Origin of the sequence: Nocardia sp. CA-107356 (assembly GCF_050946365.1) — a bacterium.
Lineage (GTDB): Bacteria > Actinomycetota > Actinomycetes > Mycobacteriales > Mycobacteriaceae > Nocardia.
Genome location: NZ_CP191992.1, coordinates 5,501,637 through 5,559,307, shown reverse-complemented (window position 1 = coordinate 5,559,307; position 57,671 = coordinate 5,501,637). Strand labels below are relative to the sequence as shown.

At 65.2% G+C, this 57,671-nt stretch carries 49 protein-coding genes and 1 pseudogene (2 of these 50 cut by a window edge); 26 read left to right on the top strand and 24 right to left on the bottom strand.

Annotated elements, in window-relative coordinates; genetic code table 11:
• The 3 genes in view from ACQP1G_RS25185 to ACQP1G_RS25175 are tightly spaced (at most 1 nt apart) and all read right to left on the bottom strand, a layout consistent with a single transcriptional unit that may run on beyond the window.
• Positions 1–216: the 5' portion of a TIGR03619 family F420-dependent LLM class oxidoreductase gene (locus ACQP1G_RS25185; protein WP_433192047.1), read on the bottom strand. Its footprint begins 657 nt before the window's first position; the window shows 216 of its 873 coding nt (coding positions 1–216); the start codon lies at positions 214–216; its stop codon lies off the left edge, out of view.
• 1 nt (position 217) lies between these two features.
• Entirely contained in the window at positions 218–1,708 is a 1,491-nt protein-coding gene (locus ACQP1G_RS25180; RefSeq protein WP_433192046.1) for an FAD-binding protein, read from the bottom strand.
• Positions 1,699–2,205 (bottom strand): VOC family protein, encoded by a 507-nt coding sequence (locus tag ACQP1G_RS25175; protein ID WP_433192045.1) that lies wholly within the window; start codon positions 2,203–2,205, stop codon positions 1,699–1,701. Before ACQP1G_RS25175 ends, ACQP1G_RS25180 begins: the two co-directional genes overlap by 10 nt.
• 105 nt (positions 2,206–2,310) lie before the next feature.
• Between ACQP1G_RS25175 and ACQP1G_RS25170 the strand changes: the two genes are divergently transcribed.
• The 4 genes from ACQP1G_RS25170 (at position 2,311) to ACQP1G_RS25155 (ending at position 6,163) form a co-directional block, all read left to right on the top strand.
• Positions 2,311–2,946: a TetR family transcriptional regulator gene (locus ACQP1G_RS25170; protein WP_433192044.1), complete on the top strand. Its 636-nt coding sequence runs from the start codon at positions 2,311–2,313 to the stop codon at positions 2,944–2,946.
• Between the two features lie 375 nt (positions 2,947–3,321).
• Entirely contained in the window at positions 3,322–3,852 is a 531-nt protein-coding gene (locus ACQP1G_RS25165) for a hypothetical protein (RefSeq protein ID WP_433192043.1), read from the top strand.
• The gene (locus tag ACQP1G_RS25160) at positions 3,773–5,191 is read left to right on the top strand and encodes a hypothetical protein (RefSeq protein ID WP_433192042.1); all 1,419 of its coding nucleotides are present in this window, start codon (positions 3,773–3,775) and stop codon (positions 5,189–5,191) included. The genes ACQP1G_RS25165 and ACQP1G_RS25160 overlap by 80 nt, the downstream gene beginning before the upstream one ends.
• Positions 5,192–5,209: 18 nt before the next feature.
• The gene (locus ACQP1G_RS25155) at positions 5,210–6,163 is read left to right on the top strand and encodes an AraC family transcriptional regulator (RefSeq protein ID WP_433192041.1); all 954 of its coding nucleotides are present in this window, start codon (positions 5,210–5,212) and stop codon (positions 6,161–6,163) included.
• Positions 6,164–6,166: 3 nt separating this feature from the next.
• On the opposite strand, the gene ACQP1G_RS25150 is transcribed toward ACQP1G_RS25155, so the two are convergent.
• Positions 6,167–7,216 (bottom strand): hypothetical protein, encoded by a 1,050-nt coding sequence (locus tag ACQP1G_RS25150; RefSeq protein WP_433192040.1) that lies wholly within the window; start codon positions 7,214–7,216, stop codon positions 6,167–6,169.
• Between the two features lie 332 nt (positions 7,217–7,548).
• On the opposite strand from ACQP1G_RS25150, the gene ACQP1G_RS25145 reads away from it, so the two are divergent.
• The 7 genes and pseudogenes from ACQP1G_RS25145 (at position 7,549) to ACQP1G_RS25115 (ending at position 16,458) form a co-directional block, all read left to right on the top strand.
• Positions 7,549–10,236 (top strand): ABC transporter permease subunit, encoded by a 2,688-nt coding sequence (locus tag ACQP1G_RS25145; protein WP_433192039.1) that lies wholly within the window; start codon positions 7,549–7,551, stop codon positions 10,234–10,236.
• On the top strand, positions 10,233–11,009 hold the full coding sequence (locus ACQP1G_RS25140) for an ABC transporter ATP-binding protein (RefSeq protein WP_433192038.1): 777 nt from the start codon (positions 10,233–10,235) through the stop codon (positions 11,007–11,009). Before ACQP1G_RS25145 ends, ACQP1G_RS25140 begins: the two co-directional genes overlap by 4 nt.
• Positions 11,010–11,046: 37 nt before the next feature.
• On the top strand, positions 11,047–12,318 hold the full coding sequence (locus ACQP1G_RS25135; RefSeq protein ID WP_433192037.1) for an ABC transporter substrate-binding protein: 1,272 nt from the start codon (positions 11,047–11,049) through the stop codon (positions 12,316–12,318).
• 229 nt (positions 12,319–12,547) lie between these two features.
• Positions 12,548–13,753, top strand: a complete 1,206-nt coding sequence (locus ACQP1G_RS25130) for a cytochrome P450 family protein (protein WP_433192036.1) — start codon at positions 12,548–12,550, stop codon at positions 13,751–13,753.
• Between the two features lie 444 nt (positions 13,754–14,197).
• Positions 14,198–14,605, top strand: a complete 408-nt coding sequence (locus ACQP1G_RS25125; protein WP_433192035.1) for a hypothetical protein — start codon at positions 14,198–14,200, stop codon at positions 14,603–14,605.
• A 121-nt stretch (positions 14,606–14,726) separates the two neighbouring features.
• Positions 14,727–14,822: pseudogene (locus tag ACQP1G_RS25120) on the top strand (IS982 family transposase); the annotation flags it as partial.
• A 1,228-nt stretch (positions 14,823–16,050) separates the two neighbouring features.
• Positions 16,051–16,458 (top strand): VOC family protein, encoded by a 408-nt coding sequence (locus ACQP1G_RS25115; protein WP_433192034.1) that lies wholly within the window; start codon positions 16,051–16,053, stop codon positions 16,456–16,458.
• Here the strand turns inward: ACQP1G_RS25115 and ACQP1G_RS25110 are convergent.
• The gene (locus ACQP1G_RS25110; RefSeq protein WP_433192033.1) at positions 16,411–17,208 is read right to left on the bottom strand and encodes a HugZ family protein; all 798 of its coding nucleotides are present in this window, start codon (positions 17,206–17,208) and stop codon (positions 16,411–16,413) included. The genes ACQP1G_RS25115 and ACQP1G_RS25110 overlap by 48 nt on opposite strands.
• A gap of 193 nt (positions 17,209–17,401) precedes the next feature.
• Between ACQP1G_RS25110 and ACQP1G_RS25105 the strand changes: the two genes are divergently transcribed.
• Positions 17,402–18,496 carry a hypothetical protein gene (locus ACQP1G_RS25105; protein ID WP_433192032.1) on the top strand — a complete coding sequence of 365 codons (1,095 nt, stop codon included), beginning with the start codon at positions 17,402–17,404 and terminating at the stop codon, positions 18,494–18,496.
• Positions 18,497–18,907: 411 nt separating this feature from the next.
• On the opposite strand, the gene ACQP1G_RS25100 is transcribed toward ACQP1G_RS25105, so the two are convergent.
• From ACQP1G_RS25100 to ACQP1G_RS25080, 5 genes are all read right to left on the bottom strand, one after another.
• A complete protein-coding gene (locus tag ACQP1G_RS25100) occupies positions 18,908–20,158 on the bottom strand; it encodes a lipase family alpha/beta hydrolase (RefSeq protein ID WP_433192031.1) in 1,251 nt (416 codons plus the stop codon).
• 148 nt (positions 20,159–20,306) lie between these two features.
• Entirely contained in the window at positions 20,307–21,293 is a 987-nt protein-coding gene (locus ACQP1G_RS25095) for an SMP-30/gluconolactonase/LRE family protein (protein WP_433192030.1), read from the bottom strand.
• A 554-nt stretch (positions 21,294–21,847) separates the two neighbouring features.
• On the bottom strand, positions 21,848–22,564 hold the full coding sequence (locus ACQP1G_RS25090; protein ID WP_433192029.1) for a metal-dependent hydrolase: 717 nt from the start codon (positions 22,562–22,564) through the stop codon (positions 21,848–21,850).
• 44 nt (positions 22,565–22,608) lie between these two features.
• Positions 22,609–23,016, bottom strand: a complete 408-nt coding sequence (locus ACQP1G_RS25085; RefSeq protein WP_433192028.1) for a DUF4913 domain-containing protein — start codon at positions 23,014–23,016, stop codon at positions 22,609–22,611.
• A 34-nt stretch (positions 23,017–23,050) separates the two neighbouring features.
• Positions 23,051–25,309, bottom strand: coding sequence for a serine/threonine-protein kinase (locus ACQP1G_RS25080; RefSeq protein WP_433192027.1), 2,259 nt, complete (start codon positions 25,307–25,309; stop codon positions 23,051–23,053).
• Positions 25,310–25,468: 159 nt separating this feature from the next.
• Here ACQP1G_RS25080 and ACQP1G_RS25075 point away from each other — a divergent pair, with 159 nt between their 5' ends.
• Positions 25,469–26,023: a cysteine hydrolase family protein gene (locus ACQP1G_RS25075; RefSeq protein ID WP_433192026.1), complete on the top strand. Its 555-nt coding sequence runs from the start codon at positions 25,469–25,471 to the stop codon at positions 26,021–26,023.
• A 54-nt stretch (positions 26,024–26,077) separates the two neighbouring features.
• Here the strand turns inward: ACQP1G_RS25075 and katG are convergent, their stop codons facing one another.
• The 4 genes from katG to ACQP1G_RS25055 form a co-directional block, all read right to left on the bottom strand.
• Positions 26,078–28,312, bottom strand: coding sequence for a catalase/peroxidase HPI (gene katG / locus ACQP1G_RS25070; protein ID WP_433192025.1), 2,235 nt, complete (start codon positions 28,310–28,312; stop codon positions 26,078–26,080).
• A gap of 39 nt (positions 28,313–28,351) precedes the next feature.
• Positions 28,352–28,774 carry a Fur family transcriptional regulator gene (locus tag ACQP1G_RS25065; protein WP_433208786.1) on the bottom strand — a complete coding sequence of 141 codons (423 nt, stop codon included), beginning with the start codon at positions 28,772–28,774 and terminating at the stop codon, positions 28,352–28,354.
• Between the two features lie 1,154 nt (positions 28,775–29,928).
• Positions 29,929–31,011, bottom strand: coding sequence for an acyl-CoA dehydrogenase family protein (locus ACQP1G_RS25060; RefSeq protein ID WP_433192024.1), 1,083 nt, complete (start codon positions 31,009–31,011; stop codon positions 29,929–29,931).
• Positions 31,012–31,029: 18 nt separating this feature from the next.
• Entirely contained in the window at positions 31,030–32,211 is a 1,182-nt protein-coding gene (locus ACQP1G_RS25055) for an acyl-CoA dehydrogenase family protein (RefSeq protein ID WP_433192023.1), read from the bottom strand.
• Between the two features lie 226 nt (positions 32,212–32,437).
• Here ACQP1G_RS25055 and ACQP1G_RS25050 point away from each other — a divergent pair, with 226 nt between their 5' ends.
• Complete coding sequence (locus tag ACQP1G_RS25050) at positions 32,438–33,235, top strand: hypothetical protein (protein WP_433192022.1); 798 nt, start codon at positions 32,438–32,440, stop codon at positions 33,233–33,235.
• 21 nt (positions 33,236–33,256) lie between these two features.
• Here the strand turns inward: ACQP1G_RS25050 and ACQP1G_RS25045 are convergent, their stop codons facing one another.
• From ACQP1G_RS25045 to ACQP1G_RS25035, 3 genes are read right to left on the bottom strand one after another with little or no spacing between them, the layout of a single operon-like run.
• Entirely contained in the window at positions 33,257–34,258 is a 1,002-nt protein-coding gene (locus ACQP1G_RS25045) for an ACP S-malonyltransferase (protein ID WP_433192021.1), read from the bottom strand.
• Between the two features lie 12 nt (positions 34,259–34,270).
• A complete protein-coding gene (locus ACQP1G_RS25040) occupies positions 34,271–34,924 on the bottom strand; it encodes a TylF/MycF/NovP-related O-methyltransferase (protein ID WP_433192020.1) in 654 nt (217 codons plus the stop codon).
• Positions 34,891–35,280: a hypothetical protein gene (locus ACQP1G_RS25035; protein ID WP_433192019.1), complete on the bottom strand. Its 390-nt coding sequence runs from the start codon at positions 35,278–35,280 to the stop codon at positions 34,891–34,893. Before ACQP1G_RS25035 ends, ACQP1G_RS25040 begins: the two co-directional genes overlap by 34 nt.
• A 196-nt stretch (positions 35,281–35,476) precedes the next feature.
• Here ACQP1G_RS25035 and ACQP1G_RS25030 point away from each other — a divergent pair, with 196 nt between their 5' ends.
• The 6 genes from ACQP1G_RS25030 to ACQP1G_RS25005 all read left to right on the top strand — a co-directional run bounded on the left by ACQP1G_RS25030 (position 35,477) and on the right by ACQP1G_RS25005 (position 42,303).
• Positions 35,477–35,908, top strand: a complete 432-nt coding sequence (locus tag ACQP1G_RS25030; protein WP_433192018.1) for a hypothetical protein — start codon at positions 35,477–35,479, stop codon at positions 35,906–35,908.
• Positions 35,905–36,366, top strand: a complete 462-nt coding sequence (locus ACQP1G_RS25025; protein WP_433192017.1) for a 3-hydroxyacyl-ACP dehydratase FabZ family protein — start codon at positions 35,905–35,907, stop codon at positions 36,364–36,366. Before ACQP1G_RS25030 ends, ACQP1G_RS25025 begins: the two co-directional genes overlap by 4 nt.
• A 76-nt stretch (positions 36,367–36,442) precedes the next feature.
• Entirely contained in the window at positions 36,443–37,456 is a 1,014-nt protein-coding gene (locus tag ACQP1G_RS25020; RefSeq protein WP_433192016.1) for an acyl-CoA dehydrogenase family protein, read from the top strand.
• On the top strand, positions 37,441–38,601 hold the full coding sequence (locus ACQP1G_RS25015; protein ID WP_433192015.1) for an acyl-CoA dehydrogenase family protein: 1,161 nt from the start codon (positions 37,441–37,443) through the stop codon (positions 38,599–38,601). Before ACQP1G_RS25020 ends, ACQP1G_RS25015 begins: the two co-directional genes overlap by 16 nt.
• Positions 38,602–38,998: 397 nt before the next feature.
• On the top strand, positions 38,999–41,350 hold the full coding sequence (locus ACQP1G_RS25010; RefSeq protein WP_433208783.1) for an arylsulfatase: 2,352 nt from the start codon (positions 38,999–39,001) through the stop codon (positions 41,348–41,350).
• A gap of 47 nt (positions 41,351–41,397) precedes the next feature.
• Positions 41,398–42,303, top strand: coding sequence for a formylglycine-generating enzyme family protein (locus ACQP1G_RS25005; RefSeq protein ID WP_433208780.1), 906 nt, complete (start codon positions 41,398–41,400; stop codon positions 42,301–42,303).
• A gap of 8 nt (positions 42,304–42,311) precedes the next feature.
• Here the strand turns inward: ACQP1G_RS25005 and ACQP1G_RS25000 are convergent, their stop codons facing one another.
• Entirely contained in the window at positions 42,312–42,482 is a 171-nt protein-coding gene (locus ACQP1G_RS25000; protein ID WP_433192014.1) for a hypothetical protein, read from the bottom strand.
• Positions 42,483–42,737: 255 nt separating this feature from the next.
• Here ACQP1G_RS25000 and ACQP1G_RS24995 point away from each other — a divergent pair, with 255 nt between their 5' ends.
• The 4 genes from ACQP1G_RS24995 to ACQP1G_RS24980 all read left to right on the top strand — a co-directional run bounded on the left by ACQP1G_RS24995 (position 42,738) and on the right by ACQP1G_RS24980 (position 49,260).
• Positions 42,738–43,370, top strand: a complete 633-nt coding sequence (locus ACQP1G_RS24995) for a YczE/YyaS/YitT family protein (RefSeq protein WP_433192013.1) — start codon at positions 42,738–42,740, stop codon at positions 43,368–43,370.
• 99 nt (positions 43,371–43,469) lie between these two features.
• Positions 43,470–44,945 (top strand): flavin-containing monooxygenase, encoded by a 1,476-nt coding sequence (locus ACQP1G_RS24990; RefSeq protein WP_433192012.1) that lies wholly within the window; start codon positions 43,470–43,472, stop codon positions 44,943–44,945.
• Between the two features lie 6 nt (positions 44,946–44,951).
• Positions 44,952–46,715, top strand: a complete 1,764-nt coding sequence (locus ACQP1G_RS24985) for an FAD-dependent oxidoreductase (protein ID WP_433192010.1) — start codon at positions 44,952–44,954, stop codon at positions 46,713–46,715.
• Between the two features lie 280 nt (positions 46,716–46,995).
• A complete protein-coding gene (locus ACQP1G_RS24980; RefSeq protein WP_433192009.1) occupies positions 46,996–49,260 on the top strand; it encodes a molybdopterin oxidoreductase family protein in 2,265 nt (754 codons plus the stop codon).
• A gap of 428 nt (positions 49,261–49,688) precedes the next feature.
• Here ACQP1G_RS24980 and ACQP1G_RS24975 read toward each other — a convergent pair whose 3' ends face one another.
• The gene (locus ACQP1G_RS24975) at positions 49,689–50,483 is read right to left on the bottom strand and encodes a hypothetical protein (protein ID WP_433192008.1); all 795 of its coding nucleotides are present in this window, start codon (positions 50,481–50,483) and stop codon (positions 49,689–49,691) included.
• An 885-nt stretch (positions 50,484–51,368) separates the two neighbouring features.
• Here ACQP1G_RS24975 and ACQP1G_RS24970 point away from each other — a divergent pair.
• Positions 51,369–51,623, top strand: coding sequence for a hypothetical protein (locus ACQP1G_RS24970; RefSeq protein WP_433192007.1), 255 nt, complete (start codon positions 51,369–51,371; stop codon positions 51,621–51,623).
• A gap of 35 nt (positions 51,624–51,658) precedes the next feature.
• On the opposite strand, the gene ACQP1G_RS24965 is transcribed toward ACQP1G_RS24970, so the two are convergent.
• The 3 genes from ACQP1G_RS24965 to ACQP1G_RS24955 form a co-directional block, all read right to left on the bottom strand.
• Positions 51,659–53,053 (bottom strand): cation:proton antiporter, encoded by a 1,395-nt coding sequence (locus ACQP1G_RS24965; RefSeq protein WP_433192006.1) that lies wholly within the window; start codon positions 53,051–53,053, stop codon positions 51,659–51,661.
• A 100-nt stretch (positions 53,054–53,153) separates the two neighbouring features.
• A complete protein-coding gene (locus ACQP1G_RS24960; protein ID WP_433192005.1) occupies positions 53,154–53,687 on the bottom strand; it encodes a hypothetical protein in 534 nt (177 codons plus the stop codon).
• Between the two features lie 113 nt (positions 53,688–53,800).
• The gene (locus tag ACQP1G_RS24955) at positions 53,801–55,297 is read right to left on the bottom strand and encodes an NAD(P)/FAD-dependent oxidoreductase (RefSeq protein ID WP_433192003.1); all 1,497 of its coding nucleotides are present in this window, start codon (positions 55,295–55,297) and stop codon (positions 53,801–53,803) included.
• Between the two features lie 916 nt (positions 55,298–56,213).
• On the opposite strand from ACQP1G_RS24955, the gene ACQP1G_RS24950 reads away from it, so the two are divergent.
• Entirely contained in the window at positions 56,214–56,495 is a 282-nt protein-coding gene (locus ACQP1G_RS24950; RefSeq protein WP_433192002.1) for a hypothetical protein, read from the top strand.
• Positions 56,496–56,505: 10 nt separating this feature from the next.
• On the opposite strand, the gene ACQP1G_RS24945 is transcribed toward ACQP1G_RS24950, so the two are convergent.
• Positions 56,506–57,243 (bottom strand): alpha/beta hydrolase, encoded by a 738-nt coding sequence (locus tag ACQP1G_RS24945; RefSeq protein WP_433192001.1) that lies wholly within the window; start codon positions 57,241–57,243, stop codon positions 56,506–56,508.
• A 292-nt stretch (positions 57,244–57,535) separates the two neighbouring features.
• Positions 57,536–57,671, bottom strand: the end of a protein-coding gene (locus ACQP1G_RS24940; protein ID WP_433191999.1) for a dihydrofolate reductase family protein. Its footprint extends 416 nt past the window's final position; 136 of the gene's 552 nt are visible here — the last part of the coding sequence; its start codon lies beyond the right edge, outside the window; the stop codon is at positions 57,536–57,538.

The window sequence follows — 57,671 nt, the reverse complement described above, 5'->3', positions numbered from 1 at the left end:
GATGGCCGCCGACAGCACGAATGCCTCGATGAACGGCTTGTCCTCCAAGAACTCCCGACTGCCGTCGGGGGTGTACGGGTAGGTCGCGTCGGATTCCTTCGGATAGGCCACGCTGTCGGCAATCGTCATCGACGTATACCCGGCCGCCTCCGCGGCCTGTGCCAGCGGCACATAGTAGGTCGGGTCCGTCATCGTCTCGGCATAGGTGAATCGCATCTCAATCGCCTTCCATCCCGGTACTTTCGGCGCTGCGCGCCCTGTTCGGTGCCGCCCGCGATATGCCAGCGGCATGTGCACCCGCGCGGCGTCCGAAGTAGGACCCCTCGCCCAGACATGTCCCGCTGGCATAGCCGCAACTGTCCTGTGCCAGATTCGAGGCGCAGGCGCCCGCCGCGTACAGTCCGGGGATCACCGACCCGTCGGCGCGCAGCACCGCACCGTCGACGGAGGTGCACAGTCCGCCGAGGGTGAATCCGACGTAGGTGGCCTTGCCGGGCGTGAGATCGAAGGCACCCCATGGGCCCTCGGTCAACGGTGTCAGCCAGTCGGGATGCTTGCCGAACTCGGGATCGCGTCCTTCGGCCGCGGCGGTGTTGTACGCGGTCATGGTCTTGTGCAGGGCGCCATCCGGAATACCGAGCGCCGATTCCATCTCCGAGACGCGGTGCCAGCCGTCGACAAATTTCACCATCGGCAGCTCCGGCCACACCATATGCTTGCTGTCCACGATCAGATAGGCCGTCGAATCCGATTGCGCGACAACAGCACCCGCTGTCCGTCCATGATAGGAATCCTCCGCGACGAACCGCCGCCCCGCCTTGTTCACGATGATCCCGTACAGCAGATCGGCCGGCGGATAGAACGACGCGGTCATGAACGCCCCATCCATCCGCGCGGTGGCGCCGCCCGCGGACTGCCCGAGCCGAATGCCGAGCCCGTCATCGGAGGGCACACCCAGCGGTAGAAAGTGTTCGGCCAATCGCGGGGTGTAGGCCGCGAGCATCTCCGTATTCATCACATAGCCGCCCGCCGCGAGCACCACCGCACCCGTGGCCGCGCCGTCGCGCCACCGCACCCCGATGATCCGCCCACTCGCGTCGGCGACGAGCTGCGCCACCGTGGTCTCGTACCCGACCTCGACGCCCAACTCCCGGACCCGCTCGGTGAGCGCCGCCATCACCTGCTGCCCGCCGCGCTCGGCGAGCGCATTCACCTTGTGCCCACGCGGTGCGGGATGCGCCTGCTCACGGTAGGGCCACACCTTTTCGTTGCCGGTCCACATCAGCCCCTCGGTCCCGGGCTGCACCACCGACTTCCCGGGATAGAACGACCGCTCGAACTCGATCCCGTGCGCCTCCAGCCAATCGAAATGCGCGACGCTCTCGGTGCAGTACGCGCGAATTTTCGCCGCGTCGGGCTCCGGAGTGACCGCCTCGAGATAGGTGATCATCGCCTCGACACTGTCGGCATGCCCGGTCGCCGTCTGCACCGGTGTGCCGCCACCGAGATAGAAGTGTCCCGCCGCCAATGCCGAGGCCCCGCCCGCGGCGCCGGTGCGCTCCAGCAGCAGCACCCGCGCGCCCGCTTCGGCCGCGCTGATCGCCGCGCACGCCCCTGCGATCCCGAAGCCGACCACGATCACATCCGCGGTCGCATCCCATTCGACCGGGCCGGTAATGAGCTGGGGGAGTTCGATTCCTACGCCCATGGATTCGAAAACCCCTCCGGAATCAGGTAATCGAACATCGCCCGCATATCCGCCGACAACCGCATGAGCTCCACAGCCGAACCGAGCGCACCCCCGTCGAGATAGGTGAACTCCATCCCCAGACCCTCGAACGCACCCCGCGCGAGGATTTCCGCCCCCGCTGCCTTCGCCTCGGCCAGCGCCGCGTCATAGTCCTCGGGCACCCACGCGACGTGATGCAGTCCCGGTCCCACCGTATCCAGATATTCGGAGTACAGGCTGATCCCGGACTTCGGTTCGATCAGCTCCAACTGCTGCCCGCCCGCATATCCCAACGCCACGGTGATCGTGTAATCGGCTGGCGCGCCGCGCAATTCGCACGATTGCGGCCCGAAGTGCACGTCCGGGACGGTGAACCACTCCGCGACGCCATAGCGATCGGTGAACTCCTGTCGGGCCGCATCGATATCGCGCACCACCCAGCACAGCTGGAAGATCGGACCCCGCGCGACGGTCATCGGATCACCTCAACTCTGCTTTGCTCGGAAAACAGCCGGTGCGCACGACCCAATTAATCACTGATGCTTAACATCGTCAATACCTGGGTTTAGTACAGTGCAGGCATGGCCACCGAGGATCCGCGCGCCGCACTGCTCGACGCGGGCGAGCGACTCATCGCCGAACGCGGCGTCGACGTCCCGCTGCGCGATATCGCGGCGGCCGCGGGCCAGCGCAACAACTCCGCCGTGCACTACTACTTCGACTCCCGCGGCGGGCTGATCGAGGCCATCGTCGAACGCCGCATGAACTGGCTGGAGGACCGCCGGATGGGACTGCTCGCCCAGTACGAGGCCGACGGCACCGCACACGAGATCCGCACACTGGTCGCGATGCTCACCAGCCCCATCCTCGAACTCGTCGGCACGCCGCACATCACCCACTACGGCCGCTTCCTCGAAGTGGTGCGCGCTCACCCCGTGATCGCCGACGCCCGCCGCCTCGCCGGTGCCGACCGCGCCGCCGTCCGCATCATCGCCACCCGCCTCGACGCGGCCCTCCCACAACTCCCACCCCGCCGACGCCGCCAACGCTTGGAAACCATGGCAACGGTGATGTTCGCCCTGATCGCCGACTACGAACGCGCACTGGAAGCGGGCGTGCGCGCGGCGGACCCGGAGCGCGACGCGGCCGAAATCATCGACATGATCGTCGCCATGCTCACCGTATCGATCCACCAAACGACTCCTGGTGGCGCATAAAGACTTCCGATAATTCGGCCGCCACCGGAGGGCAAGCGGTCCACCTCCGAACATCGCAGGCCGTAGCAGGACATCAAGAACGCGGCGTGGAGTCGGGGTCTTCGCCCGCCTCGCCGGCGAAGATCTGGGCCTGCGCGCGGATCGCGGCATTCTCAGCGCGAACACACACCCCTTTTTACGCTGTGGGGCAATGAATCTGCGTTCATCGGCACGGAATGTGTACTCGGCGAGATAGCGAGCGCCGGTAGTCGACACTGTTCCAGTAGGTGCACGACGCAACGGTCGACCAACCTTGGAGGTCCCATGAGGGAGCCAGCTCGCCTGCTACCCGCATTGCACAACGAAGACGAAAGGCGTTGTGGTGGTAGCTGATTCATGATCGTACTGGCATTGGATATCGGCCCCGCGGAGTTCGCCGCGAGCCGGGTCGACAGCGCCGTCGGCACACGGGACATTCAGCGAATCCCGATACCATTGAATGCAGTGTGGGACGGCTGCCGGGATCTGCTGCTCGATGTCGCCGGAGACGATGAGATCACCGCGGTCGGTATTGCCTGCCCAGGGCCGATCCACAAGTTGGCCGGGATGATCGCCCCAGCGGGAATCCCGCAGTGGCACAGTGGATTCGATATCGTGACAGCGGTGCGCAGGCTATTCCCGGTCGCGGCCGTCGAGGTGGCGACCGACGGCCTGTGCGTGACCCTGACCGAACGAAACCTCGGCGGAGCGCACCACTCGGACGCAATACTGGCCGGCGCCGGCATTCTCGCCCTGCTCGCAGCGGAACGGATGGCCCGCAACACACCACCCGGCTTCGGTGCCGAACATGTCACGCGACACTGCTGCGACCGAGCCGACTACCGCGCGGCTGGCCTGGCGGTATGTGGGCGGTTCCGGCCGCGGTGAGCAAATCCCCGATCCCGCGAGTGCATCGACGCACGACCTTCCAGCAGGCATGCTGCACATGGTTCTCAACCTCAGCGAAACCGATGATCTGACAATGAAATTCCCCTTCGACGAGCAAACCCCCAACCAGCTGCCGTTCACCGAACGCGACGAGCGATATCGGCAGCTGCACGACTGGCACGAACCTACCTATCGACACAACTCCGGGCTACGGATGGTCTGGCGCTACGCCGACGTGCGGGAATTGATGGAAGCGGCCCGCCCCGGCATCTCGAACGCGAAATCGTTGGAGCCGCTTGTCGGTTTCGGGCGCATCGCGGCCAATCCCCGTGCCCTCGGCCACCTCTGCCGGCATCTGGTCCCGCTGCCGGCGAAGGCGACCGCGGATCTGACCGACAGCGTCCTGCACAAACGGGTATGGGACACCTTGGCCGGCCCGGCGGGACATTTCACCGTGTCGACGGCGCAACGCCCGCACCGGATCGAGGACCTGACCGAGCATTTCCACCACGCGCTGCGCACCCGAGGCGACGCGAGTGCCCACACCCTCGACGTGACCTCGCTGTCGATCGATTACGCGGCCCGGGTCGTCGGCGCGGCGGTCGGTTTGCCGCCTGCGCACTGGCCGCATGTGGCGATATGGAGCGGTGCCCAGTCCGGACTGCTGGGTCGGCGGATGCGCGGCCGTGAATTGGCCGCGGCGGTCGGCGGCCTCGGTCGGCTGTTCACGGTGAGCGCCGACGCCATCGCATCCGGCGGACAGGATGGGACGGGCGGATTGCCCGCCCGTCTGCGCGCTGCGCGCATTCCCCGTCGAGTCGCGGTGTCCGCTGTGGCCAACTCGCTGGCCGCGGGTGTACACACCGTCAGCGGCAGTATTCAGCAGGGCCTGCAGCGCCTGCTGAGCAATCCGGACCGGCAATGGTGGCACCTCCTCGCCGACCAGGCATCGGCCGCGCACGTCGCGGCCAAAGTACTTCAGCTCGACCCGGGTCTGGTGGCGTGGAAGCGGCACGTTGTGGGCTCGCTGACGCTGCGCAGCGGCACGGTGCTCGCGACCGGGCCGGTCCTGGTGATGTGCGCCGCCGCCAACCGGGATCCGCGGGCCTTCCCGAACCCCTTGGACCTACACGGCGCCGGCAAACTTCCGCTGACCTTCGGATTCGGTAAACACATCTGCCCCGGTAAGCAATTGGCGCAGCACGCAGTCGAGGTGTTCCTGCGGGAATTGCGCGCTCTCGCACCGGCCGCACGTCTGGTACCGGCGCGGCAGCCTTCTCGGGCACGCCCGTCCGACTTGCTGTTCAGCGGAGCCGACATCATCATTGTCACTGGCTGAACCGTTCGAGGTGTCGTAATGGAGTACTACGAGCTGGACATCGCAGATGTCGACGAATGGACCGAAACCGCAAACAGTTTCGTCCCGATGGATCATCGCTACCGCGAACCCGAGCGCTGGCAGGTGGCCATGACCGTGCAGCAGACGACCACGTACCGCCTGCTGCGCTGGGATCAGCCCGGCGACCGGCTGGCCTTCCGCACCCCGTCGAATATTCGTCGGGCTTCGGCCGAGGACTTCTACTGGGTGGTCGTCCCGCAGCGGGGACAGTTCGCCGCGGCCGACGAGCGCGGAGTCACCCGCATCGCACCGGGGCAGGCGGCGGTGCTGGCACTGGATCGGCAGTGCCGGCTGCATATCCCCGGCTCGGTGGCCTACGGCTTCCAGGTACCGCGCGCCGAGTTCGCGCGACCAGGAGGCCTACGACAGCCGGTGCTCGACCTCGGTTCGGGTCTCGGCAGGATCACCGCGGGCATGATCCGCGACCTGCATGCCGAACAATCCGCGTTGACGAGCCGGGAGTTCAACGCGGTCTGCGACCGGATCGCCGAGTTGCTCTGCCTGATGACCGCGGGAGATGCCCACCCGCAGCAGACGCACCTGACAGAGCTCGCCGAGACCGTCCGACAGTACGTGCGCCAGCACATCGGCGCAGCGGACCTCCGGCTGCCCGAGGCGGCGCGGGCATTGGGCTGGTCGCCGCGACAACTGCGCACCGCACTGCATCAGGCGGGCACCACATATCGGGAAGTGCGCCAGGACGAAGCGCTGCGGGCGGCTCGGACCATGCTCGAAAACCCCGAGACGACAGCAACAATCGGCGAGGTCGCGGCGCGCAGCGGCTTCACCCTCACCTGGTTCTCCGCCGCCTTCAAGGCACGATACGGCGAGACACCGCGAGAATTTCGCAAACGCCGGTTGGCCGACTCGGGCCGACAGCAGCTCTCGGCCCAAGTACCACCGCAACAGTGAGGACTAACCGGTCACTCGCTCCATGAGCTCCGCGAGCAACTGCAATGCCCGGTCCATCTCGGCTTCGGTCATCCGAGCCATACCGCAGGATGTGCTCAGGCCGCCGAATGGGCGGCCGTAGTACTGCCGGGCCTGCGTCAGCGCCGTGACGATGCGTTCCGCATCGGCCTGCTCGTGCACGATTCCGGCGTAGATCGGCACATCAGTGGTCAGCTTTTCCAGCTGCCGATATATGTCCGGAGTGTCGACGAGTGGCAGCACATCGGCGCCCGCAAGCGGAATATGAATTCCTTGCAGAGTTCTGCCCTCGGGCCATTCCGCCACGATCGCATTGGCCAGCAGCACGACCGGTTCGTATCCGTCGATCTTCTTCATCCAGCTGGTATGTTCCCAATCGCCGCGGCACAGATGGATGGTGACCCGGGCACCTGCGGGCATACGGCGCACGAACTCGGCCAGATCCGAAGCCAGCTCGACAGCTTTTGCCGCGCGTTCCTCCTGCGACTCGATACTTTCCATCGTCACCGTGCGTCCGGGGCTCTCCAGTTGGAACACCACATCGCCGTCGAACAACCGATGGATGGCCGCGATCTCCGCCAGCGCCGGTTTCCGGAACGAGTCGTAGTGCTCGGTGACGCCGGCCACTCCCAGAGCGAAGAAAGCGTGGTCGTAGGGGTCGATGATATTCGCTTGATAGGGCTTCTGTTCGCCGTGCTCGTGGATCATCCGGTCCAGAATCGGTTTGGCCGCCTCCGCCTGATCGAAGTAACCCAACAACACGGGCGGGATCTCGAGTTCCGCTTCGCCCTTGTACTCGTAGGTCGGCATGCCGTCGTAGGCCAGCTCGATATTTCCGGTGTCGACTTTCGTCATGCCGGGAAGTGCGAAGGTGGCACGCAGGCGCGGCATGATCCAGCTGGGAAAAGGAGTATCCCCTTCTGGAAATGAGGGCAGATAATGCCACAGCGATTCGAATTTCCGCATCGCCGTCTGGCGTGTCGGAGCGTTGGCGCTGCCCACCAGATAGGCTACTGGAAGAGAAAGATTCGTCACCCTCGGCCGTCCTTTCATCAAAGCGGTGCGGGGAACTCTAGCGACGGAACAGGGCACGGCGACGGTTCCAGGTCTTCTCGATAGTGGGGACTCGTATCGCACCGGCTGCTCCCATCATCTACATCGCTGCCCGGCTTTGTTTTTGTGCCGTCGAATTCTGTTGCGAGGCAGGAGCTGTGGGTTCGTGTGGCAAGGTGTGCGCCAGCCGTCGACACTGACCTGGCACAGCTCGCCCCAGCCGTCGATCACCAGCCGACCAGGTCAGGCAAGTCCGCGCCGGCACTTCCGCATGGTCGCGGCCGGTCGGCGATCAGCGAGAATTGGAGTACATCGTGGCCGATCTCTTGCCGTTCGTGATCGCCGGAATTGTATCCGGCTCGGTTTATGGGCTGGCCGCAACGGGTTTGGTGCTCACCTATAAGACGTCGGGAGTGTTCAACTTCGCCCACGGCGCCATGGCCACTGTGTCGGCGTACGCGTTCTACACGTTGCACGTCATCGATGGCCTCATATGGCAGCTCGCCCTGGCGATTTGTGTTCTCGGGATCGGTCCGGCCATGGGCTTGGCACTGGAATTGCTGGCCCGCGTCGTCGACCGGGCGACCTTGGAACTGCGGATCGCCGCGACGGTCGGCATTCTGCTGGTTGTCCAGGCGGGGGCGACTCTGTACTACGGGCAGAGGACGACGCGCATCGTTCCGATCTTCCTGCCCCAGGGCGGATTCGCCGCCTTCGGCGTGCAGGTGCAGTGGTCGGATGTAGCAACGTTCGGCGTCGCGGTATTCGCGACCGCCGCGTTATCGGCCGCGCTGCGGTTCACCAGAGGTGGCATCGCGATGCGTGCGGTCGTCGGGAATGCGGCATTGCTGGATCTGGCCGGGACGAGTTCGGTGCGCACCCGACGATCGGCCTGGTGTGTCGGCACTGGTTTGGCATCGCTGTCCGGGGTGCTGTTCGCGCCATTGATTCCGCTCGATCCCATGCAGTTGACATTGCTGGTCGTCCAGGCGTTCGGAGCGGCGGCCATCGGCCGATTCACCAGTCTGCCTTGGAGTTTCGGCGGTGGACTGCTCATCGGTGTACTCGCCGCGTCGGCGACGCACTACTTCACCACCGGGCCGGCCGCGGGAGTTCCCGCCGCATTGCCGTTTTTGGCGTTGTTCCTCGTGTTGCTGATCATGCCGCGTCGCTACCTGGTGGACCGGAACCGGGCGGTCCGGCGGATCCGATCCGGTTGGACTGCTCCACCGGCGTTGCAATCCGCGGGTGGGGTCGTGGTGTTGGTGGTACTCGCGCTGGTTCCGTTGTTCGCGGGCATCCACCTGACGGATTGGACTGTGGCGCTGGCGATGACGCTCGTCTTTCTGTCGCTCGGTCTGTTGGTCCGCACGTCCGGTCAAGTCTCGCTGTGCCATATGGCTTTCACCGCGATCGGAGCCTGCACGTTCTCGCACCTTGCTGTCGATCGGCAATGGCCGTGGCCGCTCGCGCTCATCGGCTGCGGACTGGTGGTCGTACCGATCGGTGCGGTGTTGTCGATTCCGGCCATTCGCCTCAGCGGCCTGTATCTGGCGTTGGCGACCTTCGGATTCGGCGTCGTAGTTCAGATGATGTTCTACAGCGAGCCCTATATGTTCGGCACCAGTGGTCTGGGCCTGAAAATGCCGCGCCCCAGCGTATTCGGACTCGACTCCGACCCGTCGTTCTACCGTCTGGTGCTGGTGCTGGCCACGGTGAGCACGCTCATCGTGGTGGCGTTGGACAAGAGCAGGCTCGGACGATTGCTCCGCGGGCTGGCCGAATCGCCGACCGCGCTGCGGACCAACGGTGTCACCATCGAAGTCACCCGCGTTCTCGTCTTCTGCGTTTCGGCATTTCTAGCCGCATCGGGTGGCGCACTCGCCGCAATGGCCCAGACCACCGCCTCGGCGGCCAACTACCAGCCGCTGCTATCGGTCACCTATTTCGCGGTCATTGTCATCGTGGTGGGCCGGGAGCCGTGGTATCCGCTGCTGGCCGCGGTGGCGCTCATCCTCGTGCCGTCCTATATCCAAGTCGCCGGCATGTCGCTGTGGCTCCAGTTCCTGTTCGGCATCCTGGTGGTGCTGCGTGCCGCCACCGCGAGCCGCGTCGAGGTTCCCGGCCCGATTCGATCCTGGCTGGACAACGCGTTTCGCCGCAGCCGGTCCTCGGCGGTCGTCGCGGCGGAACCCACCACCGAACAGCCCGCGACAGTGCTGGACGTCCACGATCTTTCGGTTCGCTTCGGCGGCGTAGTGGCAGTCGACGGCCTCTCCTTCGACGCGCGCACCGGGCGGATCACCGGACTCATCGGCCCCAACGGGGCGGGCAAGACCACCACGTTCGACGCCTGCTCCGGTCTCGTCCAGGCCCACGCTGGCGAAGTGCGACTGCAGGACCTGGTGATCAACCGAGCCTCGACCGCGCGCCGGGCGCGGCTGGGCATCGGGCGAACCTTTCAGCAGACGGAACTGTTCGACTCCCTTACTGTCGCCGAAAACGTCGCGATGGGTGCCGAAGGTCCACTCGCCGGGGCAAATCCGCTGGCCCAACTGGTCTCGGGGCGCGGACAGGCCCGGCGGGTGCGCACCGCGACGGCCTCCGCTATGGCGTTGTGCGGCATCGAATCCATCGCGGATTCTCGCGTCGGCGCACTGTCCACCGGGCAACGAAGACTGGTCGAGCTCGCCAGATGTCTGGCCGGGCCGTACCGGATCCTGTTGCTCGACGAGCCCAGTGCGGGGCTGGATCGCTCCGAAACAGTGCGCTTCGGGCAGATTCTGCGGCAGGTCGTCGCCGCACGTGGCGTCGGAATCGTTCTGGTAGAGCACGATATGTCGCTGGTGCTCGAGATCTGCGCGGAGATCTTCGTACTCGACTTCGGTCGCTTGATATTCCGTGGCTCGCCCGCACAGGTCCGCGCTTCGGAGGTGGTGCAGCACGCCTACCTGGGCGAGCCGATCACCGACGAACACCGGATGACGGAGCCCGTCGCATGACCGACACCGACTCCGCGCTCGAATTGCGCTCGATCACCGCGGGATACGGCACCACGATCGTGCTGCACGACGTCGACCTCGCGGTCGCACCTCGGTCGGTCGTGGCGCTGCTCGGGCCGAACGGCGCCGGAAAGTCGACGCTGCTGCGGGTGGCCTCCGGACTACTTCAGGCGCGATCGGGGACGGTGTCGATAGGCGGGGCCGATCTCACCCGCGCTCGCCCAGTGCGCCGCGCCCGCGCGGGCCTGTGCCTGATCCCCGAGGGCCGAGGTGTCTTTGCGGACTTGACGGTTCGGGAGAACCTGCGCCTGCTGACGCCGCCCTGGCGCCGAGGTAGCGCCGACGACGTGCTCGATATCTTCCCCACGCTGCGGGCGAAGCTCGATCAACGGGCCGGCTCGCTGTCCGGTGGCCAGCAGCAGATGCTGGCACTGGGGCGCGCCTGGCTGGCCGATCCATCGGTTGTCCTGCTCGACGAGGTGTCCATGGGCCTGGCTCCGCTGGTCGTGGACGAGATCTTCACGGCGCTCGGCGAATTGCGTACCACCGGCGCGGCGATTGTGCTGGTCGAGCAGTACGTCGACCACGCCATGGCGATGGCCGATCACGTGGTGTTGCTCAGCCGCGGCACCGTCGCGTTCGCCGGGCCCGCCACAGATATCGACCGAGATGCCGTGCTGCAGAACTATCTCGGCATCGACGGCAGCCATACAGACTTGCCGGCGTTGCCGGCAGGACACCCACCCGGAACCGCGGCCGGGCGATGGGCGTAGCGAATCGAATGCTCGGTATCCGTACAGGAGTGGAGTAATGAAGAAAACAAGGTTGCTGTGGTGGGCCGCGCCGGTGCTGGCGGCGGCGCTCGCGCTCACGTCGTGTTCCGCCGACTCGACGAGCGGCGGGCCCGAATCCGTTGGCCCGGTTAAGGTTTCCGACGGCGGGCTGAAGGGTGATCCGATCCTCATCGGGTCGATCTGCAGCTGCACCGGCCCGGCAGCGGCGTCGGTGGGACACGCCGCCGATGTGCTGCAGGCCTGGACGTCGTGGGTCAACGATCGCGGCGGAATCAATGGGCACCCGGTCAAGCTCGTGGCATACGACGACGAGCAGAATCCGACAACTGCGCTGGCCGTTGCGAAGAAGCTGGTCGAACAGGACAAGGTGGTCGCAATCGTCGGCCAGACCAGTCTGGTCAGTTCGAGTTGGCAGAACTACGTCGACAGCAAGGGCATTCCGGTCATCGGTGGACAGCCGGTCGACGCCCCGTTCATCACCGATCCGAACTTCTTCGCTTCCGGAACCACGCTGCCGGTGCTGATGCTGGGTGAGGTGGCCCAGGCCGAACAAGCGGGCGCGAAGACCCTCGGCGTCTATTACTGTGCCGAAATCCCGGTCTGCGAGCAGCTTCCGCAGATGCTGAAGCCGATGGCCGAACAGGCCGGTCTGGGATTCTCAGCGGAGAAAGTCGCGATTGCCGCACCGAACTACATCGCTCCCTGTCTGGCGTTCAAGAACAAGGGTGTCGACGCGGTATTCCCTGGCGTCTCGGTCGAGGCGATTTCGCGCATCGCGGCATCGTGTGCGCAGCAGGGTTACAAACCGATTCAGGCTCCTACCGGCGTGAGCCTGCAGAGAGCGTGGGCCACGGACCCGAACTTCGAGGGCAGCATCTTCGCGGGCTCGAACGCGCTGTACACCGATGACTCGATTCCGGCCATCAAGGACTTCGGCGACGCCCTCGACAAGTACATACCGGGCCTTCGGGGCAGCGGGGACTTCAGCGCGCCGCTGTTGTGGCCGTGGGCAGGTGGGCAGCTGTTCCTGGCGGCGGCCACAGCGGCCAACCTCTCCCCGTCTTCGACGAGCGCGGATGCGATCAAGGGACTGCGCGCATTGCGCGAGGAGACCCTCGACGGTCTCGCTCCGCCGCTGACCTTCATCGAAGGCCAACCGGGGTTCCCGCTGTGCTACTTCACCGGAAACACCAAAGGCGGTGTATTCCACTCCGCCAACGGTGGTAAGCCGACGTGCATCGACCAGGCAACTGCGGCTGCGCTGATGAAGGCACTCACACCGTCGTAACCATCCGAGCCCATGGTCGGCGAGGCGGCGGCGTTGGGCCGCCTCGCCGACGCATTCCTCGACACATTCGACGGTCCGATATCGAGTTATGTTCTTGCGCCTCGGAATTCGTTTACCAGGCACAAGATCCCGATTCGTCGGGCCACCCATCCGTCCGCGATCGAGACTGACCCGGCACGCACTCACACGATCTGTCGTGCCACCTGTCGATCACACCATTGGAGCCGACATGACGGAATCTGTCATCCAGCTGCCCACCCCCGGCGAGACGGTCCTGCAGACCTATGAACGCATCCGCCAGCACGGTCCGATCGTTCCCATCGAATTTCCTGGAGGTGTTGCGGTCTGGGCGGCGGTCAGTCATCGCGCTGCCAGTGAGCTGCTCGCCGGTGACGGAACGCTCTTCAGCAAGAATGCCGGGAACTGTCCAGCACTGCACGATGGCACCATCGCGGCCGATTGGCCGATGCGCACCCTCACCGATATGGACCACATGCTCAACAAGGACGGCGAGGATCACCGACGGCTGCGCAAGACGATCAGTAAGGCATTCACACCCGCCCGAGTGGCCGCGCTCGAACCTCGCATCCAGCGAATCACCACCGAACTCATCGACGCCTTCCCGCTCGACAACGGCTCGGTCGATCTCGTCTCCGCATTCAACACCCCGCTCCCCGTGCGGGTGATCTGCGAGCTGTTCGGGATACCCGACGACGAACAAGAACTGATCCGGGACTGGACCACCACGCTCGTATCGCATACCAGCACCGCCGAGCAGATGCAGGCAGCGATGCAGGCGATGACCGCGTACCTCGCGGAGTTGATCGAGCGCAAACGGCGCACGCCCGGCGACGATCTCACCACGGCGCTGCTCGAGCCCGACGGCAGTGGCCTGACCAGCGACGAAATGGTGAGCATGCTGTGGTTGGCGATCGCGGCCGGGCACGAGACAACCGTGCACCTGCTCGGCAACGCGATCATCACGCTGTGTACCCACCCCGCACAGCTCACCAAAGCCCAGAGCGAGGACCGGTGGGGCGATGTCGTGGAGGAGGTCCTGCGGTACCGCTCGTCGGTGTTCACCGTCAATCTCCGCTATCCGCTGCAGGACGTCACGATCGCCGGAGTCGATATTCCCGCGGGTGCGCTCATCACGTGGTACGGCGGAGTCGGCCGGGATCCGGAGCACTATCCCGATGCCGATACCTTCGATATCGACCACGATCACCGCGATCAGCTGGCCTTCGGCCGCGGGCCGCATATCTGTCTCGGCGCGCCGCTGGCCCGGTTGGAGATCCGGATCGCATTAGCCACACTCTTCGGCCGATTCCCCCAATTGAGCCTGGCCTGCGATCCCGAACAGCTCCCGTACCCGCCCCAGATAATGACGTCCGGACCGCTGTGCCTGCCGGTGCATTTGAAGACCATTGCGTGACGGGTGAAATCGGCTGAATCGGTCGGCTCCGACCGATAGCTGCATCAGTCGATGATGCCGGCCCCGGATCGGCGAGGCTCCATTCGGGGCATTCCGAGAGATATCCGTCCGGGCCGGGGACGGACGCGCTGTCGTAGCCGCCGAGATGATTCCAGGTGCCGCCGAGACGGTCGATGACGCCGCCGAGGTGCAAACTCGACCGCGACGTTGTCCAGGTCGCCGCCAGCGCCCGCCGCATCGCAATCCTCGGCGCCGAGGATTGCGCCGCAGCGCCGGCGACGAAGCTCACCCAGGTGCCCGCCGCCGCAGGCGCCGATTCGAGCGGTTCCCCCACGGCAGCGGGCAATGGGCTGGACCATGGATGCTGGCGGTGCAATGCGCACCGCGTCTCTTCCCGTTGTGTTCCGCGATCTATGTCCGCCAACACAGGAGGAACGAAGCCCCATGATGACTACCCCGAACTCTCCGCGCCCTGCCCGCATCGCGGCTGTCTTCGCCGCGATGGCCGCGGCCTCGGTGGCGGCTGCCGCTCCCGCGCTCGCCGCTGCGACCCTCGACATCACCAGTGCCGGATCGAACATGGTCCAAATCGACTACACCTGCGACGACTCCGCCGGGGTGGCGAGCATCCAGGCGATGATGGGCGACCCCAACGCCGACCGTCCCGCCGCCCAGGGCGCCCAGAACTCCGTCGACTGCAACGGTTCCCCACAGAGCGCCACCGTCCCCCTGACGGTGGACCCCAGCCAGCCACCGCTGACCGCGGGTTCCGAGGCGCAGGTGCGGGTAGCGCTCGTCGACCGTAACGGCACCGTGGTCTCCGGACAGGCAAAGAAGTTCACCGTGCAGTAGCGCGCACCGATTCCGCACTGGTGCAATTGATTTCACCTTTCAAGCCGCCGAAACCCCACGGTCGGCCAAGCGTACGTTTCCTACGCTTGGCCGATCGCCGTTGCCATCGGCAATGCTCGACGTGTCGCAACCCATCCTCGCCATGACCGCGGCCAGCTGGCACAACGACAAGATCGGCGCACCGATCCACCGGTCCCGCGCCGGCTACGACCACTGACCCCTGGAATCAATCATCTGGTTCCACTGCGGCCGACCCGCGCCGCGAGCCGCCATGTCGCTGGCGGTTGTCGCGCCTACACTGTGCTGCAGAGGTCACTTCGAGTCCGGCTCGCACTTCACAGCGCCATGCGCGGGCCGCAAACTCCCTGCATGGGTGGCGAAATAGTGGCGCACCTGCGATTTCCTAGGAAATTTCTGCTTTTCCTCTATGCACCGTTAACTGATCGTGCGTAAACTGTGACCAAACTGAAACGAAAGTGGACAGCCGGAAGATCGGTAGCCCTGCGGATGCTCGGTCGAAAGCGACCACACGTCCGGCAAACTGCCCGCGAGGTCAGCAAGCGGAAATTCCACAACCAACTCGCGATCTGCAGTCTTCCGTCCGTCACCGCAACGAGGACGTTGAGACCCCTGCGACACCGCGGTCCGTCACGATGGCCGCGCGATTGCATGACGTCGCCGCAGAGCTGAGCGTCCCCATAACACCAGAGTGTTGCATCGGCGAGCCCCAGCGGCTCTTGGCCCCAAGGTCCGCGCTGTCCGGCCACGCTGCCGGAACCCGAACCCGTTCCTCCCCGATCAAGAAACCGATCCACAATGTCGGATCGCCGGCCCTCATCCCACCAGCGTCGCTCGCATCGCGAATGTCGCTCTGGGCACCACGGGCAAGGCGCCGCGGCCGCAGAGCACAGATTCAGAGAACAAGATAACCACTATCACCAAAGGAGTTGGCAATGCACAAAACGGTCGAAAACGCACTACATCAGGATTTCCATCGCTGGACCGAACTGGTCGACCGCGCCGCACATGCGGAGAACGAAGTCGAGCGAGAGAAACCGGCTTTGGCTGCGGCGGAGCTGGAAAAGCGGTGGATCCACACCGCCGCCGAAGACTGGAGAAGCCTGCACGACCAATGGTGCGAAAGAATCAACTGGACGCGAGCAAGTGTGAAGTCTGAGTTGCGCTCTGCTTCGAGTCGGATCGCCGAAGCGAACTGCGCATGTGAACGTCGAGGCACCTACGAGCTCGAGCGGTCCGGCACCGGTGACGTCTCAGGTGGGTGTGCACCGGCTCGTTGACGAGTCGCCGTGCCACAGATGTAATGCGATAGTTCGGCGAGCAGCGCACGTCCGACGCGCAACAGCCTCTCCAGATGCCGACCGCGCCCGATCCAGGTGCCTCGTGTTGACCAATTCGCCAACACACAAGCGGGCGGCGAGGTTCGGATGCGGCAAGCTGGCACCGAGCCGCCGAAACCGGGCTCGAGCCGTCGAACCTACGTCAGGTCAGCCGCCCATCGCAGTCACCGGGCCGAACGGAGCTCGTACAAACTCCATCCGGCCCTGCCCGGCGGGAGCCGCATCGGACTGTTCTCGTTCCTGGCCCCACCCGCCCGTCGCAGCTGGCCCGAGGCCGCCGGACTGCGCCATCTTGCCTTCGCCGTGCGAGACGCCGCCGCGACCCTGACCAACCTGGCCGCACAGGGCTTGCGAACCGAAGAGCTGCGCGTCAACGCGACCACAGGCAGCCTTACGGCCTTCTTCGACTCCGACGACCTGCCGCTCGAGCTCGACCGGGTCGCGCCATCACTCCTCGCGCGATCGCCGCGTCAATTCGACTGTCGCCGAGCGTAATTCGTCCGCGGAATCGATCCTCGTCACATAGCCCACCCGTGTCCGCGCCACGCCGCGCGGCGTCACGACCCGCAGGTCCAGCCCATACCGATCGGCGCGTTCGCACATCGCCTCGGTCGCGTCCGGATACCCGCCCAACACCTGCGCCATCGACAACAGCGCGTCGGCGTGATCGTTATTGAGATGCGCAATCGCCCGCCCTGCCACCGGAATCACCGGATCCGGCGCGGCCGCGAGATACTGCTCGGCACTCGCCGAATCCATCCGCCCATAGCCGCCGACCCAGCGAATCCGCCGCACCCGCAACACCCACAGCGAGAAATCGCTGTAATCCACGTAGTACTTCGCCGCGGGCACCGCCGCCAGATGCGCCTCGCGCGCCGCGATCGCCTCGTCACCGACCGGACGCTCCACCACTCCGGCCAGCGTGATCCGCGTTCCGGCCAACGGATCGGCGGGCATCTCGGGCGACACCACCGACAGACTGGCCCGCGGATCGGCCGCGAGATTGCGCCCGTGCTCGGCCATCTGCGAGACGCACAGCACCGGCTGCCCCGCCATCAGCCCATATGTGATGAACGACGCCCATGGCCCGCCGTCCGCACTCAAACTCGCCAATGTCGCGGTATTCGTCGCCGCCGCAACGGTTCTGGCCTCTTCGGCCGTTGAGGGCCGGGCGGAATTCACCACCGGCGTGGTCGGCTGTGGAATCGAAGGCGCGTCGCCCGGATCACCGTGATCGAGAGTCATACCGTCCATCCTCGCAGGTATCCACAGCCGTCCAACGTGGTGTCCGGCCGCGAGCGACGGGGCGGGGGAGTAGCGCAGCGTGGTCGCGCAGGGGCGCGGGAGCGCCGACATCGGACACCCGAAACGCCGACGACCGGATATCGAAGCAATCGATCGCGCGCACAATGGCGGCCGATCGGCAAGACTGGCGTGCGTGACCCGATACGCATTCGACGCCGACCGCAACGCCTTGGTCGCCATCTGGGCGACCGGACGTGGCGATCTCGCGACAACGGTGGCCGAGCTGCCACCGACAACACCCGACCAGGCAACGAGTTTGGCGTCGAATCTGACCACCCTGTCGCGCTTCCAGTGGCGCACCTACACTCATCCGGCAAGTGCCGCAGGCGATCCCGACATCCCCAATAGCGAGGCCTGGCGACGCGCGGAGGAGCGCCGCAACTTCAAGGAGGTCGAAGCCGGCATCCGCACCCCGAACCTGCCGACCGACCAGGGTCTGGTCGTCTCCTACAGCGGCGTGGTCGAATCCGCGCACCGTGTGGGCCGCACCCTGCACGCCATCGACGATTCCGCACTGCGCGACACCATCGCCGCCGAGGTTCGCACCGAACAGGCTGCCATCGAATCCGCCGAACTGGGTGATCTTTCCGGCCGCGCCCGCCAAGCGGTCGAGCTGTCGCGCCCGGATGTCTCACCCGCCCAGGTGCAGGCCGCCGACGAACTGTTGTGCGCCGATCCGCTCGGCACCGTCGAACTGTTCACCGAACTCGATCCCGCTTCGGCCTCCGTCGCGGCCGCGCATTGGCTCTACGCCGCCGCTGAAGTAGCGGGCGAACTCGCGGGAGTGGCGACCGCCGATGTGGTCGTCGAGGCCGACGATATCGAAGCACTGCAAGTCGAGACCCCGACGTTGGTGCTGGAACGCCTCACCACCGGGGAGAGCCCGACCGAGGTCGTCGTCGATCTCATCGCCGAGGCCATGGCCGTCTCGGAGGGGCATGTGCCAGCGCCGTGGGCCGTCGTGGCCCGCGTCGCCGAAATCGAAGAGCAGGCCCGCAAATTCGACCTCGACAGCGCCACCCGCGCCGCCCTCCTCGACGAATTCCGCATCAGCCGCCTCGATCCCACCCGCCCGGCGCTCGACCTCCTGGAAGACCTCCTCGACGGTATCCGCGGCTGTCTGCTGCTGTACGCGGCCCACACCGAGGGCACGGACGCGGAGATCGAAGCCCAATTCGCAGCGGATGTGCGAGGTGAAGCCGAAACCCATTCCGACCAACTGTTCTGATCGGGTCCGCCGCAGCAGGCGGCGGTGCCGCGGTGGTTCCTGCTCGGTCGGAGCGCCCACTCTTGTCTGCGGAATAGCGGGGAGTGGGCGCTGCGCTCGGCGCGCGTACTGGTCTGCCGCACCGCCCGACCGCTCCGTGGGTGTCGCAGGGTTCTTTCATCGACAGCTCACGTACATCAACGCGATCGGGCCGACTTTGTCGGCGGTGAGAGCATGCCGCGGCCACTTGCCGCATCTCGGTGTGCGACAGTGCAGTCGCGGTCGAGCCGAGACGGCGCCGAGAGCGTGCACTGTGTCGCCGATAGTTGGCAGAGGGTGCCGGATTCGGTCGAAAGTGCACGCTCTCAGCGGAGTTCATGCTGGCAGGTGGATCAGTTCCGCGGCGAGGATCGTGACGCTGGACTCTGCGGTTCAACCACAGCGCACCGACACTTGGCGCACATCGTCAGCGAGCCAACGAACCAGCGCCGCATAGACGCCGTCGTGGTTGAGCAGCGTGAAGTGGTTGGCTCCGGGAATGTGCAGACCGTTGGCGTCGTCGAAACCGATGCGGCGGGCACGGTTTCGGCCGGAGCCGCTGGCCGGAAGGACGAGGCCGTCGCCGATGACGCGGCCGAGCGGGTGACGGGGGCTGCGCGTGACGCTGGCGGTAACGAAGTAGTGGTCGGCGCAGTCCAGCAGCGGTACCTCGCGAATCGCTCTGCGGCGCAAGGCGTCCGCGTCCAGGCCGTGCCAGTCCTCGTCGACGAGCGAACCCTGGCGCAGGTCGCGGATGCCGGCGCTGCGGCGCCGCAGCAGCCGCCCGAACGGCCGGGTCTCCGGCACCCGCACCAAAGCGGCCGACGCGTAATGAACGAGCTGTTCGAGCGGCGCGCCCAGATGCGGTGACCCGAGACAGACGATCTGCCGGACCCTGCGCACCCACGGCAGGTCGGCTTGATCGGCGTCATGACACGCGCCCCGTGCGATCAGCCCGCCCATGGAATGGCCGACGAGCGCGATCTGCTCGACCTCGACCGGCCAGTGCTCGACCAGACGCCGCAGCATCGCATTCAACAGACGGGCGTTCTCGGAGATGTGCAGCCCACTGTTGTATCGCACCATCAGCGTCGTGCAGTCGAGGTCGCCTTCGAGCCGCTCGGCATAGCTGGGGCGCCCGCCGAGCCGCCACGCGTGCTCGGTCTCCACCAGGCCGTGCAGAAAGACCGCGATCCGCGGGCGTGGGTTCGACACCACGTCGCCGACCCAACCCGGCGCGACCGGCTCGCCATACACCCGAAACGTCATCGGCCCGGCCAAAATCGGCCGCTCATCCTCGAGACTGTCACCGATCAACCCCTGCAGAGCAGCAAGGAATCCGGACCCGTACACCGTGCGCGACGGCACCGGGGCGCCGGGCACATCCACGGTCCGTTCCGCCAGCGCCGCCACTGCGACCGCGGTGCCACCGACCAGGCGATACACCCCATCGGTAATCGCATCGTGCACCACCTTGACCGGCTGCGCCGCAGGCCCGACTCCCAACTGCACCGCTGCGAACACCCGATCGGAGACGGCACGATGTACCTCCGCGATCCCGCCGACCGCCCCACCGATCTCATCGCCCGCCAACCGCGCGAGTGCCCGAATCTCCGCCTGTCGCTGCCGCCCGGCCTCACTCATATTTTCAGTGTACAACCGTTCACTGAAATCTGCGTGTCGGCAAATCTCCACCGCATTCGCATCCCAGATGTCAGTCGCCGAATTCACGGCGCGGTGCCACATGTCTCTTGGTGGTCGCACACGTGTGGACGAACGGCGCTCGCTGCAGCTATGACGGCACCTGGCTCACGGCGACGGCGGTTTCGGTGAGGCTGCCGAGGTACAGGGTGCCGTTGTATTCGACGACGCCGGTGACCATCGCGTAGTCGGTGCCCTCGGTCTGCAGGTCGTGCACGATCTTTCCGTCGAAGTCGACCGCCAGCACCCAGACGGTCCGCGGCGGCGTCGGTTGTAACCAGTCCGGCAGTGCCCAGACGATGCGGCGCAGGATGCCGGGCAGCGGGAGTAGGCGGTCCAGTAACGGGTTTCGTGGCGAGGGCAGGGTGATCCACACCAGGCCGTCGCTGCCCAGTGCCATATTGTCCGGGAAGCCCGGCAGGTTCTCGATCAGCAGGTCGTGGGTGCCTGCCTTGGGGCCGCTGAGCCAATAGCGGGTCACGCGGTAGGCCGCGGTTTCGGCGACGAGGACGCAGGAACCGTCGGGGGACAGGACTACGCCGTTGGCGAATTGCAGTCCGTCGATGAGGGTTTCGAGCTTGCCCGATGGATCGAGGCGGAACAGGCGGCCGGTGCCGGAATGCTCCAGCAGATCGCCGCGCCACTGATGCAGGGGAAAGCGCCGCGAGGACGCGGAGAAGTAGATCGTGCCGTCGTCGGCGCGAACCACATTGCTGGCGAAGGGGAGTGGTTCGCCGTCGACCTCGTCCACGAGCACATCGAGTGCGCCCGCTTTGTCCAGGCGCAGCAGTCCGCGATCGAAATCGCAGATCAGAATCGACCCATCGGCGTCGGCATGCATGCCGAGCGGTCGGCCGCCGGTTTTCGCCAGCAGGGTTACCGCACCGTCCGCGGGGTCGATGCTGTAGATCGAACCGTCATCGACTCCCGCGATAACCCGGCCCTCGGCGGTGCGGATCACATCCTCGGGTGCCGTGCCGGGGAGTTCCAGTCGGGTGACCGGGGGAAGTGGTGTGGCGCTCTGTGTTTCGTGAGCACGGGGTGGGGCAATGGGTGGCGTCCAGCGCTGTGGCTGCATTGTCGATCCGGCGACCATGGCTCAGCGTATCCCGGCACCGCGGCCAACCGGTTGGAACCCGGTCATCTGAAAGACATGTCCATACGTAGATATGCGCATCTACGCATGTAGCCTAAACAAGGACCAATGATGTCCGGCTTCGCCGGACACTGCATAGAGGAGAAGAGGTCATGCGGTGGCCGCCGAAAAGTGCGGCGCGGCCGGTGCCCCCACGGCCAGGGGAGGGGAGGTGCCTTCCAGGAAGGTGCGATGCCGCAGTCGAGGGACGGGATGCAAATGTTCGGAGTGATGAATATCCGCCCCGCGAAGACCTCGATGCAGCAGACCTCTTGGCGGCTGGTCATCTGGCTAGGAAGAGATCATCCAGATCCGGTCATGAAATGATTCATGTGACTATCGGGATATGCGAATCAATCTATGAAACTGTCTACTCCACTACACATCGCACCGAACAATCAACAAAACCAGCAAAGACGCCGGGGCCGCTGGGCAGGCACAGGCTGCAGCGGACCCCGTCGGAGACCGATCACCGCCGGTCTCCGACGACCGAACCGCTAGGGATTCACAGTGAAGACGTGCCACAGCACGGCAAGGGTGGCCAATGTGAAGAACGGTGATACGATCCAGGTTTCGACCTTGTTCCCGGTCCGATCGATGACCGGCACGCGGGTGCGCAGGGAGAACGGCCAGAAGAGTCGGCACCCCTTATCGGTGAGGCAATCACCGGCGAGGTGGGCGAGCGCGCCGAGCCCGACGGAGAACGGCAGCCATGCCGGTTTGTCGGTGATCCAATGGTCCATCGCGAACGTCCCCGCCGCGGCCAGGATAATGACCGTGCCCCAGGCCTCGATGCCCTCGCCGGAGGGGCACAGATGCAGTGCGCGCACCGCGAGGGCGAGCAGGAAGAAGACCAATCCGAGGGTGAAATACCGTCCGATCCAATGCTCGCCCGCCCAGGTCCCGTAGGTGATGGCGATGACGAAGGCGAACGAGTGTGTGGCGTGCCGATGCCCGCCGGAGATCCAGGAGATCAAGCGGCACAGGTGATAGGAGATCGGACCGAGCACGTGCGCGATCGTGCCGTTCGGATGGTCCGCGTCGGGCAGCAGAGCAGCCCCGGCCGTAAGGAAAGTACCGAGCAATACCTCGACGGCGCCGAGATGCGCGCCCCCGCTGGGCAATACCGGATACACCAACGCCGAGATGGGCAACGTCGCCGCTGCCACCGACCAGGCGAAAGCGCCGCTGGTCGCATGTGAATGTCCTAGCACTGCATGAACGTTAGTTGACCGCAGGCCGTTTCAAATAAACGCGACTAACCGGTGGGTGAAAAGGTATCGGGGGGAGGTGATTTCACCGATAGCGGCCAGATACGGTCTGTGTGCCCGTTGTGCATGGAACATCCGGCGAATGGTCCGTTGGGGTCGAGCAGCACGTTCATGTGGCTATCGGCATGGTCGAGGAACCATAGCGACATACCCAATCCATCATTGAGCCGGTAGCGCTCCCAGGATCGCCAGAGCGCTTCCAGGCGCGCGACGGCCTCGGTGTGCCGCCACCATTCGGGGCACCAGGCCAGGCCGTTATCGGCCACCTTGCGTCGGTAGACCTGGGATAGGTAGTTTTCGACGAACTCCACCACCGATCCATAGATCTGCGTCCGCTGCTCTTTCATGGCGCCCCCGAAGCCCGTGGCATTCCGAACAGCTTCGAGGGTAGTCACGAAATCTACTGAGGTCCTTGGTGAAACCTTTGCATTATTCGGGTCGCCGGGATCGTGGATCGACGATCCGATCGAGGGCGTGCAGATCCGATTCGAGTGCGTAGAAGATGCGCAGCGCACCGACGAAGGCGAAAAGGGTGACGACACAGAGGATGACGGTCGGGCCGACCACCGTTTGCTGCTGCGCCGCATCGAGGTAGATCAGGCCGCCCGCGACACCGATCAGTGGTACCGATGCGGCGATGCCGAGGTATATCCGGCTGCGTCGAGCCAGCCGTCGCAACCGGACCGCGTCGTCGGGGGAGGTCTGGCCGGTGCCGAGCAAACCAGGGTAGTACCAGCGCAGCATGAAGAATGTGACCGGGAAGTAGGAGTACACGACCGAGACCGCTGCAGCGACAATATGGGATGCGATGAGGTTCATCGTGAATCGCGTTGTGAGGTCCGACGTGTAGGCCAAGTAGGGTAAGAAAATCACCAGCGACAACGCCCAACCAGTGAACGCGACCACCGCGATGCGGTCGCCACAGGCCAGAGTGTCGGCGCGCGCGTGTGCGAGGGTCTGTTCGTCGAAGTGTTTGCCGCGCCGCAGTCCGGCGGGCACGATGAACACCAGTCGGCACCAATACAACAGCACGACAATGCCGATGGGGTAGCCGATCGCGCCGACGAGGATTGCGAGGTGCAGGAGTCGGGCGCTGGCGTCGGGGGTGAATTCGACGTTGAGGAGCCGTGTGTCGTGCGCCCAAAGGTAGAGCACGCCGAGGACCTGCCCGAGCAGGCTGGACAGCGTGACCACCGGCATCGGCCGCATCCGCAGTTTTGCGCGGATGCTGTGTGATGGCGGGTCGACGAGGTCGCGGGCGGCGCGGTCGAGGGTGAGGTCGAGTTGGTTGGCGAGTTCGGCACCGGTGGCGAATCGATGGGCCGGATCGGGGGATAGGCAGGTGAGCAGGGCATGCTGCAGAACCGCCGGGCAGTCCGGTGGGATATCGGCGGTGAACCGATCGCCGATCGGTCGGCGGCGTAGTTCGATCATCCGCTCGAGTGAGGTATCCGATTCGCCCGCAGTGCGTTCGTCGGCGAAGGGGAGTCGCCCGGTGAGCAGTTCCCACAGCACGACGGCGAGCGCGTAGAGATCGCTGCGGGTGTCGAGGTCCGCGGCGGTGGTGGTCATGGCCGGATGGCAGGCCTCGAGTTGTTCGGGGGACATATAGGACAGTGATCCGCCGAAGTAGGCGGCCGGGCTCGCGCCCGGGATGTGGCGGCTGAAGCTGATATTGAAGTCGGCGAGTTTGGGTTGTCCATCGACGGTGAGCAACACATTGGCGGGTTTGATATCGCGATGCAGCACACCTGCGTGGTTGGCGTAGTCCAATGCCGACGCGAGCCGACTGCCCAGCCATGCAACGGCTTCCGGCCAGCTCAGCCGTGCGAGCTCGGCACGGGTCTCCGATGGTTGCGGTTCGAGCACCCCACCGCTGGCCGCGGCCTCGTCGACGGCGTCGAGCAGTAGTCGGCCGGTCTTGCCTTCGACTCCGGTGCGGCGTAGCAGTCGCAGCACGCCGAGCAGGGTGCCGCCCGGTACGTACTGCATGTACATCAATTTCAGGTGCTGGTCGGCGATGCGGCGTTGGTCGAAGACGCGCACGATGTGTTCGTGATCGAGCTGGGCCAGCGTCTGTCCTTCGCTGCCGCGGTCGTGGGAGATCTTGACCGCCACCAGCCGCTGCATCGAGCGCTGTCGTGCCAGGAAGACCCGCCCGAACGCGCCCTGGCCGAGCAGGATCAACATGTCGAAATCGTCAACGGTCGCGCCGGGATTGATGGTGTCGAGGGTGGCCTGCGCGGCCGGATCGGCGAGCAGCGTGGTCCGGAAGTGATCGGCATCGAGCCGGTCGGCGATCCGCGCCATCTGCTGGGTATATCGCTGCTCGTACTCGGTGAGATCGAGATCTCGGTCGAGTTCGCGGCGCGCGGTGATCTCCTCGTAGATCAAATCTGGCGGCAGTGGCGCGATGTCGAGTTCGGGGAATTCGGCCCGGTACTCGTCGAGGCGTTTACCCCCCTGCCTGCGTACCGAGCGATGGTGCAGATCTACCTTGATCAACTCGATCAACGCCGATCGCCGCAGTGCACGCTCGGTGGGGAGGTGGGCGGCCAGCTCGGGCGGTTCGGCCGCGGACTCCCACGCGCCCGCGAACTCGGCGACCGTCTGTGCCAGCACAGTCTGTGTCACCTTCGCGCGGTCCCGGCCGTTTTCCGGCGGTACAGCGCCGAACTGCGTATTCATCGTCGGTTCACTCGATCGGATTGGTGTCCCGGACAGAACCGAGAATTTTCGATTCTCGCGGCCCGTTTCCGATCCTAGTCGCGGGCTGGTCCCGCCGGTCGATTCGTAGTTGAGTAATCGCGGGAGCAAGCGCCGCTGGACCAGTAGGAGGAGATCTTCATGAGCACGCTGTCGGATCGACCGAACACCGCGTTGATAGTGATCGACGTGCAGAACGGTGTCGTGAGCGAGGCGTATCAGCGGGATACGGTCGTCGCGAATATCGGCGCACTTGTCGAGCGGGCGCGGGAGCAGGGTGTTCCGGTCGTCTGGATCCAGCACTCCAGTGCGGAACTGGTGCCGGGCAGTGCGCTGTGGGAGTACGTGCCGGAGCTGGTGCGTGCGGAGTCGGAGCCGTTGGTGCACAAGGAGTTCGGCGACTCGTTCGAGGATACCGAGCTGGCGCGGGTGCTCGCGGAGGCCGGAGTCGGACGCCTCGTGGTGACCGGCGCGGAGACCGATGCCTGCATCCGGTCCACGATCCATGGCGCCTTCGCGCGGGGATACGACGTGACGCTGGTCAGCGATGGGCATACGACGTTCGACAAGAGCGAATGGGGTGCGCCAGCGCCGGAGCAGGTCATCGCGCACACGAACCTGTATTGGCGATTCCAGACCGCGCCAGGGCGCACGGCGGCAGTCGCGGAGACGAAGGAAGTCAGCTTCGTAGAGTGAAATGCACGGCGCCCCGCGAACTGTGGGAGTTCGCGGGGCGCTGCACGTCCGTTATCAGACCAGATCGAACCGGTCCAGGTTCGACACCTTGACCCACGCGGCGATGAAGTCCTTGACGAACTTCTCCTTCGCGTCGTCGGTCGCGTAGACCTCCGCGACTGCGCGCAGCTGCGAGTTCGACCCGAAGATCAGGTCGACGCGGCTGCCGGTCCACTTGACCGCACCGGTGGCGCGATCCTTACCCTCGTAGGTCCCGTCGTCGGACGAGGTCGGCTCCCACTTCGTGTCCATGTCCAGCAGGTTCACGAAGAAGTCGTTGGTCAACGACCCGGGAGTCGAGGTGAACACGCCCAGCGGCGACTGGTTGTGGTTGGCGCCGAGCACTCGCAGACCACCGATGAGGGCCGTCAGCTCCGGAGCGCTGAGAGTCAGCAGGTTCGCCCGGTCGATGAGCAGGTATTCGGCCGGGAGGCGGGTGCCCTTGCCGAGGTAGTTGCGGAAGCCATCGGCGGTCGGCTCGAGTGCGGAGAAGGACTCCACATCGGTCTGCTCCTGTGTGGCATCCGTGCGTCCCGGCGTGAACGGCACCTCGACGTCGTAGCCGGCGTTCTTGGCGGCCTGCTCGACGGCCACGGCACCGCCGAGCACCACGAGGTCGGCGAATGACACCCGGGTGTTGCCGGTCTGTGCGGAGTTGAAGGACTCCTGGATGCCCTCCAAGGTGCGCACCACCTGTGCGAGGTCGTCGGGGCTGTTGACCTCCCACCCACTCTGTGGCTGCAGACGGATACGGCCGCCGTTGGCGCCGCCACGCTTATCGCTGCCGCGGAACGACGAGGTCGCCGCCCAGGCGGTCGAAACAAGCTGGGCGACAGTCAGACCCGAGGCGATGATCTGGCTCTTCAGTGCGGCGATATCGGCTGACCCGATGAGGTCGTAGTCAGCGGCGGGGACGGGGTCCTGCCACAGCAGGGTCTCCGCCGGAACCTCCGGTCCGAGGTAGCGGACCTTCGGCCCCATATCGCGGTGGGTGAGTTTGTACCATGCCTTGGCGAACTCGTCCGCGAGCTCTTGCGGGTTGTCGAGCCAGCGACGCGTGATCTGCTCGTATACGGGGTCGACCCGCAGCGAGAGATCCGTCGTCAGCATCACCGGGGTGTGCGACTTCGACGGGTCGTGGGCGTCGGCCACTGTGCCGGCCCCGCCGCCGTCCTTGGGGATGTACTGCCACGCACCGGCGGGGGACTTGGTCTTCTCCCACTCGTAGCCGTACAGGGTCTCGAGGAAGCTGTTGTCCCACTTCGTCGGAGTGGGCGTCCAGGTGCCCTCGAGGCCGCTGGTGATTGCGTCCTTGCCGACACCGGTGCCGAAGGCGCTCTTCCAGCCGAGGCCCTGCTCCTCGAGCGGCGCGGCCTCGGGCTCGGGGCCGACGAGGTCGGCGTCGCCCGCGCCGTGGGTCTTGCCGAAGGTGTGGCCGCCGACGATCAGCGCGGCGGTCTCGATGTCGTTCATGGCCATGCGGCGGAACGTCTCACGGATATCGGTGGCCGCGAGCAGTGGGTCCGGATTGCCGTTGGGTCCTTCCGGATTCACATAGATCAGACCCATCTGGACCGCGGCCAGCGGGTTCTCGAGATCCCTTGTGCCGGTGTAGCGTTCGTCACCGAGCCAGGTGTGCTCGGGACCCCAGTAGACGTCCTCCTCGGGCTCCCACTGGTCGACGCGGCCGCCGCCGAAGCCGAAGGTTTCGAAGCCCATATCCTCCAGCGCCACATTGCCCGCGTACACGATCAGGTCGGCCCAGGAGAGCTTCTTGCCGTACTTCTGCTTGACCGGCCACAGCAGGCGTCGAGCCTTGTCCAGGCTGGCGTTATCGGGCCAGCTGTTGAGCGGCGCGAACCGCTGCATGCCGGCACCGGCTCCTCCGCGGCCGTCGTTGATGCGGTAGGTGCCCGCGGCATGCCAGGCCATCCGGATGAACAACGGGCCGTAGTGGCCGTAGTCGGCGGGCCACCAATCCTGCGAGGTGGTCATCACCTCCACGATGTCGGCCTTCACGGCGGCCAGATCGAGGGTGTTGAATTCCGCGGCGTAGTCGAAGTCCGCGCCCATGGGGTTGGCTACGGCCGGATTCTTCTGCAGGATTTTGAGATTGAGCTGGTTCGGCCACCATTCACGGTTGTTGCTTCCGCCCTCGGCCGGGGACTTGAGCCGACCGGACATAACGGGGCAACCACCGGCGGTGGGTTCCGTGTTGGCCTCTCCGATGGGCGGATGTTCCTCAGGCACGGCAATTCCTTTCGGGGGAGTGAGTGAAACGGGCTGTGATCACGGCTGTGATCGGGACATGGGTGATGTCTTGGTCTTGCAGTCGGGGCACAGACCCCAGTAGATGACCTCGGCCTCATCGAGGACGAAGCCGTTGTCGTGCGAGGCGGTCAGGCACGGCGCCTCGCCGACAGCGCAGTCGACATCGGCGATGACGCCGCACGCCCGGCAAACGACATGGTGGTGGTTGTCGCCGACCCGAGTTTCGTAACGCGCAACCGAACCCATCGGTTGGATGCGCCGGATCAGCCCCGCGGCGGTCAGTGCGCGCAGCACGTCGTACACGGCTTGATGGGACACCGCACCGAGCGTGTCGCGCACGCGACCGAGGATCGAGTCCGTATCGGAGTGCGGATGCTCGTGCACGGCAGTCAGCACGGCAACCCGCGGCGCCGTCACACGCAGAGCAGCTCCACGCAACATGCGCTCGAATTCCGAAGTCGTGGACACATTCAGAAGTATGACTCATTCAAGTCTCCACGGGGAGGGAATCGCGAAACCTCGAGACGATCCCACAACGAGCCGAACCCGTCGGCCGTCCCGACTCTGATGAACGAACAAATCCACCGAACAGCGGCCGGGCAACCTGGCGATTGCCGCGAGGTCGAGCGATCGCGGTACGAAGTCGATTGGGATCATCGCCGAATGCACCCAGTCCTGCGTTGCGCGGTGGGCCGACAGGGAGCTCGCGTGCCGCAGCGGAACTGCGAGCCGCGAACGGTCACGGATCGTCAGCGGGGAAGCGCTGGTGCAGCGGCCTACTTGACATAATGTTGATTATCGGCGTTGCAACGGAGGCGCTGGGAGTGACTTTCTCTGCTTGTATGACGTTGGTGTGGTGTCCGATCCGGAAAAAGTTGCGTGTCGTCCGGGGGTAGGTGCGCGTGGTCCGATGTGGTGTATGAATCCGGAACCCGCGTGTTTGTGCATATTTTCCGTTGATTTGCGCATGGTTATGCAGTGATTGTTTTGTCACTGTGACGAATGTGGCTGGTGTGGTTTCTGAGGCGGGTTTCCGGAGCATGCAGGTTTTCCTGGAATTCTGTGTCCGGTTGGCGCTGCCGGTGTGCGTCTTGGGGATTTGGCGCTCCGGCGCGTGCAGGTTTGCCCGGACTCCGGATGTGAGGGTTGGTGGCCGGTGTGTGATGTTTCGGCGCTCGCATGTTTTTTCCGGATTTTCCGATGGGATGACTGTTCTTCTGGATTGTGTTGTGCCGCAACAGTGTTCGCCAATGATTAGGAATTATGTCAGGTAGAGGCTCCTTGATGGCATCTGTGCTGCCGTTTCGCCGTCCGGGCGGGCGTCATGACCTTCTTCCAGTTCGTCGCGTACGGATCGTTCACCCGCTTCGCGCCTGGCCGTCTTCCAATGGACTGCGAGGTCCTTCGGCGAGCTAGCGATCGGTACGCCAAGCGAGATTGACCGGTTGCGTGCGTTGGCTCCGATGGCGCGGCGGGATCGGATGGCCGGGCTCCGTTGCGAAGTGTTCCGGGGTGAACCGGGCGCGACTCCTTCCCTCCCCCTCCCTTCCCTATCGCTCAATACGTCACGGTGACGTTGCCGCGCCGCGGTCCTGCTATTTCGACCGCGGCACGGTCAGTGCGGTGGCCAGTGTGCGCAGTTGTTCGGTGGCTGCGCCGAACAGGAACTCGGTGCGCTTGGCGGCCAGGAAGTACCGGTGCACCGGGTAGTCCAGGAAGATGCCGATGCTGGCGTGCACGTGCACCATGGTGTGCGCCACCCGATGGCCTGCCTCGGCGGTCCAGAACTTGGCGGTCACGATCTCGGAATCGGCGGGCAGTCCCTGGGATTCGCGCCAGGCGGCCTGCCACAGGGTCAGCCGCACTGCCTCCACGTCGAGATGTCCGTCGGCCAGGCGCTGCCGGACGGCCTGGAACGAGCCGATGGGTTTGCCGAACTGCTGACGGGTCAGCGCGTACTCGCCGGTCAGCTCCAGCGCGCGCTCGACGACACCGAGTTGGTAGGCACATGCGGCGATGGTGGCGCGGCGACGGGCCCATCGTGCCGCGTCGTCGCCCGGCTTGCCGAGCACATTCGCGTTGGTCACCGCCACCGAATCGAGTTCCAGCAGTGCGGCATCGGAGCCGTCGATGACGTGCTGTTCGGTGAGCCGGAGTCCGGCGGTATCGCGGTCGAGGACGAAGAGCAGCGGGCCTTGCGGACCCAGCGCCTCCAGCACGACGGCATCGGCGAAAGCCCCCGCAGGAACTGCACTGTGGCTCCCGTCGAGCTGCCAGCCCTCAGCGGTCCGGGTCGCGGTGATCCGGTCGTCCTCGGTGGCTGGCGCGACGGCGAGCGTCGCGTCTCCGGCCGCGACCGGTGCGACCCACCGCTGGACCTGGTCGTCGCCGCCGAACGCGGCGATCGCGGCGGCACCTACGGCCACCGTGGTCAGATAGGGTACGGGCGCGGTCGCCCGGCCGAGTTCGATCAGTACGCTGCACTGTTCGAGCAGTCCGAACCCATTGCCGATCGGCGCGGGCAGGGTGGCCTCGATCAGCCCGGCGCGCAGCAGGGCGGCCCACAGTGGCCGATCGAATCCGCTGCTGTCGGGGGTGTGCTTGGCTGCCCAGTCGGCGAGCAGCGGGCGGGCGAGTCCGGACAGGTCGTCCTGGGTCTCGGTGAAGGTGAAGTCCATGAGTAGTCCTCTGCGGTATCAGCGGGTGACCGGCAGGCCGAGGGCGGTTTTGGCGATGATGTCGCGTTGCACCTCATTGGTGCCGCCACCGAAGGTCAGGATCAGCGAGGACCGGTGGAAACGCTCGATCCGGCCGCGCAGCAACGCACCCGGCGAATCAGTGCGCACGACGGCGGAGGTGCCGAGCACCTCCATCAGCAGTCGGTATGCCTCGGTGGCCAATTCGGTGCCGAATACCTTGGTCGCGGACGCGTCGGCGGGCCCGAGTTCACCCGAGTCCGCGGCCCAGGCGATGCGCCAGTTGCGCAGCTTCAGGTACTCGATGTGGGCGTGCACGCGCGCCAGGTGCAGCCGCACCCACTCGGCGTCGATGACCCGGGAGCCGTCGGCGCGGGTGGTGCGCTCGGCCCAATCCCACACCTGCCGCAGCGATTCCTGCAGTGGTGCAGCGGAAGTCAGTGCGACCCGCTCGTGATTGAGCTGGTTGGTGATCAGCGGCCAACCCGAATTCAGCTCTCCGACAACGCTCGTCGCGGGCACTCGCACATCGGAGTAGTAGGTCGCGCTGGTGCCGGGACCGGCCGTGGTGTGAATCTTGGTCCAGGAGAAGCCCTTCGCGCTGGTGGGCACGATCAGGATGGACAGCCCGCGATGCCGGGTGGCCTCGGGGTCGGTGCGCGCAGCCAGCCAGATGTAGTCGGCGTACTCGATCAGACTCGTCCACGCTTTCTCGCCGTTGATCACGAAGTCGTCGCCGTCGTGCACCGCGCGGGTGCGCAGTGCGGCCAGATCGGTGCCCGCCTCCGGTTCGGAATAGCCGATGGAGAAGTGCAGGTCGCCCTGCGCGATTCGGGGCAGGAAGTAGGACCGCTGCTCCGGTGTCCCGTAGCGCATGATGGTCGGGCCGACCGTATTGACGGTGAGGAACGGGAACGGGACGCCCGCCGCTGCGGCCTCGTCATTGAAGATCAGCTGATCCATGGCCGGCCGGTTCTGGCCGCCGAACTCCTCGGGCCAGCCCAGCGTCAGCCAGCCGTCGCGCCCGAGCGCGCGCACGACCTGCTTGTACGCCTCGGGCGCGCCGTACTCGCCGCCGGGCCCGGCCAATGCCTCCCGGATTTCCGGTGTCATGAGATCGGCGAAATAGGCGCGCAGTTGTTTGCGTAACTGCTGCTGCTCGTCGGTGAAGTCGATATGCATCCTGATCCCTTGGTCGGCACTGTATTCCGAATCCAAACTAGAACAGGTTCTCGATTCGATGTAGTCTCCGGAGACGGCAGGAAGCTGCCACGAGAACGGCAGCGACCTGTCGGCGCGGGGCGCGCCTGTAGACCAATCATGTTGTGTACCAATGTAGTTGACGTCACCAACGCCGGTGACCATGCTGTCTCGTATAGGTGATACGCCCATCGGGGAGGGCCGGAACATGAGCCAGGAAGTCGCCGGATTCATTCGGCGCGGACTCGCGCACGCGGACGCCGATCGCGCCGGCATCAACGAATTGCTGTCGGAATCCCGCCGCCTGATCGAGCGCGCGATGGACGAATACCGCACCGACCGCTCCGGTTCGGACGACATCATCCACCTGCGGCCCGGCGCGGGATGGGAGAAGGAGCTACAGCAACTGCTGAGCCGTGCCCGGCAGGAGGCCATGCTGGTGGTCTCGAGTCCGCTGCGGGTACAACCGAACTACCATGCGAGCCGGACGCTCGTCACCGACCTGCTGACCACCGGGCGGCAGGTGCGGCTGCTGTACTCGCGCCAATACGTCGAAACTCGCGATCCTGCATCACTATTGCAGCACCACCGGATACACGAGCGGACCAGGGTGGTCGACGCCGATCTCTACAACATGATCATTGTCGACAAGCGGATCGCGACTATTTGGGGCCGTACGGGCGAGCAGCGCCCGCACGGATTGGTGATACGCGATACGGGTGTGCTGCGCGTGCTCGATCCGTTGGCGCGGATTCTGTGGGAGTCGGCCAGCGATCTGTCGGTCCATCGCGACGGCCCGATCGGCCAGTTCGACGACACCTCGCTGGCCGTCCTGCAGGCCCTCAACGAGGGGCTGAAAGACGAGGTCGCGGCGCGGCGACTGCAGGTCTCGCTGCGAACCTACCGGCGATACGTGGCCGATATGATGGTGCGGCTGGGCGCGACCACCAGATTCCAGATCGGCGCTCGCGCAGCCGAACTCGGTCTTCTCCCACCTACCTGGTGAACGGTCCACACCGTGATACGGCTACCGGCCCGGCGGCTGGGGCAGCAACAACGCACCGGACCGGCCCCTGATCACGGTCGGCACCGCGATGGCCGCGGGCAGGGTCTTGCGAACGATGCCGACCAGCGCATCACGCGCGCCGCACTCGACGAACACCTTCGCACCCGACTCGTGGAGGTAGCGCAATGCGGCGCAGAAGCGGACCGGGCGCACGAGATGACTCGACAGCACTTCGGCGAAGTCGTCGTCATCGGTGTAGAAGCGCGCGAGAATCGGCGAATACACCGCGGTTCGCAACGGCCGCCGACCGCTGGTCACCGCATCGAGCCGGTGACGGAACTCCACGGCGGGTCCGGCGAGCAGCGGACTGTGGAAGGGGTACGCGGAGGCGATACGCAGGCTCGGGAGTTCGGCCTCGCGCGCGATCTTCTCCGCCCGCGACAATGCCTCACCCGGCCCGGCCAGCACCGTTTGATGCGGGCCGTTCTCGACCGCCACGACGAGCCCATCGGCCGCGAGCAGGTCGACCAACGCCTGCGATCGCCGAGCTGTACCGCGTACGGCGAGCATCCCACCGGCGTCCGCCGACCCGTTCAAACACTGAGATCGGAGATGGACGATCCGCGCGCCCTCCCCCGTGGTGAATACCCCGGCCGCGACCAGCGCTGCGACCTCACCGAGGCTGTGCCCGGCCAGCACCGCGGGATTGATCCCCTGGGAGCAGAGAATTCGGTACACGGCCACCGCGGTTCCGAACAAGACAAGCTGCAGTGTGTCCGGATCATCGGACAGCAGCTGCTTCAGGCTGGGCGGTGAACCGCTGAACAGGATCGGCGATATCGCCTCGGCTCCTGAAGATGTCAGCTCGCAGTCGATGTCGTCGAAGGTTCGGCCGACCTGCGGCCAGTCGCCGGCCAGATCGAGGAAGATCTCCTCGAGGTACGCGCCCTGCCCGGGGAACAGGAAACAGATCCCCGCGGCACTGTCGAAGCCGATGTTCGCGAGCGTGGGTTCGGCGGTCATCGGTGTCGCCGCCTACGCTTTCGTCGCCGAGGTCTTCACGCCGATCCGGCCCTGGGTGTCGATGCGGTGCAACAGCATCGGTTCGTCCAGCTTCGCGAAATACTCGTCGACGGCTTTCGTTGCGCCGCTGTATTTTCCGTAGTCGTCCAGGATGAGCACTCCGCCGACGGCCAAGCGCGGATACAGGTATTCCAGCTCGTGCCGGGTGGAATCGTAGAGATCGGTGTCCAGCCGGAGCAGTGCGATGGCCTCCGGCGCCTCGCCCGGGATCGTGTCCTGCACCAAGCCCTGCACGCACCGGAGGCGGTCGCGCGGATATCCGGTGGCGGAGACGGTTTCGAGCACCGAGGCCTGGTCGCTGCCTTCCTCCTGCACGCTGTCGGTGACGCTGGCCAGCAGATCCGCCAGCTTCATGTCGCCGGACGGGAGCTGTAGCTCGTCCACGTCCAGCGGTGTGTCCCAGGTCCAGTTGAAGGTGTCGTACAACCACACCGTGCGGGACAGCTCGCCCGCTTCGGCCAGGGTGGCCGCCGCGATCGCGGCGCTGCCACCGCGCCAGACACCGCATTCGACGACATCGCCCGCAATACCGGCCGCCACGATGTAGCGCGTCGCGAGCCGCAGCGAGTAGCTCATCGGCACCGAGGTCTGGGTGGCGTGCTGCACGCTCTCGTACAGCCGCAGGAATGCGGGATCCTGCTGCCGGATGTCGGGGAAGGTGGCGCGCGCGGCACTTCCATTGCCGCGACCCGAAGGGAGGCAACGGTTTCGGCTTCGGCGCCGGTCTGCAGCAGGCCGGTGGTGACGAGGTTGTCGATCACGCTGCGGGTGGCGGCGGCATCGTAGTGCGCGAGCTCGGCGACGACCTGATCGACTGTCGCCGGCCGGGAGAACCTGGACAGGACATCGGCTACCGCGGGTGTGACCTCCCGCAGGTCCAGCGGACTGTCGCTGTGGCCCAGTCGCACGTTGTCCACACCCCAGGCCAGGAAGGTGCCCGGCTTCGTCTGATACGTCGTCATGGATGACATCTATCTCGTCGGCGCAGCTCTCAGCGGTCGTTCGCAGGAAGATGCCGCCGGTGGCGGGCCGCGATCGCAATGTTGTGGCCACAACCTGCCAGCTATCGGAAACGGTGTGAAATCGCGCCTAACGTGGGGCCATACGGATGTGCACATCCGACAGTCACCTGGTTCTCGGCCCCGGAGGAAGATGGGTGTGCGTGTTCTCGACCCGACCGTCACAGAGCGGACCGTCGCGCGTCCCATCCGCGCATCGTTCGAACTCGAGTCCTGCGGCGCGCAGGAATTCCGCGCGCACTGGACTGTTAGTCCGGACGAACCGATCTTTCGTGGTCACTACCCGGGCTTCCTCATCTTCCCGGGCGTCTGCGTCATCGAATCGGCGCATCGAGCCGCCTCGGCACACGCATTCGCGCACGGTCGGCCGGTGCGCCTCGCCGCGATCGAGCACACCAGATTCAAGCGACCGGTTTTTCCCGCGAATCGAATCATAGTGTCCGGCAAGACCTTCGATGCCGCCGACGGAATCCATTTGCAGTGCGCGGCCACCGTGCACTCCATCCGCGAGGACGGCGAACCCGAGGAAGCCGCACGCATCCGACTGCGCTACGCGAGGCAGGCCCGGTGAACGCGTTCGGACCGGCCGAGATTTACCGGCTGCTGCCACACCGTTCGCCCGCGCTGCTGCTGGATCGCGTGATCGAAGTGGTTCCGGGCGAGCGTGTCACCGCCATCAAGGCGATCACCGTCGACGCTATCTGGTACGAGGGTGTCGACGGCGACGACTATGCCTATCCCGGGACGCTGCTCGTCGAATCGTTCGGGCAGGCGGCCGCCATCCTGCTGGCCGAAGCCTGGCGTCCGGGCAGCGGTATCACCGACGATGTCCCCATACTCGGTGGGCTGTCCGGCGTGCATTTCGACAAGCCGGTGCTGCCCGGCGACGTCGTGTGGCACCACGTACACGTCGATCGCGTCCTCGGCGACAATGCGCTCATCAGCGGCCGCAGCACCGTGGACGGCGACACCGTGATGCGGATCGATCAGGTGATTCTCGCATTGCGTCCCGAGCAACGAATCACGTGATCCCACACGACTATTGGCGATCGATCCTCGAGAAAGCGGGTAGATGGACTTCGGATTCGATGACACACAGAGCGCGGTGAGTGAGGCCGTGACCGGCATACTCTCGCGTGGACCGGCGTCCGCCGAGGTGTGGCCGATGTTACGGGAGGGCGGCCTGCTCACGCTGAGCCTGCCGCAGGAGCACGGTGGCGCGGGGCTGGGAGCCGTGGAAGTCGGCATCGTGGCGCGGGCGCTCGGGGAAGCCGCCCTGGCCACCCCTTTCCTCGGCACCGCTGTTGCAGGTCTGGTCGCCGCACGGTCGGCGGCCGGCCCGCAGATCGGCGAATGGTGCAAAGGCGTGGCCGACGGTGACATCACCGCGGTGTGCGTGCGCGCCGCAGGCGCGCGCGAGCTGCCCACCTTCTCACCGGACACTGAAATATGGGGCGTCACCGGCACATTCGGTGCAGCTCACCATGGTGAGCAGGCGCGGTGGCTGTTGGCACCGACCACCGGTGGACCGGTGCTGGTGGATCTCAGTCAACCCGGTTTCACCACGACGGCCATCGAAACCTCCTTGGCCACAGCGGACCACGCGGCGCCGCACGATATGTACTTCGAGCTCAGCGAGGTAGCGGGGACTCCACTGATAGCGGAAGCATCCGATCCCGCTGCCTTGTTCACCGACCTCTACCGTGCGGTCTTCCTCGCCTACGCGAGCGGATTGCTCAATGGCGCACTGCGACTGACCGCGACCCATCTGGGTAGCCGCGTGCAGTTCGACCGCCCGTTGGCGACCTTCCAGGCGGCGTCACAGGAGATCGCCGACATCTATGTGCTGGCGGCCGCCGTGGAATCGATGTCGCTGTACTGCGATTGGACCCTCGACAACGGCGGCACACCGAGTGCGGATCTGGACGCGGCGCTGTTCCTGTTCGCCGGTGAGGGCCGGGCGGCCATGCAGATGTGCCATCACCTGCACGGCGGCTTGGGCGTCGATGTCACCTTCCCGATGCACCGGTACTTCTCATTGGCCAAAGATGTCGTGCGGCACTGCGGTGGCGAGCGGCACAATCTCGGAAGGCTGGGCACCCGGTGTTCATCGATCTGACTCCTGAGCAGAAATCGCTGCAGCGCGAAATCCGGTCGTACTTTGCCTCTCTCGTCAGCGAGGACGATGCGCAGACGCTGCTGTTGGACCGACACGGGACCCTCGCCCAGCGCATCGTCCGGCAACTCGGCCGGGACGGCTGGCTGGGCGTCGGCTGGCCGAAAGAGTTCGGCGGCAGGGGTTTCGGGCCTTTGGAACAGCAGATCTTCGAGTCCGAGGCGGTGCGCGCCAGCATTCCGCTGTCATCGGTCACTCTGCAGACCGTCGGACCGACCCTGCTGCGGTACGGCACCGAGGAACAGAAGCAGCGCTTCCTGCCCGGCATCCTGCGCGGCGAGATCGAGTTCGCCATCGGATACACCGAACCGGACGCGGGCACCGACCTGTTCTCCCTGACCACCACGGCGAAGCGACAAGACGACGGTTCCTACCTCGTCAACGGCCACAAGACCTACACCACAGGCGGGCACAGCGCCGACTACATCTGGCTCGCCGCCCGGACCGGCACCACCGAATCACGGCATCGGGGTCTGTCGATCCTGATCGTCGACACCGACGATCCCGGATTCAGTTGCACTCCGATCATTTCGCTCGACGGGGCCCACCACACCAATGCCACCTATTACCACGACGTGCGGGTGCCGGCCTCCATGCTGATCGGCGAGGAGAACAAAGGTGTCGAATACCTTATCTCCCAGCTCAATCACGAGCGCGTGATGCTCTCGCCGTCGGGCCGGATCGCCGCGGTCTACGACCTGGTGCACAAATGGGTTGTGACGCAAGGCCTGACCGATCGGTCCGAGGTCGGGGAGTGCCTCGGCGAAATCCTGGCTGTGCTGCGGGTCAACACCATCCTGAACTGGCGGGTGGTCGCCTCCACCGGTCTCGCCGGGCCCAGCCAAGCCGACGCGGCGGCCTCGAAGGTCTTCCACACCACCCGCGTCCAATGCGTCGCCCGAATCGCCGAGGACATCATCTATTCCTGGGGCGACCTCACCGACCCCTTCACCGCCCGGACCCTCAAGGCCCTGGATGTCCACGCCAAACGCAACGTCGTCATCACCTTCGGCGGCGGCGTGAACGAAGTAATGCGCGATATGGTGTCGGAAGTCGGCCTGGGACTGCCCAAAGTCACCCGCCGATAGCCGGCGCTGGACTGTCCACCCGAAATCTGTGTTCGGTTTGTTCGGCACCGGACGGGCCGCGTGACTGTTGGGGTGTGGTCGCTCACCGGCCGATCGATGGGTCCATGATGCGCGGGGCCTTTTATCAACTCCTGATAGGAATCCCTGCCGGTCGGTACTCTTTGTGAATACGAAAGGTGCTGATCAGCGGTTTCTGGACATCACTTCGGCAGTGGTGTGGCCATCGCGCGTCGGCTCGAACACCCGGACCCCGCCCCGCGGTATCGCCCGAGGCAGGGGCGTCCGATCCGGCCGTATGGCCGCAACAGTCGGCGTGCGCACGGCATGAGGTCCGGCATCCCGGACGAGACAAGGATGAGAACGGTCTACGAACAGCTCTCGCAGCTGGAGGTGGATGATGGCCAAGAAGTTCGAAGGGCATATCGCGCTGGATATTCGTGATTCGGTGCCCGACTGGGGGCCTTTCGCGGAGCCGACGGCGCCGCAGGGCGCGCCGAATGTGCTGTATCTGGTGTGGGACGACATCGGGATCGGTACGTGGGACTGCTACGGCGGTCTGGTCGACATGCCGAATATGAAGCGCATCGCCGATCGTGGTGTCCGGTTTACGCAGTTCCACACCACCGCGCTGTGTTCACCGAGCCGTGCCTCCTTGCTGACCGGTCGGAATGCGACTTCGGTCGGTATGGCGACCATCGAGGAATTCACCGATGGATTCCCGGGCATGTCCGGGCGTATACCGGCTGAAACCGCGTTGTGCTCAGAGGTGCTCGCCGAGCGCGGGTGGAATACGTACGCGATCGGCAAATGGCATATGACGCCGCTGGAGGAGGAGAATCTGGCGGCCTCGAAGCGGCATTGGCCGCTGGGGCGTGGGTTCGAACGGTTCTACGGTTTCCTCGGCGGCGAAGCCGACCAGTGGTATCCGAATCTGGTGTACGACAATCATCCGGTCTCGCAGCCGTACGCACCGGAAGACGGATATCACCTGTCGAAGGATCTGGCCGACAAGTCGATCGAGTTCATTCGCGACTCGAAGATGATCGCCCCCCAAAAGCCGTGGTTCATGTATCTGTGCCCGGGGTGCGGGCATGCGCCGCACCACGTCGCCCAGGAATGGGCCGATAAGTATCGCGGCCGATTCGACATGGGCTATGAGAAGTACCGCGAGATCGTGCTGGAGAACCAGAAGCGCATGGGTCTGGTGCCGGAGAACACCGAATTGTCGCCCATTAATCCGTATTCGACTGCCACCAGTGCCGACGGCAAACCGTGGCCTGCGCAGGACACGGTGCGCGCGTGGGATTCACTGTCGGAGGAAGAGAAGCGGCTGTTCCGGCGCCAAGCGGAGGTGTTCGCCGGATTCCTGTCCTACACCGACGCGCAGATCGGCCGACTGCTGGATTACCTCGAGGAAAGCGGCCAACTCGACAACACCATCATCGTCACCTTCTCCGACAACGGCGCCAGCGGCGAGGGCGGTCCCAACGGTTCGGTGAACGAGATGAAGTTCTTCAACGGCTACATCGACACGATCGAGGACACTTTGGGCAAGCTCGACGAACTGGGTTCGCCGACCACCTACAACCACTACAGCATCGGCTGGGCGATGGCGTTCAACACCCCGTACAAGCTGTACAAGCGGTATGCCTCGCACGAAGGCGGCATCGCCGACCCGTGCATCATGTCCTGGCCCGATGGAATGGCGGCGCGCGGGGAGGTGCGCACCCAGTACCTCAATGTCTGCGATGTCACCCCCACCGTCTACGAACTGCTCGGTATCACTCCCCCGGACACGGTGAAGAATGTGGTGCAGCGTCCCTTGGAGGGTGTGAGTTTCCGGGCGCTGCTCGATGACGCGAACGCGGATACCGGCAAGCACACGCAGTTCTATTCGATGCTGGGCACGCGCGGCATCTGGCATCGCGGCTGGTTCGCCGACACCGTGCACGCGGCATGTCCGTCCGGCTGGGGACATTTCGACAAAGACCGCTGGGAACTGTTCCATATCGAGCAGGACCGCAGCCAGATGCATGACCTGGCCGATGTTCATCCGGAGAAGCTGGAGGAGATGAAGGCGCTGTGGTTCTCGGAGGCCGAGAAGTACAACGGACTGCCGCTCAACGACCTCGACATCATCTCCGCGTTGACCAGGTACCGCCCGACATACGCGACCGATCGGGACAATTACGTCTACTACCCGGGCAGCGCGGAGGTGGGACCGGGCGCGGCGCTGGAGATTCACGGCCGGTCGTTCGCGCTACTCGCCGAGACGACGATCACCAGCCAGGATGCGCAAGGAGTGCTTTTCGCCCACGGTGGACGTCTCGGTGGGCACACCCTGTTCCTCCAGGACGGGCGCCTGTACTACATCTACAACTTCCTCGGCGATGAAGAACAGACCATCGTCTCCGACCGCCCGGTACCGCTCGGCGATCACATCCTCGGGGTCCGGTATGAACGGCACGGCACTCGGGCCGACAATTTCACGCCCACCGGTGAGGCCATCTTGTACATCGACGAAACCCCGGTGGGCTCACTCGATGACATGCGGACCCAGCCCGTCACCTTCTCCGGTGTGGGGGAAGGCGTCTGTGTGGGTCGCGATAGCGGTCAGTCGGTTTCCGCGCGCTACCGGGCGCCGTTCCCCTTCACCGGGGGAACCATGCATCAGGTTGTCGCGGATGTGACCGGAAAACCGTACGAGGATCTGGAAATGGCTGCGGCCGCGGCCTTTTCGCGCGATTGAGGCGATCGCTTATGGCTACCGCAATCCGCTCCGAGGTCCGCCACGGCATGGTCTGGATATCGGGCGGCAGCTTCGCGATGGGATCGGACGACTTCTTTCCTGAAGAGCGGCCGGTGCACCGGGTCCGGGTCGATGCGTTCTGGATCGACCCGCACCCGGTCACCAACGCCAAGTTCCGACGCTTCGTGAAGGAGACCGGATACGTCACCGTCGCCGAACGCAGTCCCGCGGCAGCGGATTACCCGGATGCGGAGCCAGCGAGCCTGGTACCCGGTGGGCTGGTCTTCCGGCCCACCGCGGGACCGGTGTCGTTGGACAATTGGCGTCGCTGGTGGCGGTATGTCCCCGGAGCGAGCTGGCGCCACCCGCGCGGGCCGGGCAGCACACTCGACCGGCACGACAGACATCCGGTCACCCAGATCGCCTACGAGGACGCCGCCGCGTACGCGGCCTGGGCGGGTAAACAGTTGCCGACCGAGGCCGAATGGGAGTACGCCGCCCGCGGCGGACTGGACGGGGCCACCTTCGCTTGGGGCGACGAATTCGAACCCACCGGCCGACGCCTGGCCAATGTGTGGGTCGGCGCATTCCCTTGGCAATTCCACCCCGGCCGAGGGCAGACACCGACGCCCGGCACCACGGCGGTCGGCACCTATTCGCCCAATGATTACGGTCTCTACGACATGACCGGCAACGTGTGGGAGTGGACGGTCGACTACTTCCGCTCCCAGCACCCGGCTCCGTCCTGCTGCGCCCCGCGTAACCCGCGCGTGGACACACCAGAATCAGAAGCGGCGCAACACTTTCCACGCCGCGTTATCAAAGGCGGCTCGTTTCTGTGTGCAGCCAACTACTGTCTGCGTTACCGGCCCGCTGCCCGGCAAGGTCAGACCGAGGACACCTCCACCTGCCATCTCGGCTTCCGCTGCGTGGTGCGCGACGGAGATTCGTGAGAGTGGGTTCAGAACGTGTAGACGAATTGGGCGGCGTCTTCCATCACGACCGAATACACCGCCCCTGCCTGTGACGTCATCGACGACCCGTGCTCGGTGCCGCCGACCACCGGCGTACCTTGAGAGACCATTTCCGCGCCGCGAACGGTGGAGAAGCCGAGCGTTTCTTCCGGTGCCACCGCCCTGTGATGCAACGGTTTTCATGATCCGCGCAGTGCATCGACTTCCACGTTCTCACTAGGGTTTCTTCGATCGGGGGCGGCGCGCAAGTGGCGATCTCCACCGTCTCTGCACCCGCGTCGAACGCTCGATCGATGGCATCGTGAAGGCGCGGTATGAACAGTCGATTGATCTGTCCTGCAGGGGCCGGTTAGAGGGCCAGTGATCGGGGATTGGCTCTGTTTCGAGAGGCCAGTTGTCGGCATGCTGGGCTGATGTTGGTTCGGCGGCTGGTAGCGCTGTATGTCGGGTTGTGGTTGTACGGGTTCTCGATGGCGGTGATGATTCGGGCGGGGCTCGGGTTGGATCCGTGGGATGTGTTCCATCAAGGGGTGGCCCGGCATGTGCCGATCAGCTTCGGCGCGGTCACGGCGGCTACCGGAGTCGCGGTGCTGTTGGCGTGGATTCCGTTGCGGCAGCGGCCAGGTCTGGGGACGGTGAGCAATGTCGTGGTGATCGGGGTGTCGGTCGACGTCGGGTTGTGGATGCTGCCGGTGTGGGATTCGTTGCCGGTGCGGATCGGCGCGATGGGGGCCGCGGTGGTGTTGAATGCGGTGGCTACGGTGCTCTACATCGGGGCCGGCATGGGGCCTGGGCCCCGTGATGGACTGATGACTGGACTGGTTCGGCGGACCGGATGGTCGGTGCGGTTGGTGCGGACCGGGATCGAGGTTTCGGTGCTGGCGACCGGCTGGCTATTGGGCGGCAGTGTCGGGGTGGGAACCGTGGTGTACGCATTCGGGATCGGGCCGCTGATCCAGGTGCTGATTCCGTTCGTCGATCGGTACCTTCCGGGATTCCACGGCGATCGAAAGGTCGAGCCGGATGTCGTCCCGGTTGCGCCGTAACCGCGTGCGCCGTAACCGCGATGTTTGTGGCCGAAAATATTGATTTTGTGGCCGCGACGCTCTCTCGCCGACAAGGTCGGCGTTCATACAGTTATCGACATGACTAGCACTCCCTCTGTGCTCATCGTCGGCGCGGGCTTCGGCGGTCTCGCGGCCGCGCTGGAGCTCGAGCGCCGCGGTTACGACGCGTTCACCATCATCGATAAGGCCGACGGGCTCGGCGGGGTCTGGCGGGACAATACCTATCCCGGCGCCGCCTGTGACGCGCCGTCGGATCTGTATTCGTTCTCCTTCGCTCCGAATGCGCACTGGCCGAAGCGGTTCGCCGACCAACCCGACATCCTCGCGTATATGCGCGATGTCGCGCGGCGCTACGACCTGGACAGGCATATGCGCTTCGGTGTCGAGGTCGCTTCGGCGGATTTCGACGCCGATCGTGGCGTGTGGCAGGTGCGCACTACCACCGGTGAGGTGCTCGAAGCGGATGTGTTCGTACCTGCCGTCGGTCAGTTGTCGCGTCCGGTGTGGCCGAACATTGCGGGTATGGATTCGTTCGGTGGGGATGCATTCCATTCGGCGCGCTGGGATCACGATGTCGAGCTGACCGGCAAGCGGGTCGCGATCATCGGCACCGGTGCGAGTGCGATTCAGATCATTCCGGCGATTCAGCCGAAGGTCGGGCAGTTGACGGTGTTCCAACGGTCCGCGCCGTGGATCATCCCGAAGGTCGAAAGCTATTACGTGCCACCGAAGCTCAACGCGCTGGACAAGTTCTCGATCGCGAAGAAGTTCCCGATCATCCAGCGCGCGGAGCGGTTCGGCTGGTATGCGTTCTACGAGTTGGTGACCTCCGGGCTGGAAGGCAACGGGCGCATCGCGGAGGTGATCTCCGGGTGGGCGAACCGGCATCGTGCGGCGCAGATCTCCGATCCCGAACTGCTGGCGAAGATGACGCCGGATTATGAGGCAGGGTGTAAGCGCGGGCTGATGGCGAGCAACTACTACCCGGCGGTGGCGCAACCGAATGTGCACGTGGAGACCTCGCGCATCACCGAGATCACGCCGACCGGTGTGCGCACCGAGGACGGTGTGCTGTTCGAGGTCGATGTCATCGTCTACTGCACCGGGTTCAAGGCCACGGAGTTCTTGGCGCCCATGGCGATTCGCGGGATCGGCGGCAAGGAACTCAGCGAGGTGTGGTCGGGCGGTGCGCGCGCCTACAACGGGCTGACGGTGCCGCATTTCCCGAATATGTTCATCATGTACGGGCCGAATACGAATCTCGGTGCGGGCTCGATCATTTACATGCACGAGCGGCAGGCTCGTTACGTCCGCCAGGTGGTCGAGCACCTGCGTGGGGTGCGCGGTTATCTCGCGGTGCGCCCGGAGGTCGAGGCCCGCTTCGACGAGGAGATCCAGGGGCGGCTCGAACGTACGGTGTGGACGAAGTGCACCAGCTGGTATCGCGAGGCGAGCGGGCGGGTGTCGGCGAACTGGCCGGGCCGCATGAGCGAGTACGACAGGCGGGCCCATTTCGACGCCCGTGACTACGACCTGGTTCGCACCGGAGGGTAAGGGCATATGACGCACTATGACGTGCTGGTGATCGGTTCCGGCTTCGGCGGCAGCGTCACCGCGCTGCGGTTGACCGAGAAGGGGTACCGGGTCGGTGTCCTGGAGACCGGTCGCCGCTTCGCCGACGACGAATTCGCCGAGAACTCCTGGCATCTGCGCGAATACCTGTGGGCACCGAAGCTGGGTTGCTTCGGCATTCAGCGGATGACATTGCTCAACGACACCTTCATCATGAGCGGCTCCGGAGTCGGTGGTGGTTCGCTGGTGTACGCGAACACGCTCTACGAGGCGCCGGACACCTTCTACCGCGATGGGCAGTGGGCGCACATCACCGATTGGAAGTCCGAGCTGGCACCGCATTACGACCAGGCCAAGCGGATGCTGGGGGTGACGACCAATCCGGCGACGACGCCATCGGATCGGGTGCTGCACGAGGTCGCCGAGGATATGGGCATCGGCGACACCTACCGTCGCACGCCCGTCGGAGTGTTGTTCGCGGACAAACGGACTCAGCCGGGGGACGTGGTCGCCGATCCGTTCTTCGGCGGTGTCGGGCCGCAGCGACGTTCCTGCACACACTGTGGTGAGTGCATGACCGGATGTCGGCACGGCGCGAAGAACACCCTGGTCAAGAACTACCTGTATCTGGCCGAGCAGGCGGGTGCGACTGTGCATCCGCTGACCACCGCGGTGGCGGTGCGGCCGCTGTCCGATGGTGGGTACGCCGTCGATACGGTGCGCACCGGGCGTTGGGTTCGCAAGGCGAAGCAGACCTTCACCGCGGACCAGGTGGTGTTCTCCGCGGCCGCGCTCGGCACCCAGCAGTTATTGCACAATCTGCGCGATCGCCGCGTGCTGCCGAATATTTCGCCGCGTCTGGGGCATCTGGCGCGCACGAACTCCGAGGCGGTGCTGGCGGCCCGAACGCGCGATAAGGATTCGGACTTCACCAAGGGTGTCGCGATCACCTCGTCGATCCATCCGAACGCTCACACCCATGTGGAGCCGGTGCGCTACGGCAAGGGCAGCAACTTCATGGGGCTGCTGACGACCGTGCTGGTCGACGGGCAGGAGGGTAAGCGACGCTGGGTGCTCGGCCTGCGTGAAATGGTGCGGTATCGGCGGGATCTGGTGCGGATGCACAATCCGGCGCACTGGTCCGAGCGGATGATCGGACTGCTGGTCATGCAGAATGTGGACAACTCGATCATCACCTACAACAAGCGTGGTTTGCTGGGTAGGCGGATGACCACCAAACCCGGTGCGGGCCAAGCGCCTCCGGCGTGGATTCCCGAGGGCAACGAGGTCACCCGGCGGGTCGCGGAAAAGATCAACGGCATACCGCAGGGCAGCTGGACCGAGATGGCGAATATCCCCATCACCGGCCACTTCATCGGCGGCTGCGCGATCGGCGACTCCCCCGACACCGGCGTGGTCGACCCGTATCAGCGGCTCTACGGCCACCAGGGTCTGCATATCGTGGACGGTTCGACGATCTCGGCGAACCTCGGGGTGAACCCGTCGCTGACCATCACCGCCCAGGCCGAGCGCGCGATGTCGTTGTGGCCCAACAAGGGTGAAGCGGATCAGCGTCCGCAGCTCGGTGCGCCGTACCGACGGCTCGACGCGATCGCGCCGAAGAACCCGGTCGTCCCGGCAGCCGCGCCTGCCGCGCTCCGATTGCCGATCACGCCGGTCCAGCGCGGCGGCACCTCCCTCGACGAGCGTGCGGAACTTCCTTGTCTGCCGGGCCAATTCCTGGGCAGGTAGAGCCCTGAGGGGCTGGTATGAAGGGGAGCTGTGGCAATAGAATGGATGAGGGGCGGTATTGCATCATTTGCGAAATCCGTTCGCGCATAACAACTTCCGAAGCATCGACGGACATCGGTCGGTGTCGTGAACCCGCCGACCGTGATCGACGCGACTGCACCGCCTGCCCCCGCCGGTGCCGAATGCGCGGATCGATCGGCTTCGGTCGGAACGGTACGTCTGGTGGGGGCGCCCCGCTACGCTGAGACGGTAACTCTCTCAATGGTGTGGAGGAACACGGATGAGCACGGCATCGCGCAGCGATTCCATGACCAGTGGCGGCCGGGCGACGACAAGGTCTGCTACCACCATCGCAAGGCAATGCACATTGTGTGAGGCGCACTGCGGGATTCTGGTGACGGTGGACGGGGACCAGGTCACACGGATCGAGGGCAATCCGGATGACGTGCTGTCGCAGGGGTATATCTGCCCGAAGGCGACGGCGATGGGTGGGCTGCACCACGATCCGGACCGGTTGCGCACGCCGGTGCGGCGAGTCGGTGACCAGTTCGAGCCGATCGGATGGGACGAGGCGTTCCGGGAGATCGGGCGGCGGCTGCGGACGGTGCGCCGTGAGCACGGGCCGAGTGCGATCGGGATGTATCTGGGAAATCCGGCGGCGCACAGCTCGTCGGTGATCTATGGCGCGCTGCTGCGTGCGGTATTGCTGACGCGGAACTTCTTTACGGCGTCCTCGATCGACCAATTTCCGCAGGAGTTCGTGGCGTGGCGGATGTTCGGGTCGAATGTGCTGATGCCGGTCGCCGATATCGATCGCACCGATCGGCTGGTGATCATGGGCGCCAATCCGGCAGTGTCGAACGGATCGGTCACCACGATGCCCAATGCGAAACAACGCATTCGCCAGGTGCGCAAGCGTGGCAAAGTGGTCGTGATCGATCCGCGACGGACCGAGACGGCGCGGCTGGCCGATGAGCATGTGGCCATCGCGCCCGGCGGTGATGTGTATCTGCTGCTGGCCGTATTGCAGGTACTGGTCAGCGAAAACCTGTGTGACGAGGGCAGGATTCGCGCGCAGTGCACGGGCTGGGGCGAGTTGCGCACGCTGGTCGCCGAGGTCACCCCGGAGGTCGCCGCGCCGCTCGCGGGTGTCGATGCCGAGACGATTCGCCGGCTGGCGCGCGAGCATGCCGCGGCCGAGTCCGCGCTGCTGTACGCACGAATCGGAGTGTGCCACCAGGTGACCGGTACGCTCACCCATTGGCTGGTCAACACCATCAACGCGGTGACAGGCAATCTGGATCGGCCCGGCGGGCAGATGTTCGCGACGCCGCCGATCGATGTCGCCCGGTTCGCGAAATACCTGCCGGTGGCGCACGGGGCATGGACGGATCGATCCGGGGTCTACAAATCGTTCCGTTCGGAGTTGCCGGTCGCGGTGCTCGCCGATGAGATCCTGACCGAGGGGGCCGGGCAGATCCGCGCGATGATCACCTACGCGGGTAATCCGGTGCTGTCGACACCGCAGCGCGGCAAACTCGGCGCGGCGCTGGACTCGCTGGATTTCTATGTAGCCGTGGACATGTACGTCACCGAGACCACCCGGCACGCGGATATCATCCTGCCGCCGATCTCCCCGCTGGAACGCGAGGATGTGAACATTCTTTTCCCGTTATTCAGTGTGCGGAATAATCTTCGCTACGACGCGCGGGTCTTCGAACCCTCGGCCGACGGGCTCGAGGACTGGCAGATCATGGCGCGGTTGATCACCGAACTGGTGCCGATACCCGCGCGCCGGTTCACGACTCGCGCGCTCAATGCTGTGCTGGAGCAGTTCAGCCCGATCCGATTGACGACCCTCGGAGTGGCTGTCGGTCCCTACGGGGTGCTGCGGCGCGGTCGCAAAGGGTTGACCGTCGCGAAGGTACGCGCCGCCGCCGGTGGTATCGATCTCGGTCCACTGCAGCCGCGCTTGCCGGCGCTGATCGGGACCGAGGACCGCAAAGTGCAGTTGGCGCCCGAGGATTTCGTCACGGCCGCCCGTGAGTTGCTCGACGACGCCCGCCGCGGTAAAGCGGTGACCGCACCCCCCGACGGCTATGACCTCAAACTCATCGGTCGCCGACACCTGCGCAGCAACAACTCCTGGCTGCACAACGTCCCGTCGATGGTGAAGGGACGCGACCGCTGCACCGCCCTCATGCATCCCGCCGACGCCGCCGAGCGCGCCCTCACCGACGGCACACCGGTCGCGGTCACCTCCCGCACCGGCTCGATCGTGGTCACCCTCGAGGTCAGCGACGATATCCGCGCCGGCACCATCGCCATCCCACACGGCTGGGGCCACCGCGAACCCGGCGTCGGCTGGCAGGTGGCCGCAGCCCTGCCCGGCGCGAATGTGAACCTGCTGCACGATCCGGCACTCACCGACACCTTCTCCGGCAATGCCGCGGTCAACAACACCTGGGTCACGGTCACACCCGCCTCCCCCGATCCGAGGGCGGCGGTATCGGACGCCGATCACCAATCCGCGTCCACTCCGTAACCGTGCGCTCACCGCAGGCTACCGACGATGGTCACCGCCGCCGTCCGGAATGCCGTTGGCGCCACTGCTCGATACGGCCGGTCGACGCCTACCTGCTCCACTGAACGGTGTGCACAGCCGCGGAGCTACCGCGCCGTCGGGCGGACCATCGCGGGCGAATCAGTCGACGAGCATCTGAGCCGGTTTCCGCAGCCGCGCAATCGTTTTCAGACCCGGGACACTGTAGTGGGTTCAGCGGCGGATCCCCGGTGCTCGTGATGGACGCATTGGGTACAGGGTTCGGGTCGCGGACATTCGCTCGAGCACGTCACTTGCCACAAGGGACATCACCCGCGCCGCCGCCACTCACGACGAAGAGGACCGCGACGGCATCTGGCGGAACGGCCCGGCTGTTTCTGATGCTGGGCCGTGGACCGACCAGAGGATTTCTAGACGATATTCATCGGCGGGGCCGGGGAGAAAGTGACCGGAAGTGCTGTCATGGCTCGGTGGAACGGACCTGGCCGCCAGATCAGCTCGTCCACCCGGCCTTTCAGTTCGATGTCGGGAAGGGCATCGAACAGCAGATCGATGGCGAACTGGACCGTGAGGTAGGCAACGTCTTTGGCGGGGCAGGCGTGCGGGCCAGCGCTCCACGCCAAATGCGAGCGATTGCCGAGACTGCTCTCGCCCGAGTCCCTGTTCCCGCGGATCTTGGGGTCGTTATTGCAGGCAGTAAGACTGATGACAACCGGCTGATCTGCGGGCAACCAGATATCGTCGACCATTACGGGCCCCAGCGGGTACGTCGTGCAGAAGTTCGCCATGGGCGGGTCGTTGAACAGAATCTCGTCGAGGGCGTTGATCGTCGACAGGTTCCTGCCGAGCACATTGCCGAACGCGAATCGGTCGTCGGTGATCATCAGCAGCAGGGCATTCGTGATCAGATTGCGCTGGGCTTCGAACCCGGCACCGTAAAAGCTCATCAGTTGGGCGAATATCTCGTCGTCGTTGAGCTCGGCCGGGTGGTTGGCCATCCGTGAGGTCACATCATCGCCGGGCTGTTCGCGCTTGAGCCGAATCAGCTCCATCAGCGCCTGTTTGAGCATGATCATGCCTTGGCCGCTGTTGACCGTGTCGAATCTCGCGGCCATACCGGCCGCGATCCGCTGCCCGATTTCGGCCGGGCAGCCGACCAACCGGTTCAGTACTTCCAGGACGAGCGGGAAAGTATATTGTCTCACCAGGTCAGCGTTACCTGCCCGGCAGAAGGTGTTGATCACCGGGACGGCGGCCTTCTCGACGACGGAAGGCAAAGTGTCCGTGGCGATTCCGTCGATCCCTGCGACGGAGGCGTCCCGATAGCGTCGGTGGGCATCACCGTCGTTGTTCCGCGCGGCCGGCAGCCACCCCATCATCGGCCGGACTGGGCAGTCCGCGGGAATGGTCTTCTGCCAAGTTCGTGGATCAGCGGAAAAGTGGGCGGGGTCGTTCAATACCCGCACTGCCGTGGAGTGCCCGATGATAAGCGTCGCCGGGACATCCGGTGCCAAAAAAATCGGAACAATCGTTCCGTACTTGCGGCGCATCTCGCGGTAGGCCCGGTGTGGGTCGGCAACGAAATCCGGTGTGTACAACGGCACTCGGACATCGGTGTCGCCCAGCGCCCCGTGCTGGACGGGGCAAACGCCGGGCGCAGTGCTGCCGGGTGTGGACGTTGAGGACGGTGGTGTGGTCAAAGACGTGACTCCAGACGAGAACGGGATTCGACAAGCAAGACTGCATCAGTGAGCGCGCGCACGTACCTCGATCACGTGCCTCGAGCGAGGGCAGCGGTGTGTCGGGTCGTTGAGCATCAGCAACGACAGCCTCCACCATCCATGACCTGTCCGGAACCCGGCGACTCGCCCACGCTAGCAACATAGCAACGACTGGCCAGTAGTGCTGGCGAACATTGTAGCGTCAACCCCGTCGGGGTCGCCGACCGCGATTGCCTATTCGACTGTCGGCGCGCGGCGGGCAGTGGCAGGCTGCAGCGCAAAACCGGGTGCGGTGCTGTCGGATTCAGCGATCGGCCCTGGTGCGAGGCTGGCTCGGCGCAGACCAGTTCGATGCGCTGACGCGTGGATATGGCTGCGCACCAACATGATCCGCAGACGACAGGTGAGTTGCCCGGCGGTAAGGGCGAGATCGCGCTGCTGGCGCCGTTTTTCGAATGCGACGACAATGGCGAGACGGTTCTGCGGCCGATGCGCTGCGCTGCCGCCTGGGCGCACCCATGTGAAATCGAGTCGATGGAGCGACATTCCGGCGGGTCACCGAACCGGATCGCCTCGCGGCCCGGACGCACAGGATCGGAGTTGGTGCAGTCGGGCATCACGTAGACCGACACCACTTCGGTGCTGCACGGCGTGGCAGGCTAGGTGGCGTCGTCGCTGCGCTCGATCGTCGTCCCATGATGATCCCGCCGCCGAGGCCGCGCGAGGGTTTCCTTGCGCTGCTCCCCATTCGGGCCGAAGACCATCCCGTTCTTCCAGGCGCTGCGCTCGAACATCCGCTGCAGCGGTGTCGCCGCGAAGGTGGTCACCAGAGTCATCAGCGCAAGGATCGTGTACAGCTCGGCGGTGATGAGTCCGGACGACAGACCGATATTCAACAGCACCAACTCCATCAACCCGCGCGCGTTGGCGAGCGCACCCATCGCGCCCGCTTCCCGCCAGCCCATCCCCTGTGAGCGCGCGACCAAGCCGATCGCGCCGAACTTACTGGCGAACGACACCACCAGCACCAACGCGGTCACTGCGAGCACCGCGGGATCGAAGATCACGCGCAGTTCGGTGTTGAGACCGGTGTAAATGAAGTACGCGGGCAGCAGCAGGTAACCGACCAGCGGTTCCAGCCGCTCCCGGATGCGGTCCATGAACTCACCGCGCGGCATGCACAAACCAGCGACGAACGCACCGAGCACCGAGTGAATGCCCACATAGTCGGTGAAACTCGCCGCCAACAGCACCACGACCAGCACCACCACGAGCTGCCCGACCGGGACTCCACCCGCACGTTCGTTGTCACCCACACGCGGAGTCCGGCTGTCGAGCCGGGCCAACAGCCGCCGTCCGATCAACGCCATGAACAGCACATACGCCAATCCCCCACCGGCCGCGAGGAACGCACCCGCGAGGCTGTCCTTCGCGGTGGCCACAACCACGGCCAGCAAGATCCACGCACACGCATCATCGACGGCCGCACACGCCAGCGACATCGTTCCCAACCGTGTCTTCAGCAACCCGGAGTCATAGACGATCCAGGCCAAGATCGGGAACGCGGTCACCGCGACCGCCGCCGCGAGGAACAGCGCCCCTTGCCAATTCGCCATCCGGTCGGTGAAATACCGCCCCTGCCCGACCAACCACCAGCCGACCGCCGCACCGAGCACCATCGGCACCGCCACACCGACCGCCGAGGTCGCACCCGCCTGACGCAGATGCGAACCGAGAATGCCGAGGTCGAACGACGACCCGACCATGAACATGTACAGGATCAGCCCCAACTGTCCGACCACGTAGATGGCGGTCAGATTCGGATGCATGATGCTGGTATCGCCGATGTGGAGTCTGATCGGAAACAGCCAGTGCTGAGCGGCGGGCCACAGCCACCCGAGAACCGAGGGACCGAGCAGGAATCCGGCGACCATGACCGCCACCACCTGCACCTGCCCCAACCGCCGCAGCAACGGCCAGAGCAACCGATAGGTCACCAGGATGACCGCGAGTTGCAGGAATAGATGTGTGGTGATCTCCAGCAGCGATGGCATCGCGGCTCCCCTACGTCAACGTGACCGGAATGAATGAAATGGCTTGCGACCCGCGATGAGTGCGGTGATCGGCGGATGATTCGTTGATCTGCGGATCGCCCTAGTGCGGTCGGAGATCATTGCCGGATAGCGGGCTGTGGTCTGGTGGGATGACATCGGGGTTGAAGACCTCGCGGATATAGCAGAGCGGCCGGTCTCCGAGCCACATGATGTAGGCCCGCATCGCGCAGAGTCGACCGTCATCCGGCCAATTCGTTAGTCCGGCCCGCAGCATGCGGCGCCGCTGGGATACACCACGAGAGATCAGCCCGGCTCCGATGGGAATGTGCCGATCGTCGATTCCGGACGCGACCGCGAGCCCGCGCACAGCGACGACATCGTTGACCGATGCGGTCACCTTGTCGGCAGTGATCAGGCAGGACCGGCGGACAATAACGCGATCGGTGCCGGATACCTGCAACGGTGCGGAGACAGTGGCCGGTATCTGGCTGGCCGCGACATCGCCTTGGCGTAGCACCTGGATGTGGAGTTCCGCGCCGACGATCGCCTCGAGTGCCGGCATGGTGAAATCTGTACTGGCCAACAGCATCCGGGTGACCGGGTGATCGAATCGCTCGATCACGTCTGAGGCCATCCGGACACCCGAGCCACCGGGCGAAGAATCGCCCGGCAGCTCGGAGTCGGAGTGCATGACCGTCACAACAAGCTCCGCACAGTGGTTTTCACGAGGATCTGTGAAGCCGCTGCTTAATGCACGGGCTCGTTGGCCGGCTTCGGCGGACGGACCGGCCGCGTCCATCGCTGGATTTCCTCTTCGGTGAGAGGCTGTTTTGTCAGTCCCAGAGGCGCGTCGGTGACGCGCAATTCACCGTCGGCCATTCCAGAGAACGGGCGACGCCAGACATCCCAGACCGGCGACATATCCAGACCGGTGTTGTTCTTGTTGTGGCCGCCCATGTAGTTGAGGTTCGCTGATTCATCGTAGAGATGACCGACCTCGGACATGATGGTGTCGGATCCGGTGAGCTGTTGTTCGCCCGATGACTCGCGCATGTCGGTCAGCCCGGACATGATCTTGGTGAACGACGTCTCTGGGGTGTCGCCGTTTTGCGCCTCGGTCAGTTTGCTGGCGTGTCCGAAGTACTCATCGGCGCCGACGTATTGTTCATACATTCGCGAGACCAATACGAAGAATCGCGTGTACGCCCGTCGGAGGGTGTGCTCGTAGAAGCCGAGGGCATCGGCCTCATCCAGGTCGCCTCGCAGGATGCTCGCGATCGACGCCGCGGCGACGAGTCCGCCGTAGGTACCTAGGTGCACACCGGTGGATAGGAGCGGATCCAGGAAGGCGGCCGCGTCACCAACGACGGCCCATCCCGGACCGCAGAACCTATCCGAGGTATAGGAGTAGTCGGTCTCGGCTTTGACTTCCGCAACTCGGCTTGCGCCGGTGAGCATTTCGCCCATGGGTGCGCTATCGCCGATCGTGTCGAGGTAGTACTGCTCCAGTCCGCGCTCCCGAATCTTGTCAGCGGCCTTCCGAGTGGCGACGACATAGCCGACGCTGTTACGGCCTCCCGCTAGCGGAATGTGCCAGAACCAACCGCCTTCGGGCGTGGAGACGACGTTGATCGCGCCTTCTGGACTAGCTGGATGAAGGTGTGAACCCTCCCAGTACGACCAGACGGCGACATTGCGGAACCCCGGAAGCTGTTCGCGCTGCAGGAGTCCCTTCTTGGCCAGCACACCGGCCCGGCCGGTGGCGTCGACAAGGAAGTCGAACGCGGTCGTGCGGACCGTGTCGTCCCCCTCGACGGTCCACTCGACAGCCGTGGGACGGTCACCGTCCATGATCACATTCGTGACGGTGGCTCGCTCGACCACCTCCGCCCCCTGTTCGCGGGCGTTGTTCAGCAGAATGTGGTCGAATGCGGCGCGATCGACCTGCCACGACCACGCATCCTCGTCGACCAACTGAGACCAGTCCAGCAGCCAGTGGTCTTGCTGCCACTGGAAATAGCCGCCCCGCTTCACCTGGAAGCCATGTGCGGCCACCGCGTCGTATGCGCCGGACACCCGCAATGTCGACAAACACGAAGCCAGCAGCGACTCCCCGATGTGATACCGCGGATGCTGGTCCTGCTCCAGGACTGTGACTCGGAATCCTCCTGCCCGAGCCAACGTGGCTGCGGTGGTCGACCCGGCTGGGCCACCACCGATGACCAGAACGTGCGGAATGTCCATGCGAACTCCCTGGATCTGCCGACAACGAAACGTGCGCCGGCACACCGGCGAGCGAACCAACTCCGGGGGGTGCCCACGGTCGTAGCGCACCCGAGCTAATTATTGCCGCTGGTTAGCCATAGTAATGACGCACGTTATTGAGTGTAGCAAGCAATATCGAGTTCTCAACCGACAGAACGCAATTCAGCGCGCAGCTGAGGTCGGATTCGCAGTGGCCGAGGAGTCGCTGAAATCCCCGAACGAAACTTTCACGCTGAACCGTCATCACTCGATGTGACCGGCGCCGGCCCGAAGAAGACGGCGCGGTCGGTGCGGAAACCGTTGCGGGGGAAGGTATTCAGCCAGCTAGGCGATGTAGCGGCTGGGGAATGGAATTGATCGGGCAGGCGGTGATGGTCGATGTCGTATGTCATCACCCCACTCTCCCTACGGTATTCAGAGTACGGCCGACCTCCGCAGCGCACGACTCGATCCATCCAGAATCGTTGTGCCGGTGCACTTCATCTCGAAGCTCGGCCACTCTGGATGACTGCTTCGCGCGCCGATAGCCGTGCGACAGAGCCCACTACTGGGCGGTAGTCCAGCTACGCGAGGGTCACCCTTTGCGCCTGCGTCGGATCGCCGAGCACAACAACGCGGCCCTGCGCCGCGGGCGCAGGCGGAGCGGATGTCGATCCTGTTGGCGGAGCTCGGTCGCGGTGACCGTGGTGGCTGGGAGGGTGGTCGTCGATCTGGGGCTTGCCCAGCCGACGGTGGTGGGGACCGGTAGGGCGGCGGGGGCTCCGGGCCGCCCGTGTGGCGCGGGTTCATCGGCGTGGCTACATCGGTGAACGATGACGTCGTTCATCGGCGAATCCCGACGGCGGTCGGAACGAGTCGGATGTCGTATCGGCGAAAACTGACGTCACGATGGGACTTGACAGTCGGCCGTGGCCGTTCCGAACCGCGCACTATGCGGCGTAGTGCATCGACTGCCGTGGTCGCCGACCGTTGGACAGATGACACCAACACCAGCGGGACCTTCACCACGTCAACCCTGAAAAGCGCCGCCCCGACCGGCCGGTACCCGCCGATGGCCGGTACCACCGCGGTCGGGGCGGTTGTGTATCTGCTGGCCACCGCCATCGAGGAGGGCCGGGACCTGTCCTCGATGAGCGGCATCCTGGCCGACAGCTCCTATCGTCTGCTGCCGGCCTGACGGCCCGGCCTCACTTCAGGTGCCGGGCGAAGAACCGCTTCCCCTCGTCGCCCTCGAACTGCGGGACGCCGGTGTGCCCGCCCATATTGGCGTGCAGCGTCTTCTCCTTGGAGCCGAAGGCGTCGAACAGGTCCAGGGCCAGCTGCCGGTCGTTTCCTTCGTCGTCCCACTGCAGCAGGACCTGCAGCGGAATAGTGATCTGCCGGGCCTCCTCGAACATGGTGCGGGGCACGAAACTCCCGGCGAACAGAAGGGCGGCCGAGATGCGCGGCTCGACCACCGCCAGCCGGATGCCGATGGAGATCACCCCTCCCGAGTACCCGACCGGGCCGCCGATCTCGGGCAACGCAAGGAGCGCGTCCAGTGTGGCCCGCCATTCCGGGACCGCCTTGTCGACCAGCGGGAGGATGAGCCGGTCGACGATCTCGTCGTCGACCGGCTCGCCGGCCGCCAGCGCCCGGCGCAGGTCGGCGCGGGCCTGCTCGGCGGCGGCCGAACGGGGCCGGTCACCGCTCCCGGGCAGCTCGATGGTGGCCGCGGCGAAGCCCTCCGCCGCGGAGTGCCGGGCCCGGGCCACCAGTCGCGGGTAGATCTGGCGCAGTCCGCCGGGGTGGCCGACCAGGATCAGCGGCGCCGGTGCGGATGCGGATGCGGATCCGGGCGTCCACAGGATGCCGGGGATCTCGCCGAGGGTGAATTCGCGTTCGAGGACGCCGTCGTCGAAGCGCTGTTCAGAAGTGAATTGCATGGTCGTGCCTTTCGGGAGTGCTCTCGAGCGGTGCTCCCGGACGACCTATCGCCCGACCGTGACCCCAGAGGGGAGCACCCATGTAGATACTGCGTTCATGGGTACCACCTCCTCGTTCTCTGGCACGGCTTGCGGAAGGCTAGCAGTGGCCGCCATGGTCCGCCAACGGGTTTTTGCGGAGGCTCCGGGGCCGGATGCCAACGGAGCCACTCGCTTACTGGTCCTGACAACATGATCACCGTGGTGGCGTCGGGCGTGTCCGGTAGCGGGGGCTGCTGCGGTCGAACGGACCTCAGTCGACGAGATAGCGCAGCATCACCGCGGTGTTGAAGTGCCTCGTCTCGGCCAATCGGAGCTGGATGCGGGTGTCCAGCGATGGGAACAGCGGTGTGCCGCCGCCGAGCACCACGGGCAAGACGAACAGCTGG

Excerpts from the sequence above, each read along its gene's own strand:
- ACQP1G_RS25180 (WP_433192046.1), bottom strand. The coding sequence starts at position 1,708 with ATGGGCGTAGGAATCGAACTCCCCCAGCTCATTACCGGCCCGGTCGAA.
- ACQP1G_RS25175 (WP_433192045.1), bottom strand. The coding sequence starts at position 2,205 with ATGACCGTCGCGCGGGGTCCGATCTTCCAGCTGTGCTGGGTGGTGCGC.
- ACQP1G_RS25170 (WP_433192044.1), top strand. The coding sequence starts at position 2,311 with ATGGCCACCGAGGATCCGCGCGCCGCACTGCTCGACGCGGGCGAGCGA.
- ACQP1G_RS25165 (WP_433192043.1), top strand. The coding sequence starts at position 3,322 with ATGATCGTACTGGCATTGGATATCGGCCCCGCGGAGTTCGCCGCGAGC.
- ACQP1G_RS25160 (WP_433192042.1), top strand. The coding sequence starts at position 3,773 with ATGTCACGCGACACTGCTGCGACCGAGCCGACTACCGCGCGGCTGGCC.
- ACQP1G_RS25155 (WP_433192041.1), top strand. The coding sequence starts at position 5,210 with ATGGAGTACTACGAGCTGGACATCGCAGATGTCGACGAATGGACCGAA.
- ACQP1G_RS25140 (WP_433192038.1), top strand. The coding sequence starts at position 10,233 with ATGACCGACACCGACTCCGCGCTCGAATTGCGCTCGATCACCGCGGGA.
- ACQP1G_RS25135 (WP_433192037.1), top strand. The coding sequence starts at position 11,047 with ATGAAGAAAACAAGGTTGCTGTGGTGGGCCGCGCCGGTGCTGGCGGCG.
- ACQP1G_RS25130 (WP_433192036.1), top strand. The coding sequence starts at position 12,548 with ATGACGGAATCTGTCATCCAGCTGCCCACCCCCGGCGAGACGGTCCTG.
- ACQP1G_RS25125 (WP_433192035.1), top strand. The coding sequence starts at position 14,198 with ATGATGACTACCCCGAACTCTCCGCGCCCTGCCCGCATCGCGGCTGTC.
- ACQP1G_RS25115 (WP_433192034.1), top strand. The coding sequence starts at position 16,051 with ATGCGGCAAGCTGGCACCGAGCCGCCGAAACCGGGCTCGAGCCGTCGA.
- ACQP1G_RS25110 (WP_433192033.1), bottom strand. The coding sequence starts at position 17,208 with ATGACTCTCGATCACGGTGATCCGGGCGACGCGCCTTCGATTCCACAG.
- ACQP1G_RS25100 (WP_433192031.1), bottom strand. The coding sequence starts at position 20,158 with ATGAGTGAGGCCGGGCGGCAGCGACAGGCGGAGATTCGGGCACTCGCG.
- ACQP1G_RS25095 (WP_433192030.1), bottom strand. The coding sequence starts at position 21,293 with ATGCAGCCACAGCGCTGGACGCCACCCATTGCCCCACCCCGTGCTCAC.
- ACQP1G_RS25080 (WP_433192027.1), bottom strand. The coding sequence starts at position 25,309 with ATGAATACGCAGTTCGGCGCTGTACCGCCGGAAAACGGCCGGGACCGC.
- ACQP1G_RS25075 (WP_433192026.1), top strand. The coding sequence starts at position 25,469 with ATGAGCACGCTGTCGGATCGACCGAACACCGCGTTGATAGTGATCGAC.
- ACQP1G_RS25065 (WP_433208786.1), bottom strand. The coding sequence starts at position 28,774 with ATGTTGCGTGGAGCTGCTCTGCGTGTGACGGCGCCGCGGGTTGCCGTG.
- ACQP1G_RS25060 (WP_433192024.1), bottom strand. The coding sequence starts at position 31,011 with ATGGACTTCACCTTCACCGAGACCCAGGACGACCTGTCCGGACTCGCC.
- ACQP1G_RS25055 (WP_433192023.1), bottom strand. The coding sequence starts at position 32,211 with ATGCATATCGACTTCACCGACGAGCAGCAGCAGTTACGCAAACAACTG.
- ACQP1G_RS25050 (WP_433192022.1), top strand. The coding sequence starts at position 32,438 with ATGAGCCAGGAAGTCGCCGGATTCATTCGGCGCGGACTCGCGCACGCG.
- ACQP1G_RS25045 (WP_433192021.1), bottom strand. The coding sequence starts at position 34,258 with ATGACCGCCGAACCCACGCTCGCGAACATCGGCTTCGACAGTGCCGCG.
- ACQP1G_RS25035 (WP_433192019.1), bottom strand. The coding sequence starts at position 35,280 with ATGACGACGTATCAGACGAAGCCGGGCACCTTCCTGGCCTGGGGTGTG.
- ACQP1G_RS25010 (WP_433208783.1), top strand. The coding sequence starts at position 38,999 with ATGGCCAAGAAGTTCGAAGGGCATATCGCGCTGGATATTCGTGATTCG.
- ACQP1G_RS25005 (WP_433208780.1), top strand. The coding sequence starts at position 41,398 with ATGGTCTGGATATCGGGCGGCAGCTTCGCGATGGGATCGGACGACTTC.
- ACQP1G_RS24995 (WP_433192013.1), top strand. The coding sequence starts at position 42,738 with ATGTTGGTTCGGCGGCTGGTAGCGCTGTATGTCGGGTTGTGGTTGTAC.
- ACQP1G_RS24990 (WP_433192012.1), top strand. The coding sequence starts at position 43,470 with ATGACTAGCACTCCCTCTGTGCTCATCGTCGGCGCGGGCTTCGGCGGT.
- ACQP1G_RS24985 (WP_433192010.1), top strand. The coding sequence starts at position 44,952 with ATGACGCACTATGACGTGCTGGTGATCGGTTCCGGCTTCGGCGGCAGC.
- ACQP1G_RS24980 (WP_433192009.1), top strand. The coding sequence starts at position 46,996 with ATGAGCACGGCATCGCGCAGCGATTCCATGACCAGTGGCGGCCGGGCG.
- ACQP1G_RS24970 (WP_433192007.1), top strand. The coding sequence starts at position 51,369 with ATGGCTGCGCACCAACATGATCCGCAGACGACAGGTGAGTTGCCCGGC.
- ACQP1G_RS24965 (WP_433192006.1), bottom strand. The coding sequence starts at position 53,053 with ATGCCATCGCTGCTGGAGATCACCACACATCTATTCCTGCAACTCGCG.
- ACQP1G_RS24960 (WP_433192005.1), bottom strand. The coding sequence starts at position 53,687 with ATGGCCTCAGACGTGATCGAGCGATTCGATCACCCGGTCACCCGGATG.
- ACQP1G_RS24955 (WP_433192003.1), bottom strand. The coding sequence starts at position 55,297 with ATGGACATTCCGCACGTTCTGGTCATCGGTGGTGGCCCAGCCGGGTCG.
- ACQP1G_RS24945 (WP_433192001.1), bottom strand. The coding sequence starts at position 57,243 with ATGCAATTCACTTCTGAACAGCGCTTCGACGACGGCGTCCTCGAACGC.